Below are 57,671 nucleotides of genomic sequence, written 5' to 3'. Positions count from 1 at the left end.
GAGGAACTCACTGAGCTCTCCCCGCAAGAAGGTGAATGGGCCACCATTCAAGGTGAGCAAGCACGCTTAGCTAATGGCGCAAAAATTATAAGTGGCTGTCAAGAAGCAATTGATGCTCTGAGCGACGCAGACAATTCTGTAGAGTCCACCCTCTCTAAAGCTAGCGCCAATATCAGCACCCTAGCAGAGCATGACTCCGCACTCAGTGATATCAGCCAAGCCTTAGAGTCAGCCCAAATTCAGATTGATGAGGCGGTCCATGGCCTTAACCGTTATTTGCAAAAACTCGACTTAGATCCTGCACGTCTCAGCGAGGTGGAGGAGCGCATGCAAGCGCTTCATGGTGCAGCCAGAAAATACCGCACCGAAGCGGATGACTTGCCAAAGCTTCTTTTAGACACTACCGAACGCTTAGAGGCATTAACCGCCTCTCAAAATATAGAAGCTTTACGTGAGAGGGTGAAACAAGAAGAGCTTGCCTACCTCAAGCAAGCAAAGCAACTCTCACAAAAACGTAGCAAGGCTGCGCTAGATTTAGGCAAGCAAGTTACCACTGCAATGCAAGACCTATCGATGGCAGGCGGACAATTAGAAATTGCTTTGCTACCTTTGGCCGAAGGTGGCGCTCATGGTCTTGAGCAAATTGAGTTTCTAGTTGCAGGCCATGCTGGAAGCACTCCACGTTCATTGGCAAAAGTAGCATCCGGTGGTGAATTAGCTCGTATTAGCTTAGCTATTAGCGTTATCACTAGCAAGGCCTCATTTACACCCACTCTGATATTTGATGAAGTCGATGCCGGCATTGGCGGCGCTGTCGCAGAGACCGTTGGGAAGCTATTGCGTCAGCTTGGCCAGTCTCATCAAATTCTGTGTGTGACCCACTTGCCACAAGTGGCTGCGCAAGGCAATCACCACCTCAAAGTCAGTAAATCTCAGGCCGGCGATAAAACTCTCTCTCAGGTCATGCCGCTTGGAAGGCCTGAGCGAGTAGAGGAAGTTGCGCGCATGCTGGGTGGAGCAACGATTACCGACACGACACGTCGACACGCTCGGGAGCTACTAGAGCAAAACTAAGCTGATTTTGTGTCCGAAGGGGCCAAAAATATTTCTTGCCATAAAGTCAGAACCATATCTCTTGCTTGAACCAATTGTGGCTCAAGCCCCAAATCTACCCGCGTCTTTTCTGCACCATCTAAACGCAAGCGATGCTGACGCGCCCGAAGTAAGCGATAGGCATCTCCTACCTCTTGTGCTATTGCAGCTTGAATTAATCCTGCCTCTCCAGCAATCCGAAGTAAAGCGATGTTTCCCAAATTACCAATCAGCTGTGGATGGGTGCTTGAGAATGCCAGAACTAAAAACTGCACGATAAATTCAATATCCACCATACCACCGGCATCATGCTTCAAATCAAAGTCAGCGCTAGGGTTTGGATGTCCAGCATGAACTTTGCGACGCATTTCCAAAATCTCATGGCGCAGTTGTCCAACATCACGCTTCTGACTTAAAACATCAAATCGCACGCTATCAAAGAATTCTTCAACTACTCTTGATCCTGCCGAGAATCTAGCTCGCGTCAGAGCTTGATGCTCCCAAACCCATGCAGCGTTGTCACCCTCACGCATCTGATATTTCTTAAATGCATCGGCATTGGTCACTAAGAATCCGGCAGAACCATTTGGACGAAGACGTGTGTCGATTTCAAATAAGCTGCCAGCTGATGTATAGGCGGTTAACCAGTTAATCATCCGCTTAGCGAGTAGCGCATAAATTTCTTGGGCAGTTAGATCAGTTGCTTCGGCCTGATATAAGAAAACCAAGTCTAAGTCAGAGGCATAGCCCAACTCTTTACCACCCAACTTGCCATAAGAAATCACTGCGAATGGCGCAGTCGTATCTAGCGGCAATGCAAACTTCTGGGCAACGCCAGGCCATACCCGCTCAAAAGTGGTCTGTAATATCAGGTCTGCTAAAGCAGATAGATGATCACTCACCTTTTCTACCGAAAGCTCGTGATCCATGCCAATTCCTAAATCTGCGAGCAAGGTGATAAAGGTTTCAGTGTGATGGGTGATGCGCAAAATATCCATCGCCTGCTCTGAGCCATCACCATCTGCCATCACATCATCAAGACGCATATCTAAGGTAGCTTTTACTTCCTGCCAATACTGCTCTGGATTTTCAATCAGCGCCTTCTCAGTACGAGAGTTAAGTAAGTAATCTAAGAGATGGGGGTGCCGAGTTAAATATTGCGCGCCCCATTGAGAGGTCTTAAGTAAAGCCAATACATTCAATAGTGCTTGAGGATATTCAGACAAGATGGATAGATAGGCGCTACGCCTCGCAACTGCCTCTAACAAATCAAAAAAACGTAGCAAGGTTTGATCTGCGCTAATCACAACAGGCTGATCCACTTGCAAGTTCTCTGCAGCCTTGCGAATCAGGTTGTTGAAAATGATCCTGCTTTTTTCTGGTAACTGTCTTTGCTTAGAGCTATCAGCCCAAGCCAACCAACGGGCCGTAGACTCTGGGAACAGGGTGGAGTCAGGCTCCCAGCCTGCTGGCAAGGAGGCATTATCTAAGCGCGCAGCATCATCGAGTACAAAAGCTTTTTCAAAATACTGAGCTACTGCCGTTTGGTGTTGGTCGAGCTCAGATAAAAAACGCGCTTGATCTTGAATCTGATCAGGGCCGACCATACTCGCTGCCAAACGAGCACGAGGACCCTCATCCTCAGGCAAATAGTGTGTCTGCTGATCCTCCCAAACCTGGATCCGATGCTCTAAGCGACGCAAGTAAACGTAAGCTGCCTTTAAATCATCAACCTCTTTAGCGGGCAAAATGTCTTTCTGCTTTACTAACTCCAATACCTCTAGAGTAGGCCGAATGCGAAAGCGCGGATCCGTACCGCCACGCATCAATTGAAACATTTGCGCCAAGAATTCAATTTCACGGATGCCGCCGCGGCCCAACTTAATATCCCTAGATCGACCATGATGATTGGACGAGCGCTTCTCGGCTTCATGCTGTATCTGCCGGTGCAATTCACGGATGGAAGCAATCACACCGTAATCTAAATGGCGGCGATAAACAAAAGGACGAATCAGTTGATCGAGCTCACGCTCGCAATGAGCAAAGGAGGATGAATCAGGTAAAGGTGAGATTAACCTGCCCTTAATCCAGGCATAGCGCTCCCACTCCCTTCCTTGTACCAATAGATATTCTTCAAGCATATCGAGACTACAGACTAGGGGTCCAGAATCTCCATTGGGTCTCAGGCGCATATCCACCCGAAATACAAAACCATTGGCGTCATGCTCAGCCAATAATTTAATCAGACGCTTGCCCATGCGCACAAACCACTCGTGATATGACAGGCTCTTAGGTCCACCCTGAGTATCACCTTCGTGTTCATATAAAAAGATCAGGTCGATATCAGAAGAAAGGTTGAGCTCCAACCCTCCCAGCTTGCCCATACCCACGACCATTAAAGGCATCTCTGAATCCGTGACCCGGCTCCAAGGCAGGCCAAAACGACGCTGCTGATCTTCTCGAATATAGGCAATCGTAAGAGCTATTGCCTCCTCAGCAAAATGACTCAATGCCTGAGTTACCTCACCAAGATCGGCCAGGCCATTGAGGTCTCGAAAGGCAATCCAGAGCATGAGGTGTTGCCTTGCCAGCCTCAGATCCGCCATAAACTGAGCCTCATCTTGCTCAGGGGCAGCTAAAGCATCTTGGCAAGGACTCAATAGATCCCGGATTCCAATCAAATCCACTTTTTGGGTACCCTGAGAACGAAGCCAATCAACCCACTCAGGACGAGAATTGAGCCAACGTTGTGCGTAGCTGGAGTGCTGCTTTAGAAATTCAATTTGGGCGGCAAAATCAGTCATTTCTCCATCTTAATCCGACTCTCGACTCAAACTTACAGAAGCTTGGCGATCACCTAATAGCTGACGGATAATAGAGACCATGCTTGTAAATATCATCCGGACTCGCCTGCAGAGCGTGCTTCAAAAACGTCCTTCAGGTTCTGGTGGTCGCTGGCGTCAGCGCACCCTCATTCTTGCAGGTGTTACTGTGGCTTTTTTTGTATTAGGCCATCTTGGGGTGCGTTTTGTTTTATGGCCACAGATTGAGAAATCAAAGCCCACCATAGAGCGCTTAATGAGTGCTCGCTTGGGCACCAATGTCACGATGGATGATGTCCAAGTATCTTGGACTGGAATTCGACCAAGCTTTGCGATTCAAGGATTACGATTCAATATCGCAAATATTTCCACACCGCCCTTGCTCATTGAAAATATCAGCGGGCAACTCAGTTGGCTTTCTTTCTATTATTTAGCACCCTATTTTCACGAGATCACTATTGATCGGGCGCAGCTATACGCACAGCGCGATGCAAAAGGCATTGTTTCCATTGCCGGCATTCCGGTTCAAGGTGATGCCGATAATTTTTCAACTGGCAACTGGTTGCTCGCTCAAAACGATATCCAAATTAACAATGCCAAAATTTATTGGGAAGACCAACAAAGTCGAAAACTAAAAACTACCATTGATATTCATAGCTTCCAATTAGTAAACGGCATTCGCAGTCATGAAGGTCAGCTCGTCGCTCAAACCCCTTGGAGTCTAAATCCAATTAAACTTCAGGCTGACTTTGTCCATCACCTTGGTGGCCAGGCGGGTAATTGGCGCGACTGGGTCGGAACTGTTTCGTGGGATTTTGCAGAACTCAAGCTCGGGCAAATTTCTAAAGACCTCAGTCTTCCGGTATATGACTTGGGCGGCAGAATCAACTCTAAGGGTAGCTTGAAGCTTGATGGTGGCAAGGCTAATGGCGGTAAAATGTCTTTAATAGCCGATCAAGTTATATTGCAATTAAACAAGGATGAGGATCCCCTTGAGTTTGGTAGGCTGGAAACAGATCTCATCCAAGATACCGATGGCGGCTTAAATTCCATCACAACAAAAACCTTGGCATGGCGCAATATCGATAGCCCGCAAACAGCGCCCCTTGAAAAATTAAGCCCCATTACTTTCCGTTGGCGTCCGCCAAAAGATGGTGGCGAGATAAAAGAGTTCGGCTTCTCATCACCAAAAATACAATTAGAAGATATTGCTCTCTTTGCACTCAATCTTCCTCTGCCAAAAAAGATTCATCAATGGATCAAGATTTCTGAAGCAGATGGTGAGCTACAGAATGTAAATATGAATTGGTCCGAAAGCCAATCTGCTCTATCGGCCTTACCCATTCCGGGAAATTGGTTTTCCTTTAACAAACTCGACTTCACTATCAGCGCAAAGCTCAATGACATTAGTTTCACTGGGGTGAATAAATCAATGCCCTCAGCTGCAAATTTGTCTGGCAACTTAGTTGGCAATCAGAAGCAAGGTAACTTCACACTAGATTCGAGCAATCTTGAATTAGAGATGGGTGACTTTTTATCCGCTTCTGAAATTCAATTAGACCGCGCAAAAGGTGAGATTAGTTGGTCTAAACAAAAAGGGGGCTGGCTAATCAATGCCAAGAAAATGCAGCTCAGTAACCCTGAAATCACTACCAATTTTGATCTCAGCTATCTGATCGGCGCCCCGAAACAACCCGATCAAATAACACTCGATATGGAGTTTGTTAAGGCTAAGTTAGCAACAGCATATCGCTATTTACCAGTTGGAATGGATAAGGATAGTCGCCTATACCTAAGTAAAGCCTTTGAGTCTGGAGAGATTCAAAATGGCTCTTTGCACATTAAAGGCGACCCCAATCAAGCGCCTTACCCAGCAGGCACAGTGGGGGAGCTCAGCTTAAACCTACCTTTTTCCAAGGCAAGCTTCAAGCCAGTACCTCTGCTTCCAAAAAGCCAAGGGGTTTGGTCAGTACTGAGCAATGTCAGCGGCAGTATCAATATGAAACAAGCAGCTTTAAATATTGATGTCGATAAAGCAAACTATCAAAGGGTGGCTATCACCAAGGTCAAAGCACAAATTCCGGATCTAAGCGCTAAAAATCTGGCCTTACTCATTAATAGCTCCATTGAGGGTGATGGCCCTGAAATCCTCGAATACCTATTTACATCACCCGTAGGCATTTCACAAGCGAACTTAGCCAAGAATCTCTCCCTCAAGGGCTCTGTAAATGTCGGCCTTGACTTAAAAATTCCGCTAGCTGGAAGTGACGATGTTAGCTTCGATGCAAAAATTAACCTTCCCGGAAATCAAGTGCAATGGGGGCAGGTTCCTCCACTTGAAAATCTGAGGGGCAAGGTACGCATTACTGAAGCTAATCCTGAGTTTGATAATGTCACCGCAAATTTTTTAGGCGGCGCCTTCAAAATTGCTAGCGCACCCTCTTCGGCAGGCAATACTAGCTTTAGCATTGGAGGCAACATTAATGCTAGCTTCATCAAAGATTACATCTCAGGAAATTTAAGATCTCGGGCCCACCCAGCACTCCTGAGTGCGATGAGTGGATCGGCAAAATATGAAGGTCTGATCAACTTTAATAAAGCAGGCAGCCAAACTAAACTCAATTTTGATTTACGCAACTGGGCAAGCTCCGCCCCCTCACCTGCCAAGAAATTAGCAGGAACTCCTATGTTGGGAGAACTCAATCTAAAAATTTACCCAGCCAGCAAAAGGAATTTAGTACGCGCAGATTGGTCTGGAAAATTAGGAGGTCAATATTTCCTTCAGGGAAATCTCAATTCGGCCAATGAAGTAAAAAATGCAGTAGGAGTTGGGTCGCCGGCACCATTGCCGCAGCAAGGCACCTCTCTCTACTTAGCAAGCAATGAACTCGATCTTGATCAGTGGGTGGAGTTTTTAGGGGCAGGAAAATCAAAGGGGCGAACAAATGAAATCAACCCGTCAAATCCTCCCGAAGAGGATGTGCAAGTCTCCGCTCAAGTGAAGAAATTAATTGCCCTAGATCGCGAGTGGATTGATGTCAGCTTGCAGTCTCAGAAAAAAAATATCGCTTGGCAAATGCGTTTAAATTCATCCCAGATCGCTGGTCAGGTGCAATGGCAACCCGGTAGTAGTGATCACCCCAGTGGATTTGTCTCTGGAAGACTTACACGCCTAAAAGTTCCAGATCAACGTATATCTCCAGAATTAGTATCCAAGGAAAGTCCCCCACAAAAAGCTATCCCCCTCAAGACCCCGGTCGATCCAAATGCTATCCCCAGCTTAGATTTAACGATCGATGATTTGAGTTGGACCAAGGCGCAACTAGGCGCTGTAAAGATCAAATCCAAAACTAGTCGCGATCTCGTGAAGCTTGAGTCAATGCAAATTAATAATCCTCAAGGCAACTCCACTATCAAAGGTCAGTGGCAGGCTCGCACCCCAAACAATCCTGAACTAAGCTCATTCACTGCGGATGTCAATATCAAAGATGCGGGGCAGATTATTGCCCATTGGAGTAACTCTAAGTCGGTAGAGGGTGGTGAAGGAAAGCTCAATGCCTCGCTCTCATGGTCTGGTTCGCCCTTTTCTCCAGCATATGATTCTCTTGCTGGCAACGTGAGCCTAGACCTCGCCAAAGGACGCTTATTAGAAGTCAACACTGATGGAGCTAAGCTGCTGGATGTTCTCAGTCTGCAAAGTCTCTTTAGATTTGCAACCTTTGATCTCAAAGGTAGTCTAGGAAACTTAGCAATCAAAGGCACACCCTTTAATTCTATTGCGAGTAACTTTGAGATTACACAAGGCATTGCGCAAACCAAACAATTCAATATGATTCTGGATCAAGCTCGGGTTGCTATGACAGGGCAAATTAATATCGCCAAAGAAACCCAGGATCTCCGAATCACTATCTTTCCTACGATCGACGCCACTGCAGGCTCACTTGCGGCATTTGCAATTAATCCCATTATTGGTTTAGGTGCGGTACTAGGTCAGTATCTCATCACCAATCAAATTAACCGCACCATGCAGACAGATTATTTGGTTCAGGGCTCCTGGGAAAATCCTGAAGTAGTTCCTCTTGATCAAAAGGGTCAGCCACTCGATGCTAAAACTTTAGAGACGATTCGCACTAAGAATCTTTTGAAAGAACAAACAAAACCAGGCTCCCCTAATTCTGCTCCCGCAAATCCACCTACAAACCAAAACAACGCCACCCAAATGCCAGGTTAAATAAATGAACGTACCAAGAAATTCTTCTGAACTCAACATGGCATCGATACAAATGGTATCGACTCCCAGTCTCAATGAAAATCTCGAGACTGCAGCTCGCTTAATTAAAGCCGCTACAGATTCCGGGGCGCAGATTGCCGTGTTGCCGGAATATTTTTGCTTAATGGGTTTGAAAGATACCGATAAGGTCAATGCACGGGAGGTGGCTGGGTCTGGTCCGATTCAAGAGCGACTTGCCTCAATCGTACAAGAAAATAATATTTATCTAGTTGCTGGAACCATTCCTTTGGAGGCCAAAGAATCTAATAAGGTTCTGAATACCTCACTAGTATTTGATCCTCAAGGCACACAAATCGCTCGTTACGATAAGATTCATTTGTTTGGTTTTCAAACTCCAACGGAGCGTTACGAAGAGTCTGAAACTATTTCAGCGGGTAGCCTACCAGGCCAATTCTCAATCGAAGTTGATGCAGTGGAATGGCGCTTTGGATTGAGTATTTGTTATGACCTACGTTTTCCAGAGCTATACCGCGCCCTTGGCCAAGTGGATTGTCACATTATTCCAGCTGCATTTACCTACACCACAGGTAAAGATCATTGGGAAATTCTTTTGCGCGCTCGCGCAATTGAAAACCAATGCTATGTCTTAGCTTCAGCCCAGGGCGGCCTTCACTTAAACCAACGGCGTACCTGGGGTGAGAGCATGCTAATTGACCCATGGGGAGAGATATTGAGCAATCTTCCTAAAGGTGAAGGTTTTATTCAGGGCACGCTCAGCAAAGATAAATTAAAAGAGGTACGCTCTAAGTTACCCGCATTAAAACACCGCAAGCTTTAATATAGAAAGTTCAGCAAAATCAAGATGAGAGCACCAGAAGCATTATTTCCAAGTGATTGGACTAAGCCCAAAAAACAGGCCGACCTTCTCAAGCTGGCTAAATCTATTTTGCTTGAGCCAAGCGGGCTCTCTGAGCAAGATTTGCATCACACCTTTGGCAATATGTTTACGCATCAGCTCGACGATGCTGACCTTTATTTCCAACATACTCGTAGCGAGAGCTGGAGCCTTGAAGAGGGTATCGTGAAATCCGGTAGCTTTAGCATTGATCAAGGTGTTGGAGTGCGCGCGATTTATGGAGATAAGACTGCCTTTGCTTACTCTGATGAAATTAATTTAGAGGTCCTAAATAAAGCAGCCAAATCTACTCGCGTGATTGGACCCCAAGGTGGTACACGCGCTGTTGCGAGCAAAATCTTTACGCCTGTTTCCAATGGACTCTACTCAGACTTAAACCCTTTAGATTCACTAGCACCCCAAGAAAAGATCGCTTTACTTGAAGGCATTGAGCGTCGCGCAAAAGCACGTGACCCACGCATCATTCAGGTGATGGCTAGCTTAGCTGGTGAGTTCGATGTCGTGCTCGTTGTTCGAGCGGATGGCCTATTGGCAGCTGATGTACGTCCACTAGTAAGAGTATCAGTGCATGTGATTGCCGAACAAAATGGTCGTCGCGAATCTGGGTCTTCAGGAGGTGGTGCTCGTCATGATTACCACTACTTCAATACAGAACTGATTAATCAATATGTTGATGAGGCAGTTGATGGCGCACTGATCAATTTGGATTCTCGCCCTGCCCCAGCCGGTCCAATGACAGTAGTGATGGGGCCAGGATGGCCTGGCGTGTTATTGCACGAAGCAGTAGGTCATGGCCTTGAGGGCGACTTTAATCGCAAGGGCTCATCTGCTTTTGCTGGCTGCATTGGACAACGCGTTGCCGCTAAAGGTGTCACTGTAGTGGATGACGGAACACTTTCCGGTCGTCGCGGTTCACTCAATATTGATGACGAAGGTACGCCTACCCAGTGCACCACCCTGATTGAAGACGGCATTTTGAAAGGGTATATTCAGGACAGCCTGAATGCCAGACTCATGAATATGCCCCTGACGGGCAATGGACGGCGCGAGAGTTTTGCCTCCCTACCGATGCCCCGCATGACCAATACCTACATGCTGGCCGGTAAGGATGATCCCCAAGAAATCGTAGCCAGCATTAAACGCGGCCTTTATGCGGTCAACTTTGGGGGCGGTCAAGTCGATATTACTAGCGGTAAATTCGTATTTTCAGCCTCAGAGGCCTATTGGGTAGAAAACGGCAAAATTCAATATCCAGTTAAGGGCGCCACCATCATTGGTAGCGGTCCGGAGTCCTTAAAACAGATCTCTATGATCGGAAATGACCTGAAATTAGACGGCGGCATCGGGGTTTGCGGCAAGGAAGGCCAGAGCGTCCCTGTGGGCGTTGGGCAACCAACTTTACGCATCGACAGCCTGACTGTCGGAGGAACGGCTTAAAATAGCCAGATGAGCCAACAAAATACGAATCCCGCAAACTGGTACGCTGCCGTTGATAAAACGTCAGACACGGACGATCAACGCATTCACAATATTACTGTTCTGCCACCACCAGAGCATTTAATTCGCTTCTTTCCGATCGCAGGAACACCTACAGAAGCACTCATCAGCAAGACACGTAAAAAGATTCGCGACATCATTCACGGAAAAGATGATCGCCTGCTCGTGATCATCGGGCCTTGCTCGATTCATGATCCTCGTGCAGCACTAGAGTACTGCCAAAGACTACTTATAGAGCGTGATCGTTTTGCAGGTGAACTCGAAATCGTGATGCGTGTCTATTTTGAAAAGCCACGCACCACTGTTGGCTGGAAGGGTTTAATTAATGACCCGTACTTAGATGAGAGCTATCGCATTGAAGAAGGTCTGCGAATGGCTCGCCAAGTATTGATGGAAATCAATCGCCTAGGCATGCCTGCAGGTAGCGAATTTTTGGATGTGATTTCTCCGCAATACATTGCGGATCTGATTTCTTGGGGCGCTATTGGCGCACGCACAACCGAGAGTCAAGTGCATCGCGAACTTGCTTCTGGCCTCTCAGCGCCAATCGGATTTAAGAATGGTACTGATGGCAACATCAAGATTGCTACTGATGCTATTCAGGCAGCCAGCCGCCCACACCACTTCTTATCAGTGCATAAGAACGGTCAAGTATCTATTGTGGAAACTAAGGGCAATAAAGACTGTCACGTTATTTTGCGTGGCGGTAAAGAGCCTAACTATGAAGCGCAATATGTTCAAGCAGCCTGCTCTGAACTACAGGCAGCAAAGCTTCCAGCCAGTTTGATGGTTGACTTATCGCACGCAAACTCCAGCAAAAAACATGAGCGTCAAATTGTGGTGGCAGAAAATATTGCTGAGCAAATTGAATCTGGCTCACATCATATTTTTGGTGTGATGATTGAAAGTCACCTCAATGATGGTGCGCAAAAATTCTCGCCCGGAAAAGATGATCCAAACAAATTGGAATACGGCAAGAGCATTACCGATGCTTGCATTAATTGGGAAGACTCAGCCAATGTATTACAACGTTTGGCTTTAGCTGTAAAGAGCCGCAGAAAAGCAAAGAAATAATGAGGTAAGAAGATAAAGTGAAACTGCTTTATTAATCTAAAAGAGACTAAATTATTTAGTCTCTTTTTTTTCATGCTTCCATAAAACGTCTTGACCACCTGCAGCACGATTGAGAACCCGCGCTAATACAAACAATAGGTCTGATAAGCGATTAACGTATTGACGCGGAGCGTCGTATAAAGGCTCCTCCCATCCCAAACGCACAATCGATCTCTCCGCCCGTCTACAGACAGTGCGGCAGACATGGGCCTGAGAAGCTGCCCTAGTGCCGCCCGGAAGAATAAATTCAGTCAGAGGGGGCAAAGTCGCATTGAATTTTTCCAGCCAAATATCCAACTGGGCTACCTGCTCTGGTTTAAGTAGGGTGTAGTTAGGAATACAAAGCTCCCCACCCAGGTCAAATAAATCATGCTGTACTTGCAAAAATAGGTTTTTGAGCTCCTCTGCAAGGCTCTCGGGGATCGATTCAGTCATTAAAACCCCGATTTCGGAGTTCAATTCATCCACATCGCCCATAGCGCAAATGCGCAAATGATCCTTTTCTACCCGGCTACCATCGCCAAGCCCGGTCATGCCCGCATCACCAGTTCTGGTGGCTATTTTTGAAAGTCGATTTCCCATAAAACTAATTATAGGTAAATGGCTAAAATGATTCCTATGAATATGGTGACCCCACCCCCCGAACTCGCGGCTATTACCGCCCTGCAATCCAAACTGGTATCGGCCTTGCGCCCTATCCTCCCCGAACATGCCTTGCTATGGGAGCCTGAGGACACGATTCCTTATGAATGCGATGGCCTGGCAGCCTATCGACGTATGCCCCTAGCGGTAGCTCTGCCGGAGACTGAGGAGCAGGTTGCCCAGATTTTGAAGATTTGCTTTGCGATGCAGGTGCCCATTGTCCCCCGCGGATCTGGCACCGGTCTATCGGGTGGTGCCATGCCTATCTCCCAGGGCCTAGTGCTCTCGCTAGCCAAGCTCAAAAAGATCATCAACATCGATCCGTTCACGAGAACTGCAGTTGTGCAGCCAGGTGTTCGTAATTTAGCGATCTCCGAAGCGGTAGCTCATCTCGGACTGTATTACGCCCCAGACCCATCTTCACAGATCGCCTGCTCTATTGGCGGGAACGTCAATGAAAACTCCGGTGGTGTGCACTGCCTCAAATATGGCCTGACGCTTCACAACGTTTTAAAGGTGCGCGGCATCTTGATGAACGGTGAGATCGTAGAGTTTGGTAGTCTTGCACCAGACTCCCCAGGACTCGATTTATTAGCAATTGTGATGGGTAGCGAGGGCATGCTTGCTGTCGTGACCGAAGTCACAGTAAAGCTGGTTGCTAAACCCAAGTTGGCGCGCGTCATCATGGCCAGCTTTGACGATATTGAAAAAGGTGCAGATGCAGTAGCGGCCATCATTGCTGCTGGGATCATTCCAGCCGGCCTAGAGATGATGGATAAAGCCACCACTCGCGCAGTAGAAGAGTTTGTTCATGCGGGATATGACCTCGAAGCCGAAACCATTCTGCTTTGCGAATCCGACGGCACGCCTGAAGAGGTTGCGGAAGAAATTGAGCGCATGACAAAAGTTCTAGAGCAAGCCGGTGCCAGCGGCATTCAGATTTCTCAGAATGAAGCGGAACGCCTGAAGTTTTGGAGCGGTCGCAAAAATGCTTTCCCAGCAGCCGGCCGCTTAGCTGCCGACTATTACTGCATGGATGGCACGATCCCACGCAGAAATATTGGCACTTTACTAAGACGTATACAGGGTATGGAAAAGAAATATGGTCTTGCCTGCTTAAATGTATTTCATGCGGGTGATGGCAATATGCATCCCCTCATTTTATTTAACGGTGCCGATCAAGAAGAGTGGCATCGCGCCGAAGAATTTGGTACTGAAATTTTAGAAGCCTGCGTTGAGCTTGATGGCACGATCACTGGTGAGCACGGTGTTGGCATTGAAAAAATTAACTCCATGTGCATTCAATTTGGTGAAGGTGAACGCGAATCATTTTGGGGTGTTAAATCCGCATTTGATCCAGAGCGACTATTGAATCCCGATAAAGCCATTCCTACCTTGAACCGTTGTGCTGAATATGGCCGCATGCGCATTAGTGGTGGCAACTTACCGCATCCTGAGTTGGAGCGTTTTTAATGTCGGCAACTAGCAATGCAAGTATTGACTTATTTCAAGAACAAATTCTGGCGGCAGTTAAAAATAAAACTCCTTTATCGATTGAAGGTGGCGGCACAAAGTCTTGGTATGGGAATGCCAATTCTTATGCCAAGTTAGATACCCGCACTTACTCGGGGATTTTAGAATACCAGCCTGAAGAGCTTGTGATTACTGCGTGCGCTGGTACACCGCTAAAAGAAATTGAAGCCGCTCTAGCTGATAAGAATCAAGTGTTAGCATTTGAGCCCCCTCACTTTGGAGAGCGCGCGACTTTTGGTGGAGCGATTGCTGCAGGCTTGGCAGGCCCGGGGCGCATTAGCGCTGGTAATTTACGGGATTTTGTTCTGGGTGCTCGCATCCTAGACGGTAAAGGCCAAGATCTATCCTTTGGGGGCAAGGTGATGAAGAACGTTGCGGGATATGATGTCTCACGCTTATTGCCTGGATCAATGGGAACCTTATCGCTGTTGCTAGAAGCTTCCGTAAAAGTATTACCGCGACCAGCTGCTACAGCATCTCTTCGTTGCAACATTACCCAAGCACGGGCACTGCAGCTCCTAAATGAATGGGCAGGACAGCCATTACCACTCTCAGCAAGCTGCTGGATCGGCAGTTCAATCGGTGGTAATGGTGAACTCACCATTCGCTTAGCCGGTGCTGCTGCTGCAATCAAAGCAGCAATTCCAATCATGGGTGCAGCTGTCAATGCAAGCGAACTAGACCCTCAAGTAGCTTCAAAATTTTGGGCCGCTTTGCGCGAACAGCAATTAGCTGTTTTTTCAAACCTCAATAGTGATGAAACTTTATATCGCCTCGCACTCCCAGCCGCCTGTGGAACACTTGCTTTTCAAAATGTGAACGGTGACATTGCTTTGGAATGGCATGGTCAGCAACGCTGGATAAAGGCGCCGGGTGATGACGCTACTTTTACCTCTATCAAGGCCTTAGCGAGCGCTCATGGTGGGCATGCAACTCGTTTTAAGCAAGGGAGTAATGTTGACTCAGGCACACAACGCTTTACCCTTTTGAGTGAGCAAGTGCACTCAACTGCATTGGAGGCAGTACAAACCCGCCTCAGAACCGCCTTTGATCCTGCGGGCATATTTGCTACTTCACGCCTTCCCTAAGTATCTTTTTTAGCGCCCTTATGCAAACTCAACTCGCCCCCCAATTCGTCAATACTCCCGAGGGTATTGAAGCCGCCAGAATTCTTGGCAAATGCGTTCACTGCGGCTTCTGCACCGCTACATGCCCTACCTACCAATTACTAGGTGATGAGCTCGATGGTCCCCGAGGTCGTATCTACCTCATCAAACAAATGGCGGAAGGCCAAGCCCCTACCGAAAAAACACGTCTGCATTTAGATCGCTGTCTGACTTGCCGCAATTGTGAAAGTACTTGTCCTAGTGGCGTGCAATACGGCAACTTGGTCGATATTGGGCGCAAGTGGGCAGAAGAAAACACTCCCAAGCGTCCTCTTGGTCAGCGCCTCACACGCTGGGCCCTAAAAGAGGGTTTAACTAGCCCTAAGTTATTTAATTCTGCGATGGCGATTGGTCGCTTAGTTCGCCCACTCATGCCGAGTGGTATCCAGCGCAAGATTCCGGAAGCTAAAAATAAAGCGCTCAATCCAAACACTGATCCTTATGCAAGGCCACAGACTAGCCACTCACGCAAGATGCTATTGCTCGAGGGCTGCGTTCAACCTGGCATGCTGCCAAACATTAACTCAGCAACAGCACGGGTTTTAGATGCACTCAAGATTCAGTTAATTTCCGCGCCTAACGCTACTTGCTGTGGAGCATTGCGCCACCACCTAAACGATCAAGTGGGTGGCCTAGAAAATGCTAAACAAAATATCGATGCCTGGTGGCCGCAAGTTGAGCAAGGCGTTGAAGCCATTGTGATGACCGCTTCTGGTTGTGGCGTGATGGTCAAAGATTATGGCCATCTACTTTCGAATGATCCCCAGTACGCTGTTAAGGCCAAGACCATCTCCGCTCTCACTAAAGATATTTCAGAAATCCTGCCAGTACTTCAGGAAGAGCTCGTTGCCCTAGTGGGTAGTGATCCAAAACCTGGTGTGGTTTATCACCCGCCCTGCACACTGCAACATGGCCAACAAATTCGCGGCAAAGTAGAGGGTCTGTTAGCTAATATTGGTATTGGCGTGCGCTTATGCGCTGATAGTCATCTTTGTTGTGGTTCTGCAGGCACCTATTCAGTAACCCAGCCAGTACTCTCAGAACAGTTACGCAATAACAAACTAACTCATCTCAATGCTGCCTGCGAAGAGTCTGGAGCGCAAGTCATTGTTTCCGGAAATATTGGCTGCATCACTCATCTTCAACAAGATGACAATCCAGTCATGCATTGGATTGAGATTGTTGACCAACTCATTAGTCAAAAAAACCGAATCCCATCATGAGTCAAGTCACCACAAACCTTATGATGTTGAGGCAGCGACTTGAACTGGCAGCTTTGGCGGCTAAACGTGAGCCTGAGGACATTCAACTACTTGCTGTCAGCAAAACCTTTCCCGCTATAGCGATTGAGGAGGCTATGCATGTCGGGCAAACTGCTTTTGGTGAAAATTATGTCCAAGAAGGCGTTGAAAAAATTCAGCAACTTGCTAAATTGCGCCCTTGGCTAGAGTGGCATTTTATTGGCCCACTACAAAGCAATAAGACACGTGATGTTGCGGAACATTTTGACTGGGTACACAGTATTGATCGCATCAAAATTGCAGAACGCCTTTCTACTCAACGCGGAGAATTTTCCAACTTAGAGCCATTGCAGGTTTGCGTTCAGATTAATGTCAGCGAAGAAGATAGTAAAAGCGGTATTTCTCTCGAAGAGGTCGATGCTCTTTGCGATGCGATCTCCAAATTACCTAATTTAGTTCTGCGTGGACTCATGGCCATCCCTGCACCTAGCGATGATGTCAACCAGCAACGTCAATCTTTAGCTTCTGTTCGAGAATGCTTTGTCGGAATTAAGGCAAAGCATATTGGTGATGATGGGTATGATTTCTTTGATACGCTCTCCATGGGAATGTCTGATGATCTGGAGGCTGCAGTCACTGAAGGCAGTACCATGGTACGTGTAGGTAGCGCCATTTTTGGGAAGCGCGATAAGATCAAGGCATGAGCACACAACAAACAAACCAAAATGCCCACATCACCTTCATTGGGGGTGGCAATATGGGTCGCGCTTTAATTAGCGGCCTACTAGCTAATGGTTTTGAGGCCAATCAACTGTCTGTAGTCGAGGCAAATGCTAGTACTGGCTTGCAGTTGCACCAAGATTTTGGCGTGCAAATCATTGGCGCTTTGGATCAAATTGCTTTTAACTTCTCTAAAAACAATATCGTAGTCATGGCAATTAAACCCCAGGACTTTAATGTGGCAGCCAAGTCTTTAAGTGCAAAACTCAAGCATGCGACGGCACCAGGTCCACTTATTCTCAGCATTGCTGCGAGCATTCGTCTTAAAGATATGAGTCGCTGGCTTGATCATGAGCGCTGTGTACGTGCGATGCCTAATACCCCAGCATTAATTGGTAAGGGCATTACTGGGCTATTCGCTGATGCTGCGGTCAATGCATCTGACCGCGCCTTGGCAGAAACTATTTGTAATGCAGTAGGTCAAGCAGTCTGGGTGAATGAAGAAAAACTCATGGATGCGGTTACCGCTGTTTCTGGAAGTGGTCCCGCCTACGTTTTTGCGTTCTTAGAGGCCATGCAATCGAGTGGCGAGAAACTGGGGTTGGACTCGGCTACCGCTCGCAAACTTGCTTATGCTACCTTAGAGGGCGCTACACAATTGGCCCATAACTCAGATGAGCATGCGGGTGTACTGCGTGAACGCGTTACTTCCAAGGGTGGCACTACTGCTGCTGCGCTAGAGATACTCACGCAACTCGATTGGCATGGTGCGCTTGAAAAAGCAATTGATGCGGCTAGTCAACGCGGTAAAGCCATGGGCGATGAATTAGGTAAGACCTAATAGAATTCCCAGAAATAAGAATCCACCCAACCAGTTGTTGTGGCGAAATGCCTTGAAGCAATCTTCCCGCTTGCGACTAGCCACTAACTTCAGGTGATATAGGGCGCAAGCTACAGCAAAGCACCAACCCACCCAAAAGTAATTATTGAGATTAGCTAGTTGAGCAACCCAAATCTGGCTCAGAAATAGTGCGCAGTAACTCAAGGCAATTACGAGAACATCAAAACGACCAAAGGTAATAGCTGAGGTGCGCAAACCCAAACGCACATCATCATCACGATCAACCATGGCATAAGCTGTATCGTAAGCAATCGCCCAGAAGATATTGCCCACAAACAAAATCCAAGCCTCCATTGGAATGAAATCCAATACAGCGGCATAGGCCATCGGAATTCCAAAGCCAAAGGCAATACCCAGGACTGCTTGCGGAATAGCAAAGAAGCGTTTGGTGAAAGGGTAAATAATCACAACTGCCAAGGCAAAGAAAGAGAGTTCTTGAGTTAAAGTATTTAGAGGTTGAATCAGTATGTAGGCCATCAATGCCAAAGTGGCTGCAACTGCTAATGCTTCTTTTCCAGAAATCTTTCCACTCGTAATAGGTCGCTCTTTAGTTCTCAAAACATGGCGATCAAAATCTTGATCTGCATAGTCATTCATAGCGCAACCGGCACTACGCATTAAAAATGTTCCTAAGATAAAAATAATCAAGAGCTGCCATTGAGGAAAACCACCACTCGCTAGCCAAAGGGCCCACAAGGTTGGCCACAATAGTAATAGCGTTCCGATCGGTTTATCCAGACGGATTAGATAAGCGTAAGCAACAAGACGATCGCGCATCAGATAATTAGTCTTTCTTTATTTGCAATCAGAGTCATGGTGTAATTATCAAGCTTTTAGAAACTCAGTGCGAGAGCCAAGCCAACGCTCCAGATGTCTTTCTACTAGGTCGCCATGCTCAGCTAACAGACGCTCTGCCGCTGTCTGAGCCAGCTCAATCAGCCAGGCATCCCGTTGCAGGTCGACAAATCGCAACATCGCATCCCCAGATTGTTTGGCCCCCAATAATTCACCTGGACCACGAAGCGACAAGTCGCGCTCTGCGATTACGAATCCGTCTGACGTTTCTCGTAAAGTTTGTAGGCGTTCCTTGGCAGCCATAGATAGTGGTTCCGCATACATCAAGATACAGACTGAATCAGCCGAACCGCGCCCAACACGTCCACGTAATTGATGAATCTGTGCATAGCCAAAACGTTCAGCGTGCTCGATCACCATCAGTGCTGCATTAGGCACATCCACCCCAACTTCAATCACGGTTGTCGCTACCAATAGTTGGATTTCATTGGCCTTGAAGGCTGCCATTACTGCAGCCTTCTCCTCACTCTTCAGGCGACCATGAACTAGGCCTACTTTGAAGTTTGGTAAAGCCTGAGTTAACTGTTCAAAACTTTCAACCGCTGTTTGCAATTGCAGAACTTCAGACTCTTCAATCAAAGGACAAACCCAATAGGCTTGCAGCCCCTTTACCAACCAATCATGTAATCCACCAATTACCTCATCCCTACGCGCTGACTTCACTACCTTAGTTGCAATTGGTTTGCGGCCGGGAGGCAATTCATCAATGACAGAAACGTCTAAGTCAGCGTAGTAGGTCATTGCCAGAGTCCGTGGAATCGGGGTAGCCGACATCATTAATTGGTGGCAATAAAACAGTTCCGAGCCAACACGTTGCTGAATCTCTAAACGCTGTCTCACGCCAAAACGATGTTGCTCATCAATGACTGCTAAACCCAACTTTGCAAAACTTACCTTATCCTGAATGAGTGCATGTGTACCAATAATGATTTTAGCCTCACCGCTCTCAATCATTTCTTGTGCGAGTCGTTTTTCCTTAGCTTTCAAGCTTCCAGAGAGCCAAGTAATCTTTACTCCTAAGGGCTCAAACCATTCCTGCATTTTGAGGTAGTGCTGCTCTGCCAGAATCTCTGTCGGCGCCATGATGGCAGCTTGATAGCCATGATCCATCGCACGCGCAGCAGCCAATGCTGCAACCACCGTTTTCCCACTACCAACATCGCCTTGCAATAAGCGATTCATTGGAAAGGTATTTGATAAATCGGATCCAATCTCCGACCAGACACGAGCTTGAGCACCTGTCAGCTTGAAGGGCAGGACTGTCAGCAAGCCATCTTCAATGCTGTTTTTTGTTTTGCTTATTTTGTTTGTATTACTTGCTTGCTGACTCTTCACAAAACTAGGGGAACGCCTTTCTCTTCGGATGGCGTGCGCTCGCTTTAAAGAAATCTGCTGAGCGAGTAATTCCTCAAACTGCACGCGGCGCCAGGCAGGATGCGTGCGCTCTAAAAGTGCTTGGGTATTGGCATCAGCAGGTGGCTGGTGTAAATAAGTAATTGCATCTTGCAGCGGTGGCCAATCACTTGTTAGCAGAATTTCTGCCATGAGTTTGGATGGTAAAAATTCTGCCAAGCTCTCTTTTAGGCTTGCATCTTGAAGGGCTTTGAGCACTGCCTTGCGAATCATAGTTTGTGAGATTCCAGCGCTGGCTGGATAAACGGGGGTCAGGCTCGCTGGCAGTGGTGCCTCTGGAATTACTGCACGAACAGTAGGGTGAACTATCTCCGCACCTTGATAACCCTCTCGAATTTCACCCCGCACCCGGATGTGACTACCGACTGCCATTTGCTTTTGCTGGCTAGGATAGAAATTGAGAAAGCGTAGTTGCAGTGAAGCAGTTTCGTCCTCAATCGTGACTAATAACTGTCTTCTGGGGCGAAACGTCACCTGATTACGAATCACGACGCCCTGAGTCTGGATCGAATGAAATCTTCCCAGACCTAAGGCCTCCTCAATGCTGAAGAGCTCCGTCTCATCCTCGTAGCGGGATGGCAGATGCAAAGCAAGTGCCATAGGGCTGTTTAAACCCATTTTTTCGAGTGCAGTTGGCGTTCGCTTAGTTGTCATCGTTAAAATCCAATACCTGATGGTAATGCTATGCAACTTTCCGACTTCAATTACGACCTCCCGCCCGAACTCATTGCCCAGCACCCGCTAGCAAATAGAACGGATAGCCGCCTCTTAGAGCTCAATATAGAGGGGGGTAATGTCGCCCAATTGATTGATCGGCAGTTCCCGGATATCTTGAAGTTAATAAAATTCGGGGATTTACTGGTCTTTAATGACACCAAAGTCATTCCTGCCCGCCTGCATGGCAAAAAAGAGACAGGTGGCAATGTAGAGCTCCTGATTGAACGCATCAGCGGAGATAAACAAGCCTGGGTACAAATCAGAGCCTCCAAGGTTCCTAAGATCGGCAGTATTGTTCTTATACACAATCGAGCTGGCGAAACCTTCCCCGTTGAAATGATTGGCTGTGACGGCCGTTTCTATGAAGTACGCTTCCCCGAAAATGTATTTGGTTTACTAGAGCGCTTTGGTGAATTACCTCTGCCACCCTACATCGAGCATCAGCCAGATCAAGAGGATGCCAATCGTTATCAAACTGTTGTCGCCAAGAATCCCGGTGCTGTAGCAGCTCCCACAGCAGGCTTACACTTTGATGAGGTCATTCTCAAGAAGCTAAATGAACTTGGAGTTCAGCAGGCTACTGTTACCTTGCATGTGGGTGCAGGCACCTTTACACCAGTACGCGAAGAAGATCTCAGTAAACACAAGATGCATTACGAGTGGTTTTCAATTCCTGCGGAAACGCTTACAGCAATTAAGGCTACCCAAGAGGCAGGTAGCAGAGTCATTGCAGTAGGGACAACTAGCCTGCGCGCCCTAGAGAGTCACGCCCAAACCCAGCAGGCAAGTGGCGAAACGAATTTATTTATTACGCCTGGTTACACATTCAAAACCGTGGATTGCTTGCTGACCAACTTTCATCTGCCAAAATCGACCCTACTGATGTTGGTGAGCGCCTTTGCTGGTGTAGACAATATCCGCAATGCCTATCAACATGCCATTCAGAATAAATATCGCTTTTTTAGCTACGGCGATGCGATGTTCTTAAGCCGCCTTAACTAAACAAATCCATGACAAAACCCGTTCACTTTAATATCCTCGCGCGCGACTCTGCCAGCCCTGCACGCCTAGGTCAGCTTGACCTTCCTCACGGCAGTGTTCAAACACCAATCTTTATGCCGGTCGGAACTTATGGCACCGTCAAGGCAATGACCCCACGGGATCTACATGAGGCTAAAGCCCAAATTATTTTGGGCAATACCTTTCATCTATGGCTGCGACCTGGCTTAGATGTTGTGAAGAAGCATGGTGGCCTGCACCGCTTCATGGGCTGGGATAAGCCGATTCTCACTGACTCTGGCGGCTTTCAGGTCTTTAGCTTAGGAGCGCTCAGGAAAATTTCCGAGGAGGGCGTTACCTTTGCGTCTCCGATCAATGGCGATAAATTATTTATGTCACCAGAAGTGTCAATGGAAATTCAGGCGGTGCTGAATAGCGATATCGCGATGCAGTTTGATGAATGCACGCCTTACGAAATCAAGGGACAGGCAACCTCAGAAAAAACTGCGCGTGCCTCATTAGAGATGTCGCTGCGCTGGGGCGATCGTTCCTTAAAACGTTTTCGCGAGCTCGAGACCGGCAATGGCCTTTTTGGCATCGTCCAAGGCGGTATGTTTGAAAACCTCCGTGAATTCTCCCTAGATGCTGTAAGTCAACAGGGCTTTGACGGAATTGCGATCGGCGGCCTCTCGGTTGGCGAACCCAAACCCGAGTTTGAGCGCATCCTCAATTTCACGGCCCCGATGCTGCCAGAGCACATGCCCCATTACCTGATGGGAGTTGGGACACCTGAAGACTTGATGCTAGGTGTCAGCCTCGGCATTGATATGTTTGACTGCGTCATGCCGACCCGTAATGCCCGCAATGGCTGGCTCTTTACCCGCTTTGGTGACCTCAAGCTGCGTAATTCAGGGTACAAGGACGACGATCGCCCTGTCGACCCTACCTGCGCTTGCTACACCTGTAAAAACTTCACCAGATCCTACTTAAATCACCTCCAAAAGGCGAATGAGATCCTGGGGTCGCAGCTCAATACCATCCACAATCTCTCTTATTACCTTCAGCTGATGGAAGAGATCCGAGAATCTCTGGCTGAAGACCGTTTTAGTACCTATCGCGAGGAATTTCATCGGAATCGCCAGCGCGGCGTAGAGCCCGGACTGGATTAATAGCCATAGGGGCGTAAATAAGCGCTCAAAGCCCCATACAGTTTAGAATTGCGGGTTTACGGCTTCGCTTTACAAGCCTAAAACTGAAGCAGTTTTTTGAAGCAGTTTTCAACTGGTAATTAACGGAGGTTTTGTATGTGGATTAGTAACGCTTTTGCTCAGGCCCCAGCCGCGGGCGCAGATTCTGGTGGCTTGATGAGCTTCCTTCCCCTTGTGTTGATGTTTGCAGTCTTGTACTTCATCATGATTCGCCCACAAATGAAGCGTCAAAAAGAAACTAAAGCAATGCTGGAGTCTCTTTCTGTTGGCGACGAGGTAGTGACTGTTGGCGGCATCATCGGCAAAGTAACTGCATTAAAAGACCAAGTAGTAACGGTTGAAATTGCTGCTGGCACTGAAGTGCAAATGCAAAAAGGCGCCATCACAACAGTATTACCAAAAGGCTCACTGAAGTCTGCTTAATACGTTTGTTTAAAAGTACCTCAATATGAATCGCTACCCCCTCTGGAAATACATAGTCATCCTGCTCGCTTTAATGATCGGGGGACTATATTCATTACCCAATTTCTTCGGAGAGGCGCCGGCGGTTCAAGTCTCGTCCGCCAAGCCAACCATCAAGGTTGATTTGGCGACACAGTCTCGAGTAGAAAAGATTCTGAGTGATGACAACATTAGTAACACCGGCATCTTCTTTGAATCTACCGGTAGCGTAGGTTCCATCAAAATTCGTTTTAACAATACCGACATCCAACTTCGTGCACGCGACTTGCTGCAACAGAAATTGAACATCGATCAAAACGAACCTAATTTCACAGTCGCATTAAACCTACTTTCTAATACACCGGGCTGGCTAAACGCAATCAATGCTCTACCGATGCCCCTTGGACTTGATTTGCGTGGCGGCGTGTACTTCTTGCTACAAGTGGATATGAAAGGTGCCGTTCAAAAGAAGGTGACCTCTTTGGCAACGGATATTCGCAGTCAGCTGCGTGATAAATCGATTCGTCAGCAGGGTATTGAGCGCGGCCAAGACTCCATCACCCTCACATTCGGTAGTACTGAAGATGCTGAGAGGGCACGTACTGTATTAATGACTAGTCAGCCTGATCTGACCTGGCAAATTAAGCCAACTGGCCTATCTCCAAAACTGGTTGGTGAATTTAAACCGACTGCCTTGAAAGAAATTCAAGATAACGCTGTAAAACAAAATATTGTCACACTCAATAAGCGTGTGAATGAGCTGGCCGTAAAAGAGCCAGTGATTCAGCAACAAGGTGAAGAGCGAATTGTTGTACAGCTTCCAGGCGTGCAAGATACTGCGCGCGCCAAGGACATCATTGGTCGTACTGCAACTTTGGAGTCCAGGCTAGCTGACCCCATCGTTTCGACTATCGCCATTGGTGAGACTCCACCTCCAGGTATGGATGTATTCCGTTTTGGCGAAAACCGTCAGGGCGTATTCAAAAAATCGGTCATCTTTAGTGGTGATCGTATTACCGATGCAAGCGCCGGCTTTGATCAGAACCAGCGCCCTGCAGTGAACATCTCTTTAGATGCTGCTGGTGGTCGCGTCATGCAAGAAGTGACACGTGAAAACATCGGCAAACCGATGGGCATGATCTTGTTTGAAAAAGGTAAGGGTGAGGTTCTCACCATTGCCACGATTCAAGGTGAGTTTGGCTCTAAGTTTCAAATTACTGGCCAACCAACTACCGAGAGTGCAAATGACTTAGCCCTCTTGTTGCGCGCAGGCTCATTAGCAGCGCCAATGGAAATCATTGAAGAGCGCACGATCGGACCAAGTCTGGGTGCGGAAAATATCGAAAAGGGTTTCAAGTCACTGATCATTGGCTTTGGAGCAATCTCTATTTTCATGATTGCTTACTACCTCCTATTTGGCACTTTCTCAGTAGTAGCCCTAGCAGTGAATTTACTACTCTTGATTTCTGTGCTGTCGATGCTACAGGCCACCTTAACCTTGCCAGGAATTGCTGCGATGGCATTAGCACTAGGTATGGCGATTGACTCTAACGTCTTGATCAACGAACGTATTCGTGAGGAGCTGCGTAACGGCACTGCTCCACAAACAGCGATTGCTGTTGGCTTTGATAAGGCCTGGGCAACTATTTTGGATTCAAACGTCACCACCTTAATCGCTGGTCTTGCATTACTGGCATTTGGCTCTGGCCCAATTAAAGGCTTCGCAGTAGTACATTGCCTTGGCATTTTAACTTCCATGTTTTCAGCAGTCTTTTTCTCACGTGGCCTTGTTAACCTCTGGTACGGCAGGGGTAAAAAAGTTCAGAAACTCGCTATCGGCCAAGTTTGGCGCTCACAGGAGAAATAAGTCATGGAATTTTTCCGGATCAAAAAAGATATTCCTTTTATGCGCCATGCATTGGCGCTCAATGCGATTTCTTTAATCACCTTCTTAGCTGCTGTTTTCTTCCTCTGGCAAAACGGTCTTCACTTATCAATTGAGTTTACCGGCGGTACAGTGATGGAAGTTTCTTATCCACAAACAGCTCCCTTAGATTCAATTAGATCTAAGGTAGAAAAACTGGGTTATGCCGATACTCAGATTCAGAACTTTGGCAGTTCGCGTGATGTAATGATTCGCCTGCCTCTCCAAAAAGATGCCGAGGGAAAAATAATTTCCTCTGCAGATCAAAGTGCAGCGGTCATGCAAGTACTTGAGCCAGCCACTTCAGGCGTCAAGCTACAGCGCGTTGAGTTCGTTGGTCCACAGGTTGGGCGAGAGCTAGCAATAGATGGACTGATGGCACTACTATTTGTGATCATCGGCATCGTGATTTATCTCTCTTTCCGTTTTGAGTGGAAATTTGCTGTTGCCGGCATCATTGCGAACTTACATGACATTGTGATTATTCTGGGCTTCTTTGCCTTCTTCCAGTGGGAGTTCTCACTCTCTGTTCTGGCTGCGGTATTGGCTGTATTGGGCTACTCAGTCAATGAGTCAGTGGTGATCTTTGACCGTATTCGTGAAAATTTCCGTAAATACCGCAAAATGAATACCCGCGAGATTATTGATAACGCTATTACGAGTACTATCAGTCGTACCGTAATTACTCACGGCAGTACCGAGATGATGGTTTTGGCAATGTTGATTTTTGGTGGCCCTACCCTCTTCTACTTTGCTCTAGCCCTCACTATTGGTATTTTGTTTGGTATCTACTCTTCAGTATTCGTGGCGGCAGCCCTAGTTATGTGGCTAGGTATAACACGAGAAGATTTAGTGAAGAGTGATAAAAAGCCGGATGATGTAACGCGTAGCGATGACCCCAACTTTGGGGCTCAGGTTTAATAATTCAATCTGAGTTAATGTAAGTCCTCAAGGGCGGCCATAATCTTGTTGGTCGCACCTTGATGCTCCAGCGCATAAGACTTTGCAGCGTTCGACATCTTTGCTAGTTCAGCAGTATTTAAGAGCATCTCTTTTAAAGCTTCCATAAGTGCATTGGGCTCACCCTGAATACGCTTAGCAGCACCCATCTCAATAGCATCGAGAGTGGCCTGCTGGAAGTTGTAAGTATGTTCACCGAGCAAAACTGGACAGCCGGCAGCACAAGCTTCAATCAAGTTTTGGCCACCAAAGGGAAGTAAGCTGCCGCCCATGACTACTAAGTCAGCAGCGCTGTAGTACATTGGCATCTCGCCCATTGAGTCTCCGAGAATCACATCTACGCTAGCATCACCCTTTGGTGCATCAATCCATTCTGTACGGCATCGAAATGTCAGACCCGCATCCTCAATTTGATTAGCTACTTCAGAGAAGCGCTCAGGATGACGTGGGACTAAACAGAGCAATGGGGCAATCTCAAAAGTGTTACCAAGCAAGAGATCCCTCCAAGCCTTCAGAATAATTATCTCTTCACCATCACGAGTGCTAGCAGCACAGACCATCAAGCGTTGTTTGCTATGAAGCTCTTGCTTCCAAGCTTGACCTTGCTGAACTAAGCTGGGATCAAGTGGCACATCAAACTTCAGGTTGCCAACAATCTTGACTTGTTTTACGCCAAGACTACGATACCGATCAGCATCTAATTGTGTTTGAGCCAAGATGCCTGAAAATGCCTGAAATAAAGATCTGCCGGCATTGCCAAATCGATTTACGCGACGAGCACTTCGTTCAGACAGGCGTGCATTTACTAAAAATAATGGTAGATGAATTTCTGCACAATAAAACACCATGGTTGGCCAAGCTTCGGTCTCCATAAATAAACCGAACTTTGGTTTAAATGCACGAATGAAATTAGCAACAGACCAGCAGAGGTCATAGGGTAGGTAGACTTGATGTAACTGACCTGCGGCAATTTCTTTCTCGAATAGAGCAGCGCCAGTGCGGCGACCATTGAGTGTCATATGCGTCAATAGAATCGTCTCGCCACGGGCTAGATAAGCTTCCACCAAAGGTTGAGCAGCCCTAGTCTCGCCAACAGATACCGCATGAATCCATACAGATCCCTGAGTAGTCGTTTTGCCATAAGCAAAACCCAAACGCTCAGAGAAATGATTTAAATATTCAGGGGAATGGCGTGTGCGCCAAGCCAGGCGAAGAAATGCAAAAGGTAAAAGCAGATGCCAAAGCAGTTGATAAACAGCGAACCAGATCTTGGGGCGAGCACCGTATTGCAAATCCTGCGGTGCAGGCCCAAGGCTTGGAATCAAGCTCACTTTTTGAGACGTTCGGTCAATTCGACCGCCTTACCTAAATAAGAAGATGGGGTCATCTCTAGTAACAGGGTTTTTGCATCATCTGGAATCTTCAGGCCACGAATAAAGGTTTGTAAATCAGCCTGGTTGATGCCTTTGCCACGAGTGAGCTCTTTAAGTTGCTCATACGGATTCTCGATGCCATAACGACGCATCACGGTTTGCACTGGCTCTGCCAATACTTCCCAGCACGCATCTAAGTCAGCAGCAATCACTGCATGGTTCACTTCTAACTTACCTAAGCCACGTAAGGCGCTGTCATAAGCTAAAACGCTGTGGCCAAAGGCTGGGCCGAGGTTACGTAAGACAGTAGAATCAGTGAGGTCGCGCTGCCAGCGAGAAATCGGCAACTTCTCTGCAAGATGACGCAATAACGCATTAGCTACACCCAAGTTACCTTCGGAATTTTCAAAATCAATTGGGTTCACCTTATGCGGCATGGTTGAAGAACCAATCTCACCTGCTTTAGTGCGTTGCTTGAAGTAACCAATGGAAATGTAGGCCCAGAAATCACGGTCCATATCCAACAAAATAGTGTTAGCACGAGCAATCGCATCAAACAATTCAGCCATACCATCGTGTGGCTCAATCTGGATCGTATAAGGATTGAAAGTAAGGCCTAAGCGCTTCTCAACGACATTCTTAGAAAAGTTTTCCCAATCAAAATGAGGATAAGCAGACAAGTGAGCGTTGTAGTTACCCACTGCACCATTCATTTTTCCTAGAAGTGGAACTGCAGCAATCGTTGCAATCGCACGCTCTAAACGCTTAGCGATATTTGCCAATTCTTTACCCAATGTACTTGGAGAAGCTGGCTGACCATGGGTACGAGATAACAAAGGCACTTTTGCATTCTCAATTGCTAAATCCGTCAATACGGAAAGTACTTTTCTGAGATGTGGCAATAGCACTTCATCGCGAGCGCCACGCAACATCAAACCATGCGAAGTATTGTTGATATCTTCAGAGGTACATGCAAAGTGAATAAATTCACTGGCCTTTAAGAGATCGGGGCGACCAGCTACTTTTTCTTTTAAGAAATACTCTACCGCTTTAACATCATGATTAGTAACTGCCTCGATATCCTTGATACGTTGCGCATCGGCATCAGAGAAGTTTTCTGGCAAAGACAATAAGAAGGCTTCATCTGCAGTGCTAATTTTTGGCACATCTGGTAGGCCGGCGGAGGCCAAAGCCAATAACCAATGAATCTCTACAAACACGCGCTGTCGCATAAATGCGGCTTCGGATAACCAAGGCCTCAAGGCATCCAACTTGCCGGCATAGCGACCATCTAAAGGGGATAGTGCATTAAGGGTAGAAATCGGCTGACTCACGAATATTGCCTTTACATTGATTGTTTCAATAAAACCTGATTTTAATCGCTCTTAGGAGCAATTCAGTTTGAATGGCATCGCTATAATTGATCCATGAAACTCATCGGATCCCTCACAAGCCCCTACGTACGCAAAGTGCGCATTGTTTTCTTGGAAAAAAAGGTGGATTTAGACCTAGAACTCGAGAATGTCTGGGCCGCAGACACTAAAATAGCCCTCAACAATCCCCTAGGCAAAGTGCCCTGCCTTCTTTTAGACGACGGTGAAGTCATCTACGATTCGAGCGTAATTGCTGAGTACGCTGATACATTGAGCACAGTGGGCAAACTGATCCCGACAGGTAGTCGTGAACGCGCTACCGTCAAAACTTGGGAAACCCTAGCTGACGGGGTACAAGATGCCGGAATTTTGGCTCGTTTAGAGGCGACCTTGCGCCCACCTGAGCAGCAGAGCCCGACTTGGATTGAGCGTCAAATGGGCAAAATGAATGTCTCTCTTGCCCAAATGTCCCGTCAATTAGGTGAAAACGCCTGGTGTCACAGCAATCAAATGACTTTGGCTGATATTGCTGTCGGCTGCGCCTTGGGTTACCTGCTGTTCCGCTTCCCCAATATCGCTTGGCAAGCGCAATACCCCAATTTAGATGCCCTGTATCAAAAGTTGATGCAAAGACCTTCCTTCGCAGAAACAGCCCCTCCAGCCGCCTAAATCAGGGCTCTAGCAGCTCAAAAGACTTAGGCGGAAATAATTCCGCCGCCTAAGCAAATATCTCCGTCGTACAAAACGGCAGACTGACCCGGAGTCACCGCCCATTGGGCTTGTGGAAAGGTCAACTCAAAACTCAACGGTCCCGCGAGTCCAGTTGCCAGCGTACATATTGAGTCTGCCTGACGATAGCGGGTTTTTGCTGAGTACTGCCCCGGTGCAGGGGCGTCTCCAGTAATCCAACTAGCATCAATTGTGGAAAGCTGATTGGCCAGTAGCCAAGGATGCTCATGGCCCTGGGCGACGTAGAGGGTGTTGTTGCTTATATCCTTGCGTGCGACATACCAAGCATCTCCATTACCATCCTGACTGCCACCCAAACCAATACCCTTGCGCTGTCCTAGAGTGAAAAAGGCAAGACCCATATGCTCGCCCACAGTTTTACCTTCTGGGGTCTTAATGAGGCCAGGAGTACTTGGTAGATAACGGTTTAAGAATTCACGGAAAGGGCGCTCACCAATAAAACAAATCCCAGTGGAGTCCTTTTTAGCAGCATTGTGCAAGCCGATTTGCTCGGCAATCTTGCGTACTTCCGTCTTAGGAATCTCCCCCAAAGGAAAAAGTACATTTTCCAATTGACTCTGGGTTAAGCGATGCAAGAAATAACTTTGGTCTTTACTGGCATCCAAGGCTTTTAATAGCTGTACGCGACCGCCTTCATGTCGAACCCGCGCATAGTGGCCTGTTGCAATGGCATCTGCCCCCAAACTCATAGCATGGTCTAAAAAAGCCTTGAATTTAATTTCTGCATTGCACAATACATCTGGGTTGGGTGTCCTGCCGGCGGCGTATTCGCGTAAAAACTCTGCAAAAACACGCTCACGGTACTCAGCAGCAAAGTTGACAGCCTCGACATCAATCCCAATGAGGTCGGCCACCGACACGACATCGAGCCAATCCTGGCGTGCAGAGCAATATTCGTCGCTATCGTCATCTTCCCAGTTTTTCATGAAAAGACCAATCACCTCGTAGCCTTGCTGCTTGAGCATCCAGGCCGCAACAGACGAATCCACCCCTCCAGACATCCCAACCACGACTTTGGAGGGTTTTGAAGCAGGTATTGCGTCAGAATTGAGGGAGATCATCAAAAAATGCGAGAATTCGTTATCAGCTAAAAAACCCATTGTAGAAGTCTTGCTCCAAATTTACGAGATTTGTGGCAAAACCTAATAAATGGCATTAAGGGTAAATAGATAGGTAGCTTCTCACCTAACTAACTAAAATAGATTTTTTTGAAAAATTTGCTTTTGGAGAAATGCCATGCGCATAGGAGTACCGCTGGAAATTAAACACGGGGAAACTCGAGTTGCCGCCACACCGGAAACCGTTAAGAAACTGATTGGTCAAGGCCATACAGTCATTATTCAAAAAGATGCGGGCGTTACAGCCAGCCAACCTGATTCTGCCTATGAAGCTGTTGGTGCGACGATTGGTAACGCAGCAGATGCCTTTAGTGCAGAGATCGTCCTCAAGGTGCGCGCACCTGAAGCGGCAGAACTTAAGCAAATTCAATCTGCCAGTGTGCTCATTGGCATGCTCGATCCATTCGATAACGACAACATCGCTGCGATGGCCGCCCAAGGCGTGACTGCATTCTCATTAGAGGCTGCTCCACGTACTACTCGTGCACAAAGCATGGACGTCTTGTCTTCACAAGCCAACATCGCAGGTTACAAAGCGGTGATGGTTGCTGCTAATGAGTATCAGCGCTTTATGCCGATGCTCATGACTGCAGCCGGAACTGTTAAAGCAGCACGTGTGCTGATCTTGGGCGCCGGTGTTGCTGGCCTCCAAGCGATTGCCACAGCAAAGCGTTTAGGTGCTGTGATCGAAGCATCTGACGTTCGCCCTGCTGCTAAAGAGCAAATTGAATCTCTCGGCGCTAAGTTTGTTGATGTTCCTTACGAAACAGATGAAGAGCGTGAAATCGCGAAAGGCGTTGGTGGCTATGCGCGCCCAATGCCAGAAGCTTGGATGAAACGTCAAGCAGCACTAGTTGCAGAACGTGCTCAGCAAGCTGACATCGTCATCACAACCGCCTTAATTCCAGGTCGTAAGCCGCCCGTCTTATTGCACAGCGATACCGTTGCCAATATGAAACCCGGTGCGATCGTGATCGACTTAGCAGCCGGTCGTGGTGACAATGGATCAGGTAATTGTCCTTTGACCCAAGAAGGCAAGATTGTTGAGAAAAATGGTGTGAAGATTATTGGTTACAGTAATCTCGCCAGTATGGTTGCTGCAGATGCTTCTGCTTTGTATGCACGCAACTTGCTCGACTTCATGAAATTGATCGTTGATCCAGAAGCGAAGTTGGTTATCCCAACCGATGACGACATCGTTACTGCTTGCCTCATGTGTCGTGACGGCCAGGCTATCCGTAAAAACTAATACAGAATATTTAAAGGAAACATCATGGATCTCGCTGCTTTTCAAAGCATCCTCACAGTCCAAAACATCACCGTGTTTGTTTTGGCTATTTTTGTTGGCTATCAAGTAGTTTGGAATGTCACTCCTGCATTGCACACTCCACTAATGGCAGTGACTAATGCTATCTCCGGAATCATTATTGTTGGTGCGTTATTGCAAACTGAAGTCATTGGTGGCGATGAGATCACTCTCACCAGCATCATTGGTGCAGTAGCCGTCTTCTTAGCGTCAATTAATATTTTTGGTGGCTTTATGGTCACCCGTCGCATGCTTGAAATGTTCAAGAAAAAAGCCCCAAAAGCTGATGCGACTGGAACTAAATAAAAACTAGAACAAGACCTATACAGAGACCACAATCATGTCAAACATAACCGCGATTTCCTACCTCATTTCATCGGTACTTTTCATCCTCGCCTTGCGTGGATTGTCTTCACCAACCACATCACGCCAAGGTAATACCTTCGGCATGATCGGCATGTTGCTTGCCGTGATCACTACCTTCATGATTCCTGACTTTAAGCCAGTCCTCTCATTGATTATTGGTGCAATTGTTGCGGGTGCAATTATCGGAATACTTGCTGCTAAACGTGTGCAAATGACCAAGATGCCAGAGCTCGTAGCGCTAATGCACTCTTTTGTTGGCTTATCGGCTGTATTGATTGCGATTGCAGCAGTATTTAATCCAGCCCAAGACCATACTGGCGCCCAAAAGATTGAGCTCTTTATCGGTGCATTTATTGGCGCTATCACCTTTACTGCTTCTATTATTGCTTTTGGAAAATTGTCCGGTAAGGTCAGCGGTAAATCAGTGACCTTTGCTGGCCAGCACTTACTCAACCTCATTCTTGCTATTGCCATGGTTGCTGGTGGCGTAATGTACTTCATGACGGGTAGCCATGAAGCATTCTTAGTGATGTGCACGATTGCCTTGGTATTGGGCGTGACTTTGATCATCCCAATCGGCGGCGCAGATATGCCGGTAGTTGTATCCATGCTCAACAGTTACTCTGGTTGGGCGGCTGCGGGTATTGGCTTCACATTAAACAATCCAGTATTGATTATTGCTGGGGCTTGCGTAGGCTCTTCTGGCGCAATTCTGTCTTACATCATGTGTAAGGCAATGAACCGCTCAATTCTTGCAGTATTGCTTGGTGGTTTTGGTGCTGAGGCTTCTGCCGGTGGCGCCGATGACGGTGGCCCAAAGAACTACAAAACTGGTTCACCAGAAGATGCTGCCTTCCTGATGGAAAATGCCGATACAGTCGTGATTGTTCCTGGCTACGGCTTGGCAGTTGCCCGCGCACAGCATGCTCTTAAAGAATTAACAGAAAAACTCACTCATCATGGCGTGACCGTAAAGTATGCGATTCACCCAGTAGCGGGTCGCATGCCTGGTCACATGAACGTACTCCTAGCTGAAGCTGAAGTTCCATATGATCAAGTGTTTGAGATGGAAGACATCAACAGCGACTTTGGTCAAGCTGACGTAGTGCTAGTGCTTGGTGCAAACGACGTGGTCAACCCTGCTGCTCGTACACCAGGCAGCCCAATCTTCGGTATGCCGATTTTGGAAGCCTACAAAGCCAAAACGATCATCGTAAACAAGCGTTCCATGGCTGCAGGTTATGCTGGTCTAGATAACGAACTCTTCTACATGGATAAAACCATGATGGTCTTCGGTGATGCGAAGAAGGTTGTGGAAGATATGGTGAAGTCTGTAAGTTAAATAGAAAATCATTTCTGTAAAAGACCGCCTTCGGGCGGTTTTTTATTGCGTTAAGATATACAGAGGCACCTCTAGAGCGCAAGAAATTATATTAATACGAGACAAAAAATGAATATCAAAAAACACTTAATTTTAGTAATGGGTTTAATTTGGATTGCATCGGCCCAAGCTCAAAATACCTATCCCAATAGACCGATTCAGATGATCATGCCCTTGCAAGCTGGAAGTGGTGTTGATATTTTGATGCGACCTATCGCGCAAAAGATGAGTGAAAACTTGGGGCAGGCCATCACGATTGAAAACCTTCCTGGTGGCGCTGGTTTAATTGGAGCTACTAAGGTAGCTCAAGCCAATGCAGAGGGCTATGTATTAGGCGCATTTAATGACAGTATTTTGACGATGCTACCTAATCTGCATAAGAAAATTGACTACGATCCCATTCAAAGTTTTGCGCCAGTTTCTGAAGTAGCGGCAATCACTTTCGTAATGGTAGCCAACCCATCCTTTCCGGGAAATACAGCTGCAGACTTAATTCGAATCGCCAAAGAAAATCCAGGAAAAATTGATTACGCTTCGGGTGGTAATGGCTCACCTCAACATATTGGCATGGAGATCTTTCGTCAGTACACAGGTGCACCATTGGTTCATATCCCCTATCGTGGAGCTGCCGCAGCAGTAACCGATGTCATGGCAGGACAGGTGCCTGTGATGATTAGCGCTTTATCCGTTGTGCTTCCACATATTCGATCAGGGAAACTAAAGGTACTCGGTATCACCAGCAAGACGCGCTCTCCTTTGCTACCAAATGCTCCGACCGTCAGCGAGAGTGTTAAAGGTTATGAGTTCTCTACCTGGGGTGCTATTGTTGCGCCCAAGGGTGTATCACCAACAGTTGTTACCAGACTCAATGATGCACTGGCTTTAACATTAAAAGATCAGAAGTTACGGGATCAGTTAGTACAGCAAGGCTTTGAATTTGTACCTTTGGGACCGGATCATTTAAAAGAAATGATTTCCCAAGGCCTAGTAAAGATGAAAAAAGTAATTAAAGATGGTGGCATTCAGCCGGATTAATACTGAAGTAGCTTCAATAAAAAACGCCTGGTCTTTTGAACCAGGCGTTTTAGTTTTTACAGCTTGATAGCTGAGGAAATTGACGGCAATTACATCATGCCGCCCATGCCGCCCATGCCGCCCATGCCGCCCATATCAGGCATGCCACCACCAGCTGAATCATCCTTTGGGGCTTCGCAAATTGCGCAATCGGTAGTCAACAATAGAGCTGCAACAGATGCTGCATTCACTAATGCAGTTTTTGTTACCTTAGTTGGGTCGATCACACCTTGAGCTACGAGGTCGCCGTATTCACCAGTTGCTGCGTTGTAACCGTTATTGCCCTTACTAGCCAATACTGCGTTAACAACTACGCTAGCTTCGTCGCCTGCGTTAGAAACGATAATACGGATCGGCTCTTCCATTGCGCGCAATACAATGCTGATACCAGCGTCTTGGTCAGGATTATCACCCTTCAAGCCTTTGATACCTTGCATAGCGCGTAACAAAGCAACGCCGCCGCCAGGAACAATACCTTCTTCAACCGCTGCACGAGTTGCGTGCAATGCATCATCAACGCGGTCTTTCTTTTCTTTCATTTCAACTTCGGTAGCAGCACCAACACGAATCACTGCAACACCACCTGCCAACTTAGCAACGCGCTCTTGCAATTTCTCTTTGTCGTAGTCGCTAGTCGCTTCTTCGATCTGAACACGGATGTTCTTCACGCGCGCTTCGATTGCTTTAGCATCGCCAGCACCGTCAATAATGATGGTGTTTTCTTTGCCGATTTCAATACGCTTAGCTTGACCTAAATGCTCAAGAGTTGTTTTCTCGAGTGTGAGTCCGATTTCTTCAGCTATTACTGTACCGCCAGTCAAGATTGCAATGTCTTCCAACATGGCTTTACGACGATCGCCAAATCCTGGGGCCTTAACAGCACAAGTCTTGATGATGCCGCGAATGTTGTTCACAACTAAAGTTGCCAAGGCTTCGCCTTCAACATCTTCTGCAATGATTAACAGTGGGCGACCAGACTTAGCTACTTGCTCGAGTACTGGGAGCAAATCACGGATGTTGCTAACCTTCTTGTCAAACAAGAGAACGTATGGCGTTTCCAATACGGCAACTTGCTTTTCAGGTTGATTAATGAAGTATGGGGAGAGGTAACCGCGGTCAAACTGCATACCCTCAACTACTTCAAGCTCGTCTTCCAAAGACTTACCATCTTCAACAGTGATAACACCTTCTTTACCTACTTTTTCCATTGCTTCAGCAATACGCTGACCAATGCTTTGGTCGCTATTAGCCGAGATAGAGCCAACTTGAGCGATTTCTTTAGTAGTTGTGCAAGGCTTGCTAATTTTCTTAAGCTCTTCGAGTGCCGCTGTAACTGCTTTGTCGATACCACGCTTCAAGTCCATTGGATTGTGGCCCGATACTACGTATTTCATGCCTTCGCGAACGATAGACTGTGCCAATACAGTAGCGGTAGTAGTGCCGTCACCTGCGATGTCATTAGTTTTAGAAGCAACTTCTTTCACCATCTGAGCACCCATGTTCTGGAGCTTGTCTTTAAGTTCGATTTCTTTTGCTACGGATACACCATCTTTAGTGATGATTGGACCGCCAAATGAACGCTCGATCACCACATTACGACCCTTTGGTCCTAACGTTACTTTTACTGCGTTTGCGAGAATATTGACGCCTTCTACCATCTTGGTACGGGCGTTATCTCCAAATACGACGTCTTTTGCTGCCATGATTGAATTCCTTTCTTAGGTACTAATTACTTCTGTACAACAGCCATGATGTCTTCTTCGCGCATAACGAGAAGCTCATCGCTGCCGACCTTAACTGTTTGACCTGCATATTTGCCAAATAACACGCGATCGCCAACTTTGACGTCTGGTGCATTCAACTTACCGCTGTCATCACGCTTGCCTGGGCCAACTGCCAATACTTCGCCTTGATCCGGCTTTTCAGCAGCAGCATCCGGAATGATGATTCCAGAGGCAGTTTTTGATTCTTGATCTAAACGTTTAATGATTACGCGATCATGTAAAGGACGCAGATTCATTCCTTCTCCTATGTTAGTAAATGTTAACTAATTAAAAAACCAATATAAATCAATATGTTAAAGTCTCTTAACACGAAAGTAATAAGCTTTTCAGCTGAATAAGCCTGTTTTAGCACTCACGTGTAGGGAGTGCTGATTATATAGGTCTGATTCTAGGAAATTCAAGGGCAAATTCACCTTAAATTTCAAATTAGCCGTCCACTCTTTCTATAATGGAGGCAGGCAAGTAGGTGAATTCCTACACACAAATAAGCCTTAAGCCCTTACTCCTCCAATCTGTCCTGCCTAGACTGGCTATTCAATGATTGGAGAATGCTGATGAGCCCGAAATCCCGGCTGTACACGCTTGTAAAGGCTTGGAAGAACAAACCCTTCCATGAAGTACGCGATGCCTGCGGCCAGCCCTGGCTTGGCCTTAGTGGCGAAGCGCTAGAAGAACACCAATCCTGGTCCCAGCGACAAGCGATTAGTAACGAACCCATTTTTAATAGCCAAGGAACTAAGCTGACAAGCTCTTTATTTAGACCATTACTGACCGCCACCGACTCGCAGCTACTCAGATTATTCATGGAGGGCTTAGACACCATTACGTATTGGTACCGTAGCGGTCGCTTTATTCCGGGCATCTTGCCTATGCCAGCACAACATCTAGCATCCAGTAGTTTTATAGATGCCTTAAGTGACCTGATTCTGAACTCACGACTCCCTGTTGGTCTAGTGAGCTTAGGAATACACAAACTCAAGAATGCCGACTCCTTGGAATCTTGCATGGAAGGTGTATTGCGAATGCGTCGTCTGGGCGTTCTGAACCATCTGCTTGATTTTTCTGGCCCGAGCTCACAAATCCGCTGGGTAGAAGAGATCGAGCCTGAGGGCATTCATATTGAGATGGGGCAATTTCGAGCCGATGGCTTACCAAACGAAATGATTTCCCTTGGCGAGAAATTCAACACCCAAATCTATGCCAGCAATATCACTCTGGTGAAGGATTTAGAAAATGTCATGGCAATGGGGGCACACCATAGCTATGGCGGACTCATGATGCCACCAGTAAGCCGACATCAAATGCTACACATAAGCGATAGCCGTATCGCCAAGGCCATTTTTTCGCTGCACCCTCATAAAACCCAAAACGGAGACAAGTAATGAGAAAACGCGTGATGTTGGTAGATGACCATCCAGCTATGCTGATGGCATTAAAAAGTATGTTGCAAGATCAATTGCTTTTTGAGATCGCAGGACAGGCGCAGCATGGTGAAGAGTGCCTACGCTCAATCAAAGAAGTTAATCCGAATATGGTGATCCTAGATTTAGATATGCCAAAGACGGATGGCTTTGATGTCATCCGCAGGATTGGCTTGATGCATCCAGAGGTTCGTATTCTGGTGCTATCTAGCCTAGATGAAGCGGTCTATGGTGGCAGAGTACGGTCCTTGGGTGCACATGGTTTTGTGAACAAGACTGCTGGGGCAGATGTCATTTTGGCTGCCTGCGTTGCCATCTCACAGGGCTATACCTTCTTCACTCATGGGAAGAACGGCAATACCTCTCTGAGCGATAACGATAAATTAGCATTGATATCCGATCGTGAGCTACAAGTCATGAAGTATCTTGGCAAAGGCAATACCAACCAGCAGATATCAGATCTACTGCATATTAGTAATAAGACAGTAGCAACGTACAAGACCAGAGTCTTTGACAAACTAGGTATTAACAATATTGCTGATTTGATCCTGTTCTGTCGTATGAACAACATCATCGAAAGCTAAGTAGCGCATGCATCGATTCATTTTGAAAAAAGTATTCACGCTCTGCTGTATTTATGTAGGTTTGGCGCATGCCAAGCCCTTTAGTGCTTCAGAGCAATTATGGATCGATGCCCATCCAGTAGTGCGATTTAGTATTCATGAAAAATATGCGCCCTATCTCAACCCATCCACCGAACGACAGAGTATGGCTCCCTTTAAAGCTCTGCTGTCAAAAATGGAGGGGTGCACACGACAGCAATATGTACCGGTATGGAGAAAATCAGATCAAGAGGGTTTAAAGCAGCTCAGTAAAGGCGAAGTGGATTTCATGATCGATCCACCAAATATTAATAATCACATATTGAAATTTGGCTCCTTATCTGATGCTATCTTTTGGGGGCATGATGCTGTCCTCACCACGACATCAAACAGGCTAGATTCTCCTAATGCAAAGATTGCTTACTTTGATCGAGGTCTTGAAAATTCGCCCTCCAGCATGAATGGCCACAGCGAAAGTAAGCAAACGCAATCTCCCACTCGTTTAATTCAATCACTCATTAAAAATGAGATTGAGGCACTCGTCATGCCCATTCGCTTAGCACAGATACTGATTCGCGAATCCCAAAATTCAGATCTCAAGATAGATGGTTTATATAGTCGCGATCCATTTGCCTATCGCTGGCTCATCTCAGACCAAGATGCTCCTCTACACGATGTACTAAGCCACTTTTTGAATGACTTAGATCCTATTGCATCACGCCAACTTTTTGCATTCAGAGATGCATCCAAACCAAGAACCACCATACTACCGTGGCTGAGCGCTATCTTCGTCTTTATTATTGGTGGAGCAATGTTTTATCAGCTCCAAAGAAAGTATTTTCATCAGAAGCGAACTGCCTTAGAATTGCTTCACTCAAAAGAGCTAGCTGAAAAAGCGAACGCTGCTAAGTCCGCCTTTCTGGCAACCATGAGCCACGAAATTCGCACGCCGATGAATGCCATCTTGGGCGTTCAAGAGCTTTTGCTTGGTAGTGCGCAATTTCCCAAGAAAGATAAGCCTTTATTAAAAAGTGCTCAAGCTTCTGCCGAATCTCTTTTGGGCATGCTCAATCAAGTGTTAGATATTTCTAAGATTGAGGCAGGCAAACTCACTCTCAACCTAGAGCCTTGCAATCCACATCAATTGATTATGGATATTCATGCGGCATTTTCTACGGTAGCTAAGAAACAGAATTTGCTACTCCACACCACGATTGATCCCAGAATCGCTGAAGTGCTCATGATTGATTCTTTGCGTCTGCGACAAGTGTTGCAGAATTTACTTAGCAATGCGATTAAGTTCACCGCTGAAGGTGAGGTGTATTTTTCTATTAGTGTCCTCGCCGATGATCATGCTGGCCAATTACTTGAGTTCAGAGTGATTGATACTGGAGCAGGAATGGGGAGCGATCAAATCAAATTGGCCCTGCAAGCTTTTGAGCAATTACCAGCTACGCAAGAGTCTTACCTATCAGAGCAAATGAGGGGGACAGGTCTTGGGCTTACCATCACCAATCATTTAGTTAATTCTATGAACAGCCATCTTTATTTTGAGAGCGCGCCAGGCTTTGGAAGTAATGTCCACTTCTCGGTGGCCTTTCCTAGAACCAGTATTGCTGCCACACAATCTCCAGGCTTTGATTCACTCGGACCATCATCCAAGAGCTTAATCTCAAAAAGGCCAGGGCGAGCCAATTCCCTCATTCATGCTCTAGTAGTTGAAGATCACCCAGCTAGTCGACAAATTTTGTCCTTGCAGTTAGAAGCGCTTGGTATCAGTGCTTGTGTTTGTGAGAGTGCTGCTGCGGCGCTAGAGTTGATGCGAGACAATCATTTTGATCTCATGCTCACAGATCAATCTATGCCCGGAATGCAAGGCTCTGAACTAGCCAAACAAATCCGATCCCTAGGTAATCGTGACTTAATCATTATTGGCGTCACTGCAGATATTTATGCACTAGACTCTCGCCATCAATTTTTATCTTCTGGCATGAATGGCGTACTCATCAAACCTTTAAGTTTGGGGGCACTTGAGAATGAACTCATGCGCTACTTTGAATCTAGTCAAGGCTCGGCCTCTACTTCTGAGCCCTATTCGTTTGATGCTTTCTCCAATCTCATCAAAAATGATTCCCGCCAAATCATCGTGATCTTGGAGGAAATTGAGAAAGTTCACCTCGATACCCTGAATCAACTGAAATCGGACAGTAATCAAATCCTAATGGATGAAGTCTATTTTCAAAGTCTGGTTCATAAAGTCAAAGGTGGGGCACAACTGTTGGAAGCTACTGAATTTACCCATGCCTGCGAATCGCTTGAAGTTGATGGGGCACTTACAGAGCGCATTAGGAAATTTATTACCCTTCTAGAGGAGCAAAACCAAACTATTGAGGTGTACAAGAAAAAATATCGGTAGCAATGGGCTAGAGAGCACTAAGGTTTATCCTATGGGAAATGCGCACCAAATTCTTTTCGCCCACCCTCATTCGCCTGCTAGCCTTTTTTTGGGCTAGCTTGATTACCTGCCAAGCTCAATCCGTCGACCTGGTTTCCCAAAATACTGCCCTTCAGTATATTCCGAAGGCGGTAGCCGCCAGTCTTGAAAAGAGCCAGCTCCCTAAAGAAGCAATCAGCATTTCAGTAGTAGAAATAGAGCCAGGCCAGCCAGGGAAAATAACTTCAAAAACAAATGTGGACTGGCGTTCGAAGCAGGCGATGAATCCTGCATCCACCATGAAACTGCTCACCACACTCACTGGTCTAGATGTACTGGGACCGCAATATCGTTGGCGTACAAATATCTATACCGATGGGCTTATTCGTCAGGGCACTCTCAAAGGTAATCTGTATTTGCAAGGTACCGGTGATCCAAAGCTAGTCCCCGAAGAATTAGCCAAAATGATGAAGGCATTGCAAAATCTGGGGATTCAGAAAATTAATGGTAATTTATTTTTTGATAGAAGTGCCTATGCCCCCGATGTTATGGAACACAACACTATTGATGGCGAATCGCTGCGTGCCTATAACGTACCACCCGATCCCCTGCTGTACGCTTTTAGAACGCTTTCATTTCAACTAGGCAAATCGCGAACTGCAGACTTTATTGACATAAGCTACACACCGCCACTATCCCAGCTCAAAGTGATCAATCAAATGCAATTGGTCGATCAATCCTGCGATAACTGGAAAAGTAATATTCGCTTTAACTTAGATCCGGAGAACGATGGAGCAAGCACTAACCAACTTCTGACTGCCCAATTTTCGGGTAGCTTTCCAAAAGGCTGTAAGGGAGTGGGCTATAACGTCGTTGCTTTGGATGCGAATACCTTTTTCACGCAAGGCTTCGCCGCAGCTTGGGAGTTAGCTGGTGGCACTTGGACTCAAGCACCTATCGGACAGTCTGGCACCGTCCCCCTAGCAGCTCGACTACTACTGCAGTTTGAGGGTATTCCTCTAGCTGAGGACGTACAAGACATTAACAAGTTTTCCAATAATGTTATGGCCAGACAATTAATGCTGACCTTGGCTTTAGAGAAGATGGGTAAGCCTGCAAGTACTAAAAATGGCGAGCTCGTAATTCAGAGTTGGCTAAAAGGATTAGGGCTTCAGTTTCCAGAACTTGTCATTGAAAATGGCTCAGGCCTATCTCGTAATGAAGCAATCTCTGCGGAACATATGACGCAGTTATTAGTTACAGCTCGCAATTTATCCGTAGCGGATACCTTTTACAACAGCCTGCCAATTGCAGGTACAGATGGCACAATGAAAAATCGTCTAATGACACATTTACGAAAATTTCTATATCTGAAGAAAAAGCCTGAGGCTCGTATCAAAACAGGGGCGCTTGTAGACGTTAGAGCAATATCAGGCTATGTGATAAGTAAGTCTGGAAGGATGTATGCGGTGACCTCTTTCATAAACCACCCTAATGCCTTGAGAGGTTTAGATGCGCATGATCAACTACTGGCGTGGTTACTCAATGATGGTCCAGAGCCAAAACACGCGCGCTGAAGTCGATCACGAACACCATCCCACTCCTCGCCTGCTGGCGGCTCCGGAAACAAAATGAGATCCCAAGCCTGTTGATCCAAATCACGCAGAGAACGATATAAACGACTTGCAAAGGCAGCGCTATCACTGGGCACAAGAAACTCTTCAAAATGTACTGATGGATGCCCATCGTCACCTAATGAAGAATCTGAATCCCAAACCGCAACTGCCGCCCGTGACTTGATGTCTGGGAACTCACTCAGAGCATCTAGGACTCTGCCTGGTGCATACATTCTTAATGGAGTAGTCGGGGCGTAATGGGCACGCAGACTACCAGAGACCCGCGGCGTATCACCGCCCTGCTTTGTTGAACTACTTTCACCAGGTAGATAGACTTTGATACCCGTCTTAGAAAGAATTTCTCCTGGAGTAATGAGTCCTGGGCGCAATAAAACTGGGTGATCGCCAGAAGATAAATCAAGGATGGTCGACTCAATACCCACTTCGCAATCGCCGCCGTCCAAAATCATGAGATCCAGTATGCCTTCAAACTCGCTGCGCACATCAGCAGCACTGGTCGGCGATACCTTACCAAAACGATTGGCGGAAGGAGCAACCACTCCGCCTTTAAATTTACGGAGTAACTCTTGTGCAATCGGGTGAGCCGGCGCCCGAATGGCTACCGTATCTTGACCACCAGTCAGTTCACTCAAAACGCTTTTATCTTTCTTAAAAACTAAGCTTAGTGGACCTGGCCAAAAAGTATTAATCAACTTTAATGCATCTTCCGATAAATCCCTTACCCACGGCGCTAGTACTGGTACCCAATCCACTTGAGCCTGATCGAACTTATCAGGCGCCGCTAAGTGAACAATAAGTGGGTGATTTGAGGGTCTACCTTTGGCAGTAAAAATTTGTTTGATGGCATCAGGGTTCTTTGCATCTGCCCCTAAGCCATAAACGGTCTCAGTCGGAAACGCGACCAAGCCACCATCTCGCAAAGTTTGTACTGCTTCGTTAATTACCGCAGATGAATGCAGTGCGCTACTGTCACTGGACATTGCTAGGGCTCGATCCCTAATTCAACTGCGACGGCTGCGCAATTTTGACGTGCCTGGTTAAGCGATTCACCTAAGCAATTGATATGACCCATCTTACGACCCATGCGTGGATCGGATTTACCGTAGAGATGTAGCTTGGCATCTGGATGAGCAAGCACCTTATCCCAAGCAGGCTCTCTTGTCTTATCTTCGCTGCCTTCGTACCAAAGATCTCCCAAGAGATTGAGCATCGAGACTGGTGCTAGCAAGCGGGTATCGCCCAAAGGTAAGCGAGCCATACTCCTGACTTGTTGTTCAAACTGACTGCCGACACAAGCATCCATAGTGTAGTGGCCTGAGTTGTGGGGACGTGGAGCGATTTCATTGGCAACGATGTCGCCACTCTTGAGCACAAAAAACTCCACACACAACACACCCACGTAATCAATCTTACGAATGAGCGCTTTAGCGGCTTCAATAATTTTTTTCTCTTGGGCAGGCTTCAGTGATGGGGCCGGCACAGTTGAGGTATGCAGGATACCGTCACGATGAATATTCTGAGATACGGGGTAAGCTACTACCGCATCGTCGTACCCGCGCACTACCAAAGCAGATACTTCAAAATCCAAATCCATGCGCTTTTCAAGAACACAAGGCACCTTACCCAATTCGGCCCAAGCACTTACTAGATTGGCAGAATCATAAACAGTGATTTGACCTTTACCGTCGTAACCCATGCGAGCTGTTTTTAGAATGCCGGGAAATAGGTCTGCAGGAACATGTGCAATATCTGCATCATGCTCAAGCACAAAGTAAGGCGCAGGACCAATATTGGTTTCTGTTTTCCAGGTAGCCAAGAATTTTTTCTCAGCTACGCGATTTTGTGCCAAAGATACACAACTACTGCGAGGTGCTACAAAAACGCCTAAAGATTCGAGTTCGTCTAAGGCCTGTGCAGGAACATTTTCAAATTCAGTGCTGACCGATTTGCATAAGGCGGCCATTTCTTTTAGGGCAGCAGAGTCGATGTAATCAGCTTGAATAAATTTTTCTGCAATGGAGCCAGCCGGACTATCGGACCCAGGATCTAGAACGCAGACCTTGTAGCCCATCGCTTGAGCAGCTTGTGTGAACATCCGCCCTAATTGACCGCCACCTAAAATGCCTAAATACGAGCCCGGCAAGATGGGCTCCAAACGATCTACCATCTGATTAATATCCCGGTAAATTCATGGAGCGTGCAGTATCGGACTGCTTTACACGAAACTCTTCCAGCTGCTTTGCTAAAGCAGGATCATTGACTGCTAAATTGGCAATGACATGTAAGGCTGCATTTGCAGCCCCAGCCTCACCAATCGCAAACGTCGCTACCGGAACACCTTTAGGCATTTGTACAATGGAATAAAGAGAATCTTCGCCACGTAAATATTTGCTAGCAACTGGCACGCCATAAATCGGAATAATTGTTTTTGATGCCAGCATGCCCGGCAAATGCGCAGCACCACCAGCACCAGCAATAATCGCCTTGAGGCCATTTTTAGAGGCATTTTCTGCATAGGCAAACATATCATCTGGCATACGATGAGCGGAAACCACCTTAGCCTCGTGAGCAATACCAAATTGCTCAAGCATTTGAGCGGCATGCTGCATGGTGTCCCAATCTGAATTGGATCCCATTACTATTCCGACTTCTGGCTTTTTGCTCATTGACCTCTCCAAATGCCCTGATTTACATCGTTAATCTATCTGAGACCATATTATCCCAGCCTTTTTAGGGCTTGATAGAAATTAGGCCTTAGTTAAGCGAGCGAGGGCTTCGCGGTACTTTTCCGCTGTTTTATCAATCACATCAACCGGCAAGGCAGGTGCTGGGGCTGTTTTAGTCCAAGGCTTACCATCAACCATCGCTGTTTCGAGCCAGTCCCGCACAAATTGCTTGTCATAGGAAGGGGGGTTTGCGCCCACATAGTAGGTTTCCGCAGGCCAAAAACGGGAAGAATCGGCAGTGAGGATTTCATCCATCAAGACCAACTGACCGGCGTCATCTAGGCCAAATTCAAACTTGGTATCAGCAATGATGATTCCGCGAGTCGCGGCATATTCAGAAGCTTCTTTATACAAACGAACACTAACCTCACGAATTTGATTGGCTAACTTCTCACCAATCATTTCGATCACTTTGTCAAAAGAGATATTTTCATCATGCTCACCCATTTCTGCTTTTGCAGCAGGTGTAAAGATAGGCTCAGGTAACTTCTGCGCATTTTCAAGACCGGCTGGTAATGCAATACCACAGACCTTGCCAGTTTCTTTGTAATCCTTCCAACCGCTACCAGCCAAATAACCGCGCACCACTGCTTCGACCAAAATTGGCTTGAGGCGTTTAGCCACTACCGCACGGCCTTTGACCTGATCAAGCTCATCTGCAGGCACTACGCTTTCAGGATCAATACCGGTCAAATGATTCGGAATCACTTTAGCCAACTTCTCAAACCAAAAGTTCGCCATTTGATTGAGCACAATTCCCTTCTCAGGAATGGGCTGCCCCATCACTACGTCAAAGGCAGATAGGCGATCTGTGGTAACCATGAGTAACTTGTCATCACCCAGTGCGTATACATCACGTACCTTTCCCTTAGAAAGCAAAGGGAGTGACTTAATAGAAGTAGCGTACAAAGCAGGCATCTTTAACTCACTTCACGATCTGGGCTAATTTGCCAATCTTATACAGCTCAGCCATTTTTTCTAAAGGGATTGGCTTAATTTTGGATGCTTGACCTGCACAACCAAAAGCATTAAAGCGCGCAATACAAACCTTTTTAGCCGCTTCACGTGCAGGCTTGAGATAATCACGTGGATCAAACTTGCTTGGATTCTCAAACAAATAACGGCGGATAGCGCCCGTCATCGCCAAACGAATATCGGTATCAATATTGATCTTACGTACACCGTTCTTAATACCCTCTTGAATTTCTTCAACAGGCACGCCGTAAGTTTCTTTCATATCGCCACCAAACTCACGAATCTCAGCGAGCAACTCTTGTGGAACACTAGATGAACCATGCATGACTAGGTGAGTATTGGGAATACGGGTATGAATTTCTTTAATACGCTCGATTGCCAAAATGTCGCCAGTCGGCTTCTTGGTAAATTTATAGGCTCCATGGCTAGTACCGATCGCAATGGCTAAGGCATCACATTGAGTAGCTTTTACAAAGTCAGCCGCTTGCTCAACGTCCGTCAATAACTGCTCACGCGTCATCTTGCCGTCTGCACCATGACCATCCTCCTTGTCACCCTGCATGGTTTCTAGCGAACCCAAAACGCCTAACTCAGCTTCAACGGTAACTCCGATGGAGTGGGAGAACTTGACCACTTCTCTAGATACATCAACGTTGTATTCATAGCTGGCAACAGTCTTACCATCAGCCTCTAAGGAGCCATCCATCATCACACTAGTAAAGCCACTCTTGATAGCAGCCATACATACTGCTGGACTTTGGCCATGATCTTGATGCATCACAACTGGAATATGGGGATAAGCCTCAACTGCAGCAGAAATCAAATGACGTAGGAATGATTCACCAGCATATTTACGAGCACCAGCAGAAGCTTGCATGATGACTGGGGAATCTGCTTCATGAGCAGCTTCCATGATCGCCGTTACCTGCTCCAAGTTGTTAACGTTAAATGCTGGTAAGCCATAACCGTTTTCAGCAGCATGATCCAAGAGTTGTCGTAAAGATACTAAAGCCATGATGGTTTCTTAATTAAAAATGTTAGTGATAAATAGTTTGAACACAAATCGTAAAAAATGAATTACTTCACCTGAATAATCTTGAGTGAATTCGTACCACCTGGCTCGCCCATAGGCTCACCAGAGGTTAGGACAACTACGTCGCCCTTCTTCACCGCGCCCATCTTTTTCAAGCAATCTTCTACTTCCTGCAATGCGGTATCACGATGCTTGGTGTAATCCAAACCAATGGGAAATACATTGCGGTAAGTACTTAAGGCACGCTGAGTAGTAATCTTTGAAGTCAAAGCAAAAATAGGTAAATGGATATTGTGGCGACTCATCCAAACCGCGGTAGATCCAGAGTCTGTCAAGGCGGCAATCGCATTGGCATTGAGGTGATGCGCTGTAAACAGGGCGCCCAAAGCAATCGTTTGATCAATACGTGAGAAGGTTTGATCCAAGAAATCCGTATCCAGTTTTACTCGATCTGACTTTTCGGCTTCAACACAAATCTCAGCCATGGCCTTGATAGTTTGTACCGGGTAGTTACCGGCAGCAGATTCTGCAGACAGCATGACTGCATCTGTGCCATCTAACACTGCATTAGCTACGTCACTCACCTCAGCGCGGGTAGGCACTGGAGCATTAATCATAGACTCCATCATTTGCGTAGCAGTGATCGTAAATTTATCAGCCTCAAGTGCGAGTTTGATCATGCGCTTTTGCAAAGCAGGAACGGCTGCGTTACCAACCTCAATGGCTAGATCGCCGCGTGCAACCATGATGCCATCACTCTCCGCGATGATGCTTTTGAGAGCTTCAATTTCAATAGCTTCAGCGCGTTCCACTTTAGCGATCGTGCGAACCTTACCAACGCCATGCTTTGCGCTAGCGGCATCGGCCAGCTTACGGGCATAGGTCATGTCAGCACCATCTTTTGGAAAACTAATCGCCAGAAAATCTACGCCCATCGCAATCGCTGCATCCAAATCGGCAATATCTTTTTCTGTTAGTGCTGGTGCAGTCAAGCCACCGCCAGCACGGTTAATACCTTTATTATTTGAGAGTGGGCCACCTTGCTCTACCAGGGTAAAGATTTCTCCGCCTTTCACACTCTCGACCCGAAGAACAACTAAGCCATCATTTAATAAGAGTCGGTCACCTGGCCTAACATCTTGTGGCAACTCTTTGTAATCCAAGCCTACGCGCTCTTGATTGCCAAGCTCACAATCAACATCCAGAATAAATTGCGCGCCTTCTTTAAGAAGAATTTTGCTGTCGACAAATTTACCCACACGAATTTTGGGGCCCTGTAGATCGGCCATAATGCCAACCTCTTTGCCCAATTCTGCGGAAATACTACGCACCAAATCGTGACGCGCTTTATGGTCTGCAACCGTGCCATGAGAAAAGTTCATTCTTACAACATCAACACCGGCACGAATCATCTCGCGCAATACTTCAGGCTTTTCTGATGCAGGTCCTAATGTGGCAATGATTTTAGTTGCTCTCAACATATTTAGTCTTTCGCTCTTTCGGCTAATACTGCAAAGGCTGGCAAGGTTTTACCTTCTAAGAATTCCAAGAAAGCGCCACCGCCAGTAGAGATGTAATCCACTTGATTTTCAATACCGTACTTCGTAATCGCCGCTAAGGTATCGCCGCCACCAGCAATCGAAAATGCGGGTGAATGGGCAATCGCTGCTGCCAACATCTTAGTACCACCGCCAAACTGATCAATCTCAAATACACCCAATGGGCCATTCCATACAATCGTGCCAGCGTGCGCCAGCATGGTAGATAAACGTGCTGCAGTCTTAGGACCAATATCCAAAATCATATCGTCATCAGCCACTTGATCGGCAGCAACACGATTTGCACGTGCTAATGGAGAAAGTTCGTTTGCAACAACGACATCTTCAGGTATCGGAACATGCGCACCACGCTTTTCCATCATCTCCATGATTTCTCGAGCTTCATTAAGCAAATCTGGCTCTGCTAATGATTTACCAATAGGTAAACCTTTAGCCAGCATAAAAGTATTGGCAATGCCGCCACCCACAATCAACTCATCCACCTTGTCAGCTAAAGCCTTGAGAATAGTGAGCTTCGAAGATACTTTAGATCCTGCCACAATTGCTACCAATGGGCGCTTTGGACTTGCCAGGGCACGACTCAAGGCATCTAACTCCGCTGCCATCAAAGGACCCGCGCAGGCAATCGGCGCATATTTGGCTACGCCATTCGTAGTTGCTTCAGCCCGGTGAGCAGTACCAAAAGCATCGTTGACATACACATCACACAAAGCAGCAATCTTTTTGGCTAAGTCATCATTATTCTTTTTCTCGCCCACATTCAGGCGACAGTTTTCCAGTAGTACTAACTCGCCTGGATTGACCTCAAAATTACCGCCTACCCAATTACTTATCAAAGGAACTTTACGATTCAAGAGTGTGGCAATTCGGTCGGCCACTGGAGCCAAACTATCTTCGGGTTTAAATTCGCCTTCAGTTGGACGTCCCAAGTGGGAGGTCACCATTACTGCTGCACCAGCATCCAAACACATTTGTACTGCCGGCATGGACGCTTTAATCCGAGTGTCTTCCGTAATATTACCCACATCATCCTGAGGAACATTGAGGTCGGCACGGATCAATACCCGTTTTCCCTTGAGAAGGCCTGCTGCAGCTAGTTCACTAAGGCGCTTTACTTTAAAGAGGGTTTCCGGCATGAGAATAGGCAAATGGAGTGGTTTATTGGGAATGCTCCATTCTAAATCGTCTGAGCTTTAAACCCCAAAGGAATTGGACTACCCCACCTCGCTCCCTGCTCTACAATAAAGGCTGAGACGTATTCTAGGCCTTGGGGCTCCCTACTGGCTTGGCACCCTGTTTTACCGAATTGAATCACCCGATTTATTAAATATCTAAAAGGTAGAGAAAATGTCGATGTCTGACCGCGATGGCTTTATTTGGTCCGATGGGAAGTTAGTTCCCTGGCGTGAGGCCAATGTTCACGTGCTAACCCACAGCCTTCATTACGGAATGGGGGTATTTGAGGGTATTCGTGCCTACAAAACTCCCCAAGGTACCGCCATTTTTCGCCTTCCAGAGCACGTTAAGCGTCTATTCAACGGAACTAAGATTTTCCAGATGAATATGCCTTGGACTCCTGAACAGATCAGTGGCGGCATTATTGAGGTCGTCAACAGCAATAAGCTGGAAGCTTGCTATATCCGACCAATTATCTTTATCGGCTCCCAAAAACTGGGTATCTCTCCAAAAGGTAATAGCATTCATACGGCGATCGCTGCCTGGGAATGGGGTGCTTATTTGGGTGAAGACGGTCTCAATAAGGGCATCCGCGTTAAAACCTCCTCATTTACCCGCCATTTTGTGAACTCATCACTAGTTCGCGCTAAGGCTTCCGGTTACTACATCAACTCCATTTTGGCTAACCAAGAAGTAACAGCTAATGGCTACGATGAAGCCCTCCTACTTGATACAGAAGGTTATGTATCCGAAGGTTCTGGCGAAAATATCTTTATCGTGAATAACGGCATTATTTATACTCCAGATCTAGCCTCTTGTTTAGACGGCATTACTCGCAACTCCATCATCCAAATCGCCAAAGATCTTGGCTACGAATTGCGTGAGAAGCGGATTACTCGAGATGAAGTGTACTCAGCAGATGAGGCTTTCTTCACTGGTACTGCCGCTGAAGTAACGCCTATTCGCGAATTAGATGACCGCACCATTGGTGACGGTAAGCGTGGTCCGATTACCGAGCAAATCCAGAAGACTTACTTTGATGCGGTCTACGGCAGAAGCGATCAATACAAGTCCTGGCTAACTTATGTTAAGTAATTGGAAATCAGATCATGAGTGAAGCTCAAGTTGTAATGGTTGATGGCAATAAAGACTTGCCCTTACATTGCCCAACCAATAAAACCCCTAGCTGGAATTCACATCCACGTGTATTTCTCGATGTAGCTAAAACGGGTGAAGCTAAGTGCCCTTACTGCGGCACTGAGTACAAACTCACTCCCGGTACCGAGCCCCACGGGCACTAAGCCAAGCAGCACCCCTAAGCCGGGTGCTGTGTCGGGATACCTCATATGAATCGTATTCTGATCGTCGCCCCCAATTGGATTGGTGATGCTGTGATGTCCCAGCCGCTGCTGGCGAATCTCAAAGCAATTTACCCGCAGTCACAGATTGATGTTTTAGCAAGCCCTTGGGTCGCCCCTATCTATCGTGCCTGCTCAGAAGTTCATCAAGTCATTGAAGCGCGACTGGAGCATAAACAATTGCAATGGGGCTTACGTAAGCAACTAGCAAAGCAACTTGAGTTGAATCAATACGCTGCCTGCTTTGTTTTACCCAATAGCTTGAAGTCTGCCCTTATTCCTTGGCTTGCTAATATTCCCTTTCGCATAGGCTATCAGGGTGAGATGCGCTTTGGACTGATTAATCTTGCTCTAGATAATCCGAGTAAAGTGAATCGCCCACCGATGGCGAACCATTACCTTGCACTTGCTAATGTGCTGGAGCACTCACAAGAGATTGATACCAGCCAGCCAGCAGATCCTAAACTCAATATTTCACCTGCAGCCAAAGAATCAATTGGTGCCAAGTTACGAGCAGCATCGATCAAGGAAAAATCAATCTACGTACTTTGCTCAGGCGCTGAATACGGCACAACAAAACGCTGGCCTGCCGATCACTTCGCCACTCTCGCACAGCAGTTAATCGTAAATGAGCCAGATGCTCATGTGATTCTTCTTGGTAGTGAAGGCGATCATGCTTTAGGCGAGAACATTCGGATCGTGGCAATGAATGACTTACAAATACACAACTGGTGCGGCAAGACTTCACTAGACGAAGCAATTGCACTCATTGGGATGAGCAAGGCGCTTGTTAGTAATGACTCGGGCTTAATGCATATTGGTGCCGCTTTAAAAGTTCCGCAGGTCGCTATTTTTGGCTCAAGCGATCCACATCATACGCCACCACTGTCCAATAAAGCTAAAGTACTTTGGCTCAATCTACCTTGTAGCCCATGCCATAAAAGAGAGTGTCCACTAGGTCACCTCAAATGCTTAAAAGATATTTTGCCCGCCACCGTATTAGATGCCATTCAAACACACCAATAATTTTGTAGCGCTACACATCACCAGAAAGTAAGCCATGTCAAAACTAGCCAGACTTTTTCATAATGCCGATGAAGTGGTGGATGCTTGGCGTGATGCCTTAAAAAATCGAGACGTCAAAGGGGCCCTGGCAATCTGGTTAGACGATGACTCAATTACTTGCGTACTTCCAGAAGGCCAGCGCCTCAGTGGTCATGCAGAAATTCGGGACGGCCTAGAGCGCCTCTTAGCCAAGCAAGCCCTTTTTCTAGAGCCGATTGCCTGCATTAGTCACTCTGTTTTAGGAGCAGCTGTCTACGACACTACCGAGGCTGTTCACATCCGACCCGATCAAATTGAAGCAGCATTCTTTCTGAATATCACCTTGGTTCTTCTGCAAGATAGTCAAGGCTGGCGGATTGCACATCTTCATGCCAGCCACTCCACCGAGGATACGTTTGATGCGCCCTCAACTCCACATGGACTGCATTAACTAGCAATGCCATACAGATTGCTGTCTCATGGATGATCAAGTACTTCGATCGCTAATCAAGTGGCCTAATGTCCCGCACTGCTTTGGCTGGCTAGCACTTGATCGTCGCGGTCAATGGCGTATGCGTGATGAGTTTGCCCAAGCCAATCAACTGGCCGGAAATGTGATTAGGCATGTAGCCCTCAATGAATTTATTTCCAGGAATTATGCGCACGACTCTTTGGGTAGATATTTTTTCCAAAATGGCCCTCAAAGAGTTTTCATCACACTAGACGCCACGCCATACATTACTAGAATTATTCCAACTGAAAGCGGCCTTCAACTACTAACCCAATGCGGCACAGAGATAAAACCGCAGAGTGCTCTGAGTGATGAAAAAGGCAATATCTACATCACAGGATTGATTCAACAATCACTTTCTGATCAAATCGATGGAGCGGCATTTACTAAAACAGAGTCGCTATCCGTCGCACTATTACACGATCATGATTTAGATCTATTCTCAGATCAGTCCAAAGTGATTGAGGATGCCTGTAGCTTTAGGGGCTCTTGGCAATGGCAAGGTAATCAACTGCCCATTGAACCTCTTCACTCCGCTGAATTAGCTAGTCGCTTTAATTTCGTCAAAATACCAAACAATTAATTAGCTTGGCATATTCTTGCCCTGCTCCTTCAATTCCTCTTGATATTGCTTTTGCATTTCACGAAGACGCGCATCAATGCTAGAAGCCTGATAGAAATCCGCGCCACCGGAAGATCTCGCAATCTTGAGTTGCTCAATCGCCGATGGCCATGCACCCTCAAGCGCATACTTTTCTCCAAGAGCGTAATGCCGTAGCGGCACATTTTTAGCCTGATCATAGGCATTCGAAAGCATGCTCCACCAAACTACTTCATTGGGTTGTAATCTAGTGCGCGCCTTTAACCAAGCAATGGCGTCATTCGTACGACCTAGTTTCAGATACGCATTCATCATTGCTGCACCGGCAGCATAGGATTGTGGGAACGCTTTTAAGGTAGTTTGAGCAATTTGTAAAGCCTCATCACCTTTACCTCTAGCTAATGCCAACTCGGAAGCTGTAATGTCTAAGGAGAGGCTTTGGCGCAGAATGGGTGATCCTGGCGCGCTAACGCTATTCGCTAAGTTGCGTGCTTGTTGTAAATAACTTGAAGCTTGATCGAGCTTACCCTGCTTTAGCGCAACGAGCGCAAGCCCATAAAGACCTTCCATTTGTTTGCCAGGGGCTGCCTGTTTACTCAAACCCTCAAAGGTATTTTTTAAGTCGTACATCTGGCCAGAACTTCCAGATTGCTCCATGCGAGCACGCGCTTTGATGAAATAAAATTCCACTGCTGTAGGTACATTTCTGTTGGCGATATTACGAGTACGATCTTGCATATCCGCAATACGATCCGTTGTTAATGGATGGGTGCGTACATAAGATGGCACCCCACTATCCATAATGCCCGTCGCCTTTTGCAGGCGCTGGAAAAAACCTGGAGCACCATTAACGTCATAGCCACTCTCCGCGAGAATCTGAAAGCCAATACGATCAGCCTCGCGCTCAGCATCTCTTGAGTAAGAGAGTTGATTATTGATGGCTACTGCTTGACCACCCTGCATGAGCCCAGAAGCAGCGCCTGGATTACGTGATGCAGCTAAGGCACCCAACAATATGCCAGCAAGGGCAATCATTGTATTGGTAGTCTGCCTATCCATCTGGCGAGCCAAATGACGTTGTAAAACATGACCGGTCTCATGACCCATAACAGAAGCAACTTCTGAATCTGTTTCAGCACTAACTAGCAATCCTGTATGAAAACCAATAAATCCTCCAGGTAATGCAAATGCATTAATGCTGCTGTCTTTAACAGCGAATACCTCAAAGTTATAAGCACCACTACCCTGCTCATTAGCCCCGCCCAATTGCAGACGTTTTGCTGCCTGTAATAAGCGTCGCTCCATTTGATTTAAATAATCATAAATCGGCAAATCATTTGAATAATCCGCATCCGGCCGAATCTGGCGCATGATCATTTCGCCATACTTTTTCTCATCCATGCGACTCAAGCTATCACCACCGGGATCCCCCATATCGGGGAGTACAAAACTGGGCTGGCTCAGGGGTGCATTGCGAGGTGGCAAGTTTGCGGAGCGGGCATCAGGCGACTGGACCGCTCTACCCAAGTTTTGCAGGGCGGCTGACTCTCCTTGTACCGATACATCCCCCGTCATGGAGGAAGGTGCAGGTCCAGCCGCATAGACGAAACCAGCACTTGGCCAGGCCAAGCTCAGAATGAGCTGAGCAGCCAAAATTCGCTTAAAAAACGATATGCCCCTTGGTGTCTTTATGACTTGCATCCCTATATGGTAAAACTTATCCCATGAACAAACTAACTCATTTTGATGCAAGTGGCCAAGCCCATATGGTCAACGTTGGTGATAAGCCTAATACCCACCGAATTGCTGTTGCTACTGGCAAGATCACCATGCTCCCAGAGACCTTTGGCATGATTGAAGCAGGTACCCATAAAAAAGGTGATGTTTTGGGCATTGCCCGAATAGCTGGTATTCAGGCATCCAAAAAGACATCCGACCTGATACCGCTTTGCCATCCTCTAGCCCTGACACACGTTAGCCTGGAGTTTGATCTAAATAAAGATACCAGCAGCATTACCTGCCAAGTGAGAGCCGAAACCACTGGCCCCACAGGAGTGGAAATGGAAGCCCTCACCGCAGTCCAAGTCGCCCTCCTCACAATCTACGATATGGCCAAAGCTGTTGATAGGGGCATGGTGATAGGTGATGTCAACCTGCTAGAGAAGAGTGGCGGTAAGTCTGGGGAGTGGAAAGCTTAATAGATTCGCTTCACCATGCAAATAATTAAGCCACCCTATGAACTGACCCCCAAAAGTTGGACGTTATGTCCAACCAAGGGGGTTTTGTTTTATGAGCAAGTACAGCAAGCAGTTCAAGCTAAAGGTGGTTAAAGAGTTTTTAGAGTCAGGCGGTCTTAAGCGGGTAAGTCACCTATTTGAGATCAGTCACTCAGATGTCCGCAAATGGGCCTTAGCTTATCAAGCACATGGCCATAGCGGCCTCAATCCCAGATACCAACGCTATCCCCAGCAGTTCAAACTGCAGGTGCTCGAGTACATGGCTGTGCATCAGATATCAGCTAGGCCAGCTGCTGCCCACTTTGGGATTGGTAGTATGGGTTCGATTTTGCAATGGCAAAAACTCTACAATGAAGGCGGTATTACAGCCCTTGCCAATCGACAGAGAGGACAACCGCCTATGTCCCAATTTAATATCAAAGCATTACTCAAAAAGCCTATCTCAGAACTCACGCCGGCAGAGTTGCGACGACGTTTGGAGTATGCCGAAACGGAGGCTGCCTACTTAAAAAAGTTAGAAGCCTTAGCTCAGAGCAAAGCAGCAAAAGAGAGCAAGCCCAAGTAATTACTGAGCTAAGGCCGCATTACCGTTTACTAGATTTACTACTCATCGCCAAAATGGCTAAAAGCGTTTACTACTACTGGCTTAAAGCCAGTAGTAGTCATGAACCCGATCCTTATGAGTTGGCTAAAGATCGCATTACCCAGATCTTTAATGCCCACCAGGGGCGTTATGGCTATCGGCGGGTGCATTTAGAGCTGCGCAATCAACGGCAATATTTAAACCACAAGACAGTACAAAAGCTCATGACTCAGCTAGGACTTAAATCGACTGTGAGGCCTAAGCGATACCAGTCCTTTAAGGCGAATATTGGTAAAGCGGCTCCCAATTTATTAGAGCGTAACTTTGGAGCAAGCAAGCCTAATCAAAAGTGGGTGACCGATGTCACCGAGTTCAATATCAAGGGTGAGAAGGTGTATCTCTCACCGATCTTAGATTTATATAACCTAGAGATCGTCTCCTATGAGATTGCTGATCGGCCACAGATTAGCTCAGTGATGCAGATGCTCAAAAGCGCATTTAAACAACTGGGGCTAAAAGATAAACCCATGTTGCACTCAGATCAGGGCTGGCAATATCAGATGGGGCTTTATCAACAGGCATTAAAGAAACAAGGTATTACCCAAAGCATGTCTAGAAAAGGTAATTGCTTAGATAACGCGGTGATGGAAAACTGGTTTGGGATTATGAAGACCGAGTTCTTTTACCGAAAGAAGTTTGAAAGTGTTCAATCCTTTAAGGCGCAGCTAAAGGAATACATCCATTACTACAACCATGATCGGATCAAACAAAAACTAAAGGGATTGAGCCCGGTGCAATACCGAACTCAATCCCTCGTGCTAACCTAACTAAACTGTCCAACTTTATGGGGTCAGTTCA

The 57,671-nt window shown here is 46.8% G+C and carries 48 protein-coding genes (1 of these 48 running past the window's edge); 31 read left to right on the top strand and 17 right to left on the bottom strand.

The features are described from left to right. A protein-coding gene (recN, locus tag ICN22_RS10970; RefSeq protein WP_216171071.1) for a DNA repair protein RecN crosses the window boundary here: on the top strand, nucleotides 1-1,074 show its 3' portion. The gene continues 597 nt to the left of window position 1, outside the view; the window shows 1,074 of its 1,671 coding nt (coding positions 598-1,671); its start codon lies beyond the left edge, outside the window; the stop codon is at nucleotides 1,072-1,074. Here the strand turns inward: recN and glnE are convergent. Then, nucleotides 1,071-3,896, bottom strand: a complete 2,826-nt coding sequence (gene glnE / locus ICN22_RS10965; RefSeq protein WP_216171069.1) for a bifunctional [glutamate--ammonia ligase]-adenylyl-L-tyrosine phosphorylase/[glutamate--ammonia-ligase] adenylyltransferase — start codon at nucleotides 3,894-3,896, stop codon at nucleotides 1,071-1,073. The two genes, recN and glnE, sit on opposite strands and share 4 nt — an antisense overlap. 79 nt (nucleotides 3,897-3,975) lie before the next feature. Here glnE and ICN22_RS10960 point away from each other — a divergent pair, with 79 nt between their 5' ends. From ICN22_RS10960 to ICN22_RS10945, 4 genes are read left to right on the top strand one after another with little or no spacing between them, the layout of a single operon-like run. Next, a complete protein-coding gene (locus tag ICN22_RS10960) occupies nucleotides 3,976-8,145 on the top strand; it encodes a YhdP family protein (protein WP_216171067.1) in 4,170 nt (1,389 codons plus the stop codon). Nucleotides 8,146-8,149: 4 nt separating this feature from the next. After that, nucleotides 8,150-8,983: a carbon-nitrogen hydrolase family protein gene (locus ICN22_RS10955; protein ID WP_216171065.1), complete on the top strand. Its 834-nt coding sequence runs from the start codon at nucleotides 8,150-8,152 to the stop codon at nucleotides 8,981-8,983. A gap of 24 nt (nucleotides 8,984-9,007) precedes the next feature. Further along, on the top strand, nucleotides 9,008-10,498 hold the full coding sequence (gene tldD, locus ICN22_RS10950) for a metalloprotease TldD (protein ID WP_255533944.1): 1,491 nt from the start codon (nucleotides 9,008-9,010) through the stop codon (nucleotides 10,496-10,498). A gap of 9 nt (nucleotides 10,499-10,507) precedes the next feature. Beyond that, on the top strand, nucleotides 10,508-11,632 hold the full coding sequence (locus ICN22_RS10945) for a 3-deoxy-7-phosphoheptulonate synthase (protein WP_216171063.1): 1,125 nt from the start codon (nucleotides 10,508-10,510) through the stop codon (nucleotides 11,630-11,632). 51 nt (nucleotides 11,633-11,683) lie between these two features. Here the strand turns inward: ICN22_RS10945 and ICN22_RS10940 are convergent, their stop codons facing one another. Beyond that, nucleotides 11,684-12,253, bottom strand: a complete 570-nt coding sequence (locus tag ICN22_RS10940; protein WP_215305209.1) for a cob(I)yrinic acid a,c-diamide adenosyltransferase — start codon at nucleotides 12,251-12,253, stop codon at nucleotides 11,684-11,686. A 27-nt stretch (nucleotides 12,254-12,280) separates the two neighbouring features. Between ICN22_RS10940 and ICN22_RS10935 the strand changes: the two genes are divergently transcribed. From ICN22_RS10935 to proC, 5 genes are read left to right on the top strand one after another with little or no spacing between them, the layout of a single operon-like run. Further along, nucleotides 12,281-13,786 carry an FAD-linked oxidase C-terminal domain-containing protein gene (locus ICN22_RS10935; protein WP_216171113.1) on the top strand — a complete coding sequence of 502 codons (1,506 nt, stop codon included), beginning with the start codon at nucleotides 12,281-12,283 and terminating at the stop codon, nucleotides 13,784-13,786. Then, entirely contained in the window at nucleotides 13,786-14,934 is a 1,149-nt protein-coding gene (gene glcE, locus ICN22_RS10930) for a glycolate oxidase subunit GlcE (protein ID WP_216171061.1), read from the top strand. Before ICN22_RS10935 ends, glcE begins: the two co-directional genes overlap by 1 nt. 20 nt (nucleotides 14,935-14,954) lie before the next feature. Next, a complete protein-coding gene (gene glcF, locus ICN22_RS10925; protein WP_216171059.1) occupies nucleotides 14,955-16,235 on the top strand; it encodes a glycolate oxidase subunit GlcF in 1,281 nt (426 codons plus the stop codon). After that, entirely contained in the window at nucleotides 16,232-16,957 is a 726-nt protein-coding gene (locus tag ICN22_RS10920; RefSeq protein WP_216171057.1) for a YggS family pyridoxal phosphate-dependent enzyme, read from the top strand. The genes glcF and ICN22_RS10920 overlap by 4 nt, the downstream gene beginning before the upstream one ends. Further along, nucleotides 16,954-17,814 carry a pyrroline-5-carboxylate reductase gene (gene proC, locus ICN22_RS10915; protein ID WP_216171049.1) on the top strand — a complete coding sequence of 287 codons (861 nt, stop codon included), beginning with the start codon at nucleotides 16,954-16,956 and terminating at the stop codon, nucleotides 17,812-17,814. The genes ICN22_RS10920 and proC overlap by 4 nt, the downstream gene beginning before the upstream one ends. On the opposite strand, the gene ubiA is transcribed toward proC, so the two are convergent. Both ubiA and recG read right to left on the bottom strand, forming a co-directional pair. Next, the gene (gene ubiA / locus ICN22_RS10910) at nucleotides 17,800-18,651 is read right to left on the bottom strand and encodes a 4-hydroxybenzoate octaprenyltransferase (protein WP_216171048.1); all 852 of its coding nucleotides are present in this window, start codon (nucleotides 18,649-18,651) and stop codon (nucleotides 17,800-17,802) included. The genes proC and ubiA overlap by 15 nt on opposite strands. Nucleotides 18,652-18,699: 48 nt before the next feature. Next, nucleotides 18,700-20,796 carry an ATP-dependent DNA helicase RecG gene (gene recG / locus ICN22_RS10905; protein ID WP_216171046.1) on the bottom strand — a complete coding sequence of 699 codons (2,097 nt, stop codon included), beginning with the start codon at nucleotides 20,794-20,796 and terminating at the stop codon, nucleotides 18,700-18,702. A 30-nt stretch (nucleotides 20,797-20,826) separates the two neighbouring features. Here recG and queA point away from each other — a divergent pair, with 30 nt between their 5' ends. The 5 genes from queA (at nucleotide 20,827) to secF (ending at nucleotide 26,352) form a co-directional block, all read left to right on the top strand. Further along, nucleotides 20,827-21,861 carry a tRNA preQ1(34) S-adenosylmethionine ribosyltransferase-isomerase QueA gene (gene queA / locus ICN22_RS10900; RefSeq protein WP_216171044.1) on the top strand — a complete coding sequence of 345 codons (1,035 nt, stop codon included), beginning with the start codon at nucleotides 20,827-20,829 and terminating at the stop codon, nucleotides 21,859-21,861. An 8-nt stretch (nucleotides 21,862-21,869) separates the two neighbouring features. Then, the gene (gene tgt, locus ICN22_RS10895) at nucleotides 21,870-23,027 is read left to right on the top strand and encodes a tRNA guanosine(34) transglycosylase Tgt (protein ID WP_216171042.1); all 1,158 of its coding nucleotides are present in this window, start codon (nucleotides 21,870-21,872) and stop codon (nucleotides 23,025-23,027) included. 135 nt (nucleotides 23,028-23,162) lie between these two features. Further along, nucleotides 23,163-23,489, top strand: a complete 327-nt coding sequence (yajC, locus tag ICN22_RS10890) for a preprotein translocase subunit YajC (RefSeq protein ID WP_215305228.1) — start codon at nucleotides 23,163-23,165, stop codon at nucleotides 23,487-23,489. Nucleotides 23,490-23,514: 25 nt separating this feature from the next. Beyond that, entirely contained in the window at nucleotides 23,515-25,374 is a 1,860-nt protein-coding gene (secD, locus tag ICN22_RS10885; protein ID WP_216171040.1) for a protein translocase subunit SecD, read from the top strand. Nucleotides 25,375-25,377: 3 nt separating this feature from the next. Further along, nucleotides 25,378-26,352 (top strand): protein translocase subunit SecF, encoded by a 975-nt coding sequence (gene secF, locus ICN22_RS10880; RefSeq protein ID WP_216171039.1) that lies wholly within the window; start codon nucleotides 25,378-25,380, stop codon nucleotides 26,350-26,352. A gap of 14 nt (nucleotides 26,353-26,366) precedes the next feature. On the opposite strand, the gene ICN22_RS10875 is transcribed toward secF, so the two are convergent. After that, nucleotides 26,367-27,659, bottom strand: coding sequence for a 3-deoxy-D-manno-octulosonic acid transferase (locus ICN22_RS10875; protein WP_216171111.1), 1,293 nt, complete (start codon nucleotides 27,657-27,659; stop codon nucleotides 26,367-26,369). A 59-nt stretch (nucleotides 27,660-27,718) separates the two neighbouring features. Next, complete coding sequence (purB, locus tag ICN22_RS10870) at nucleotides 27,719-29,098, bottom strand: adenylosuccinate lyase (protein WP_216171037.1); 1,380 nt, start codon at nucleotides 29,096-29,098, stop codon at nucleotides 27,719-27,721. A gap of 93 nt (nucleotides 29,099-29,191) precedes the next feature. Here purB and ICN22_RS10865 point away from each other — a divergent pair, with 93 nt between their 5' ends. Continuing rightward, complete coding sequence (locus ICN22_RS10865; RefSeq protein WP_216171035.1) at nucleotides 29,192-29,806, top strand: glutathione S-transferase N-terminal domain-containing protein; 615 nt, start codon at nucleotides 29,192-29,194, stop codon at nucleotides 29,804-29,806. Between the two features lie 26 nt (nucleotides 29,807-29,832). Here the strand turns inward: ICN22_RS10865 and mnmA are convergent, their stop codons facing one another. Further along, nucleotides 29,833-30,948, bottom strand: coding sequence for a tRNA 2-thiouridine(34) synthase MnmA (gene mnmA / locus ICN22_RS10860; protein WP_216171109.1), 1,116 nt, complete (start codon nucleotides 30,946-30,948; stop codon nucleotides 29,833-29,835). Between the two features lie 175 nt (nucleotides 30,949-31,123). Here mnmA and ICN22_RS10855 point away from each other — a divergent pair, with 175 nt between their 5' ends. The 4 genes from ICN22_RS10855 to ICN22_RS10840 all read left to right on the top strand — a co-directional run bounded on the left by ICN22_RS10855 (nucleotide 31,124) and on the right by ICN22_RS10840 (nucleotide 35,093). After that, nucleotides 31,124-32,254: a Re/Si-specific NAD(P)(+) transhydrogenase subunit alpha gene (locus tag ICN22_RS10855; RefSeq protein ID WP_216171033.1), complete on the top strand. Its 1,131-nt coding sequence runs from the start codon at nucleotides 31,124-31,126 to the stop codon at nucleotides 32,252-32,254. Nucleotides 32,255-32,278: 24 nt separating this feature from the next. Continuing rightward, the gene (locus ICN22_RS10850; RefSeq protein WP_215305241.1) at nucleotides 32,279-32,617 is read left to right on the top strand and encodes a proton-translocating transhydrogenase family protein; all 339 of its coding nucleotides are present in this window, start codon (nucleotides 32,279-32,281) and stop codon (nucleotides 32,615-32,617) included. 34 nt (nucleotides 32,618-32,651) lie between these two features. Next, nucleotides 32,652-34,019, top strand: a complete 1,368-nt coding sequence (locus ICN22_RS10845; protein ID WP_216171031.1) for an NAD(P)(+) transhydrogenase (Re/Si-specific) subunit beta — start codon at nucleotides 32,652-32,654, stop codon at nucleotides 34,017-34,019. A 108-nt stretch (nucleotides 34,020-34,127) separates the two neighbouring features. After that, nucleotides 34,128-35,093 (top strand): Bug family tripartite tricarboxylate transporter substrate binding protein, encoded by a 966-nt coding sequence (locus ICN22_RS10840; RefSeq protein WP_216171029.1) that lies wholly within the window; start codon nucleotides 34,128-34,130, stop codon nucleotides 35,091-35,093. Nucleotides 35,094-35,182: 89 nt separating this feature from the next. On the opposite strand, the gene groL is transcribed toward ICN22_RS10840, so the two are convergent. Then, nucleotides 35,183-36,835 (bottom strand): chaperonin GroEL, encoded by a 1,653-nt coding sequence (gene groL / locus ICN22_RS10835; RefSeq protein WP_046330784.1) that lies wholly within the window; start codon nucleotides 36,833-36,835, stop codon nucleotides 35,183-35,185. A gap of 26 nt (nucleotides 36,836-36,861) precedes the next feature. After that, nucleotides 36,862-37,152, bottom strand: coding sequence for a co-chaperone GroES (locus ICN22_RS10830; RefSeq protein WP_015421939.1), 291 nt, complete (start codon nucleotides 37,150-37,152; stop codon nucleotides 36,862-36,864). A 318-nt stretch (nucleotides 37,153-37,470) separates the two neighbouring features. Between ICN22_RS10830 and ICN22_RS10825 the strand changes: the two genes are divergently transcribed. Genes ICN22_RS10825 through dacB form a run of 4 tightly spaced genes read left to right on the top strand, consistent with a single transcriptional unit; the run spans nucleotide 37,471 to nucleotide 42,950 of the window. Then, nucleotides 37,471-38,298 carry a diguanylate phosphodiesterase gene (locus ICN22_RS10825; RefSeq protein ID WP_216171027.1) on the top strand — a complete coding sequence of 276 codons (828 nt, stop codon included), beginning with the start codon at nucleotides 37,471-37,473 and terminating at the stop codon, nucleotides 38,296-38,298. Continuing rightward, a complete protein-coding gene (locus tag ICN22_RS10820) occupies nucleotides 38,298-38,921 on the top strand; it encodes a response regulator transcription factor (protein ID WP_046330786.1) in 624 nt (207 codons plus the stop codon). The genes ICN22_RS10825 and ICN22_RS10820 overlap by 1 nt, the downstream gene beginning before the upstream one ends. Before the next feature lie 7 nt (nucleotides 38,922-38,928). Further along, nucleotides 38,929-41,355, top strand: a complete 2,427-nt coding sequence (locus tag ICN22_RS10815; protein ID WP_216171024.1) for a response regulator — start codon at nucleotides 38,929-38,931, stop codon at nucleotides 41,353-41,355. 38 nt (nucleotides 41,356-41,393) lie between these two features. Beyond that, nucleotides 41,394-42,950, top strand: coding sequence for a D-alanyl-D-alanine carboxypeptidase/D-alanyl-D-alanine endopeptidase (gene dacB / locus ICN22_RS10810; RefSeq protein WP_216171023.1), 1,557 nt, complete (start codon nucleotides 41,394-41,396; stop codon nucleotides 42,948-42,950). Here dacB and ICN22_RS10805 read toward each other — a convergent pair. The 7 genes from ICN22_RS10805 to ICN22_RS10775 form a co-directional block, all read right to left on the bottom strand. Then, nucleotides 42,896-43,990, bottom strand: coding sequence for an L-threonylcarbamoyladenylate synthase (locus tag ICN22_RS10805; RefSeq protein ID WP_216171021.1), 1,095 nt, complete (start codon nucleotides 43,988-43,990; stop codon nucleotides 42,896-42,898). The genes dacB and ICN22_RS10805 overlap by 55 nt on opposite strands. A 2-nt stretch (nucleotides 43,991-43,992) precedes the next feature. After that, complete coding sequence (locus ICN22_RS10800; protein WP_216171019.1) at nucleotides 43,993-45,177, bottom strand: 5-(carboxyamino)imidazole ribonucleotide synthase; 1,185 nt, start codon at nucleotides 45,175-45,177, stop codon at nucleotides 43,993-43,995. Nucleotides 45,178-45,181: 4 nt separating this feature from the next. Then, nucleotides 45,182-45,676 carry a 5-(carboxyamino)imidazole ribonucleotide mutase gene (purE, locus tag ICN22_RS10795; RefSeq protein WP_216171017.1) on the bottom strand — a complete coding sequence of 165 codons (495 nt, stop codon included), beginning with the start codon at nucleotides 45,674-45,676 and terminating at the stop codon, nucleotides 45,182-45,184. 81 nt (nucleotides 45,677-45,757) lie between these two features. Further along, nucleotides 45,758-46,654 carry a phosphoribosylaminoimidazolesuccinocarboxamide synthase gene (locus ICN22_RS10790; protein ID WP_216171015.1) on the bottom strand — a complete coding sequence of 299 codons (897 nt, stop codon included), beginning with the start codon at nucleotides 46,652-46,654 and terminating at the stop codon, nucleotides 45,758-45,760. Nucleotides 46,655-46,661: 7 nt separating this feature from the next. Then, nucleotides 46,662-47,726 (bottom strand): class II fructose-bisphosphate aldolase, encoded by a 1,065-nt coding sequence (gene fba / locus ICN22_RS10785; RefSeq protein WP_216171013.1) that lies wholly within the window; start codon nucleotides 47,724-47,726, stop codon nucleotides 46,662-46,664. 62 nt (nucleotides 47,727-47,788) lie between these two features. Then, on the bottom strand, nucleotides 47,789-49,225 hold the full coding sequence (gene pyk / locus ICN22_RS10780) for a pyruvate kinase (RefSeq protein ID WP_216171011.1): 1,437 nt from the start codon (nucleotides 49,223-49,225) through the stop codon (nucleotides 47,789-47,791). A gap of 2 nt (nucleotides 49,226-49,227) precedes the next feature. After that, nucleotides 49,228-50,439: a phosphoglycerate kinase gene (locus ICN22_RS10775; RefSeq protein ID WP_216171009.1), complete on the bottom strand. Its 1,212-nt coding sequence runs from the start codon at nucleotides 50,437-50,439 to the stop codon at nucleotides 49,228-49,230. A 211-nt stretch (nucleotides 50,440-50,650) separates the two neighbouring features. On the opposite strand from ICN22_RS10775, the gene ICN22_RS10770 reads away from it, so the two are divergent. The 5 genes from ICN22_RS10770 to ICN22_RS10750 are packed head-to-tail and all read left to right on the top strand — an operon-like array spanning nucleotide 50,651 to nucleotide 53,975. Beyond that, complete coding sequence (locus ICN22_RS10770; protein WP_216171007.1) at nucleotides 50,651-51,574, top strand: branched-chain amino acid transaminase; 924 nt, start codon at nucleotides 50,651-50,653, stop codon at nucleotides 51,572-51,574. Nucleotides 51,575-51,588: 14 nt separating this feature from the next. Then, nucleotides 51,589-51,780 (top strand): zinc-finger domain-containing protein, encoded by a 192-nt coding sequence (locus ICN22_RS10765; RefSeq protein ID WP_216171005.1) that lies wholly within the window; start codon nucleotides 51,589-51,591, stop codon nucleotides 51,778-51,780. Between the two features lie 45 nt (nucleotides 51,781-51,825). Then, nucleotides 51,826-52,863, top strand: coding sequence for a lipopolysaccharide heptosyltransferase II (waaF, locus tag ICN22_RS10760; protein WP_216171003.1), 1,038 nt, complete (start codon nucleotides 51,826-51,828; stop codon nucleotides 52,861-52,863). 34 nt (nucleotides 52,864-52,897) lie between these two features. After that, entirely contained in the window at nucleotides 52,898-53,332 is a 435-nt protein-coding gene (locus ICN22_RS10755; protein WP_215305272.1) for a nuclear transport factor 2 family protein, read from the top strand. A 28-nt stretch (nucleotides 53,333-53,360) separates the two neighbouring features. After that, on the top strand, nucleotides 53,361-53,975 hold the full coding sequence (locus ICN22_RS10750) for a DUF2946 family protein (RefSeq protein WP_216171001.1): 615 nt from the start codon (nucleotides 53,361-53,363) through the stop codon (nucleotides 53,973-53,975). On the opposite strand, the gene ICN22_RS10745 is transcribed toward ICN22_RS10750, so the two are convergent. Continuing rightward, on the bottom strand, nucleotides 53,976-55,694 hold the full coding sequence (locus ICN22_RS10745) for a M48 family metalloprotease (protein ID WP_216171000.1): 1,719 nt from the start codon (nucleotides 55,692-55,694) through the stop codon (nucleotides 53,976-53,978). Between the two features lie 23 nt (nucleotides 55,695-55,717). On the opposite strand from ICN22_RS10745, the gene moaC reads away from it, so the two are divergent. Continuing rightward, nucleotides 55,718-56,191, top strand: a complete 474-nt coding sequence (moaC, locus tag ICN22_RS10740) for a cyclic pyranopterin monophosphate synthase MoaC (RefSeq protein WP_216170998.1) — start codon at nucleotides 55,718-55,720, stop codon at nucleotides 56,189-56,191. Between the two features lie 91 nt (nucleotides 56,192-56,282). Beyond that, a protein-coding gene (locus ICN22_RS10735) for an IS3 family transposase (protein WP_439650972.1) occupies nucleotides 56,283-57,640 on the top strand; the annotation gives its coding sequence in 2 pieces (ribosomal slippage) (nucleotides 56,283-56,745 and nucleotides 56,745-57,640; 1,359 coding nt in all). Nucleotides 57,641-57,671 lie beyond the last annotated feature (31 nt).

This window comes from Polynucleobacter bastaniensis, assembly GCF_018882205.1.
GTDB lineage: Bacteria > Pseudomonadota > Gammaproteobacteria > Burkholderiales > Burkholderiaceae > Polynucleobacter > Polynucleobacter bastaniensis.
Note: the sequence above shows the minus strand (reverse complement) of the source record. Positions and strands in the feature narration are given on the sequence as shown.

Excerpts from the sequence above, each read along its gene's own strand:
- glnE (WP_216171069.1), bottom strand. The coding sequence starts at position 3,896 with ATGACTGATTTTGCCGCCCAAATTGAATTTCTAAAGCAGCACTCCAGC.
- ICN22_RS10960 (WP_216171067.1), top strand. The coding sequence starts at position 3,976 with ATGCTTGTAAATATCATCCGGACTCGCCTGCAGAGCGTGCTTCAAAAA.
- ICN22_RS10955 (WP_216171065.1), top strand. The coding sequence starts at position 8,150 with ATGAACGTACCAAGAAATTCTTCTGAACTCAACATGGCATCGATACAA.
- tldD (WP_255533944.1), top strand. The coding sequence starts at position 9,008 with ATGAGAGCACCAGAAGCATTATTTCCAAGTGATTGGACTAAGCCCAAA.
- ICN22_RS10945 (WP_216171063.1), top strand. The coding sequence starts at position 10,508 with ATGAGCCAACAAAATACGAATCCCGCAAACTGGTACGCTGCCGTTGAT.
- ICN22_RS10940 (WP_215305209.1), bottom strand. The coding sequence starts at position 12,253 with ATGGGAAATCGACTTTCAAAAATAGCCACCAGAACTGGTGATGCGGGC.
- ICN22_RS10935 (WP_216171113.1), top strand. The coding sequence starts at position 12,281 with ATGATTCCTATGAATATGGTGACCCCACCCCCCGAACTCGCGGCTATT.
- glcE (WP_216171061.1), top strand. The coding sequence starts at position 13,786 with ATGTCGGCAACTAGCAATGCAAGTATTGACTTATTTCAAGAACAAATT.
- glcF (WP_216171059.1), top strand. The coding sequence starts at position 14,955 with ATGCAAACTCAACTCGCCCCCCAATTCGTCAATACTCCCGAGGGTATT.
- ICN22_RS10920 (WP_216171057.1), top strand. The coding sequence starts at position 16,232 with ATGAGTCAAGTCACCACAAACCTTATGATGTTGAGGCAGCGACTTGAA.
- proC (WP_216171049.1), top strand. The coding sequence starts at position 16,954 with ATGAGCACACAACAAACAAACCAAAATGCCCACATCACCTTCATTGGG.
- ubiA (WP_216171048.1), bottom strand. The coding sequence starts at position 18,651 with ATGCGCGATCGTCTTGTTGCTTACGCTTATCTAATCCGTCTGGATAAA.
- recG (WP_216171046.1), bottom strand. The coding sequence starts at position 20,796 with ATGACAACTAAGCGAACGCCAACTGCACTCGAAAAAATGGGTTTAAAC.
- queA (WP_216171044.1), top strand. The coding sequence starts at position 20,827 with ATGCAACTTTCCGACTTCAATTACGACCTCCCGCCCGAACTCATTGCC.
- tgt (WP_216171042.1), top strand. The coding sequence starts at position 21,870 with ATGACAAAACCCGTTCACTTTAATATCCTCGCGCGCGACTCTGCCAGC.
- yajC (WP_215305228.1), top strand. The coding sequence starts at position 23,163 with ATGTGGATTAGTAACGCTTTTGCTCAGGCCCCAGCCGCGGGCGCAGAT.
- secD (WP_216171040.1), top strand. The coding sequence starts at position 23,515 with ATGAATCGCTACCCCCTCTGGAAATACATAGTCATCCTGCTCGCTTTA.
- secF (WP_216171039.1), top strand. The coding sequence starts at position 25,378 with ATGGAATTTTTCCGGATCAAAAAAGATATTCCTTTTATGCGCCATGCA.
- ICN22_RS10865 (WP_216171035.1), top strand. The coding sequence starts at position 29,192 with ATGAAACTCATCGGATCCCTCACAAGCCCCTACGTACGCAAAGTGCGC.
- mnmA (WP_216171109.1), bottom strand. The coding sequence starts at position 30,948 with ATGATCTCCCTCAATTCTGACGCAATACCTGCTTCAAAACCCTCCAAA.
- ICN22_RS10855 (WP_216171033.1), top strand. The coding sequence starts at position 31,124 with ATGCGCATAGGAGTACCGCTGGAAATTAAACACGGGGAAACTCGAGTT.
- ICN22_RS10850 (WP_215305241.1), top strand. The coding sequence starts at position 32,279 with ATGGATCTCGCTGCTTTTCAAAGCATCCTCACAGTCCAAAACATCACC.
- ICN22_RS10845 (WP_216171031.1), top strand. The coding sequence starts at position 32,652 with ATGTCAAACATAACCGCGATTTCCTACCTCATTTCATCGGTACTTTTC.
- ICN22_RS10840 (WP_216171029.1), top strand. The coding sequence starts at position 34,128 with ATGAATATCAAAAAACACTTAATTTTAGTAATGGGTTTAATTTGGATT.
- groL (WP_046330784.1), bottom strand. The coding sequence starts at position 36,835 with ATGGCAGCAAAAGACGTCGTATTTGGAGATAACGCCCGTACCAAGATG.
- ICN22_RS10830 (WP_015421939.1), bottom strand. The coding sequence starts at position 37,152 with ATGAATCTGCGTCCTTTACATGATCGCGTAATCATTAAACGTTTAGAT.
- ICN22_RS10825 (WP_216171027.1), top strand. The coding sequence starts at position 37,471 with ATGAGCCCGAAATCCCGGCTGTACACGCTTGTAAAGGCTTGGAAGAAC.
- ICN22_RS10820 (WP_046330786.1), top strand. The coding sequence starts at position 38,298 with ATGAGAAAACGCGTGATGTTGGTAGATGACCATCCAGCTATGCTGATG.
- ICN22_RS10815 (WP_216171024.1), top strand. The coding sequence starts at position 38,929 with ATGCATCGATTCATTTTGAAAAAAGTATTCACGCTCTGCTGTATTTAT.
- dacB (WP_216171023.1), top strand. The coding sequence starts at position 41,394 with ATGCGCACCAAATTCTTTTCGCCCACCCTCATTCGCCTGCTAGCCTTT.
- ICN22_RS10805 (WP_216171021.1), bottom strand. The coding sequence starts at position 43,990 with ATGTCCAGTGACAGTAGCGCACTGCATTCATCTGCGGTAATTAACGAA.
- ICN22_RS10800 (WP_216171019.1), bottom strand. The coding sequence starts at position 45,177 with ATGGTAGATCGTTTGGAGCCCATCTTGCCGGGCTCGTATTTAGGCATT.
- purE (WP_216171017.1), bottom strand. The coding sequence starts at position 45,676 with ATGAGCAAAAAGCCAGAAGTCGGAATAGTAATGGGATCCAATTCAGAT.
- ICN22_RS10790 (WP_216171015.1), bottom strand. The coding sequence starts at position 46,654 with ATGCCTGCTTTGTACGCTACTTCTATTAAGTCACTCCCTTTGCTTTCT.
- fba (WP_216171013.1), bottom strand. The coding sequence starts at position 47,726 with ATGGCTTTAGTATCTTTACGACAACTCTTGGATCATGCTGCTGAAAAC.
- pyk (WP_216171011.1), bottom strand. The coding sequence starts at position 49,225 with ATGTTGAGAGCAACTAAAATCATTGCCACATTAGGACCTGCATCAGAA.
- ICN22_RS10775 (WP_216171009.1), bottom strand. The coding sequence starts at position 50,439 with ATGCCGGAAACCCTCTTTAAAGTAAAGCGCCTTAGTGAACTAGCTGCA.
- ICN22_RS10770 (WP_216171007.1), top strand. The coding sequence starts at position 50,651 with ATGTCGATGTCTGACCGCGATGGCTTTATTTGGTCCGATGGGAAGTTA.
- ICN22_RS10765 (WP_216171005.1), top strand. The coding sequence starts at position 51,589 with ATGAGTGAAGCTCAAGTTGTAATGGTTGATGGCAATAAAGACTTGCCC.
- waaF (WP_216171003.1), top strand. The coding sequence starts at position 51,826 with ATGAATCGTATTCTGATCGTCGCCCCCAATTGGATTGGTGATGCTGTG.
- ICN22_RS10755 (WP_215305272.1), top strand. The coding sequence starts at position 52,898 with ATGTCAAAACTAGCCAGACTTTTTCATAATGCCGATGAAGTGGTGGAT.
- ICN22_RS10750 (WP_216171001.1), top strand. The coding sequence starts at position 53,361 with ATGGATGATCAAGTACTTCGATCGCTAATCAAGTGGCCTAATGTCCCG.
- ICN22_RS10745 (WP_216171000.1), bottom strand. The coding sequence starts at position 55,694 with ATGCAAGTCATAAAGACACCAAGGGGCATATCGTTTTTTAAGCGAATT.
- moaC (WP_216170998.1), top strand. The coding sequence starts at position 55,718 with ATGAACAAACTAACTCATTTTGATGCAAGTGGCCAAGCCCATATGGTC.